This is a genomic window from Pedococcus aerophilus (assembly GCF_039532215.1).
Classification (GTDB): domain Bacteria; phylum Actinomycetota; class Actinomycetes; order Actinomycetales; family Dermatophilaceae; genus Pedococcus; species Pedococcus aerophilus.
On sequence record NZ_BAAARN010000003.1, the window covers coordinates 393,770 to 448,735 of the forward strand.

The 54,966-nt window shown below is 72.6% G+C and carries 56 protein-coding genes (2 of these 56 only partly in view); 23 read left to right on the forward strand and 33 right to left on the reverse strand.

Translation table 11 applies throughout. The annotated features are described in order from the left end of the window. The 4 genes from ABD286_RS13975 to ABD286_RS13990 all read left to right on the forward strand — a co-directional run. On the forward strand, positions 1-868 hold the 3' portion of the coding sequence (locus ABD286_RS13975; RefSeq protein WP_344194492.1) for a carbohydrate ABC transporter permease. Its footprint begins 47 nt before the window's first position; only the last 868 of its 915 coding nucleotides appear in the window; the start codon falls outside the window, past its left edge; the stop codon is at positions 866-868. Beyond that, complete coding sequence (locus ABD286_RS13980) at positions 868-2,397, forward strand: mannitol dehydrogenase family protein (protein WP_344194494.1); 1,530 nt, start codon at positions 868-870, stop codon at positions 2,395-2,397. Before ABD286_RS13975 ends, ABD286_RS13980 begins: the two co-directional genes overlap by 1 nt. Before the next feature lie 89 nt (positions 2,398-2,486). Next, positions 2,487-3,536 carry an NAD(P)-dependent alcohol dehydrogenase gene (locus ABD286_RS13985; protein ID WP_344194496.1) on the forward strand — a complete coding sequence of 350 codons (1,050 nt, stop codon included), beginning with the start codon at positions 2,487-2,489 and terminating at the stop codon, positions 3,534-3,536. Continuing rightward, positions 3,529-4,947, forward strand: a complete 1,419-nt coding sequence (locus ABD286_RS13990) for a xylulokinase (RefSeq protein WP_344194498.1) — start codon at positions 3,529-3,531, stop codon at positions 4,945-4,947. The genes ABD286_RS13985 and ABD286_RS13990 overlap by 8 nt, the downstream gene beginning before the upstream one ends. Here ABD286_RS13990 and ABD286_RS13995 read toward each other — a convergent pair. Further along, complete coding sequence (locus ABD286_RS13995; protein ID WP_344194500.1) at positions 4,911-6,158, reverse strand: MFS transporter; 1,248 nt, start codon at positions 6,156-6,158, stop codon at positions 4,911-4,913. The genes ABD286_RS13990 and ABD286_RS13995 overlap by 37 nt on opposite strands. Before the next feature lie 125 nt (positions 6,159-6,283). On the opposite strand from ABD286_RS13995, the gene ABD286_RS14000 reads away from it, so the two are divergent. Together ABD286_RS14000 and ABD286_RS14005 are read left to right on the forward strand one after the other, a co-directional pair. Then, positions 6,284-6,739, forward strand: a complete 456-nt coding sequence (locus tag ABD286_RS14000; RefSeq protein ID WP_344194502.1) for a MarR family winged helix-turn-helix transcriptional regulator — start codon at positions 6,284-6,286, stop codon at positions 6,737-6,739. A 133-nt stretch (positions 6,740-6,872) separates the two neighbouring features. Next, positions 6,873-7,367: a cupin domain-containing protein gene (locus ABD286_RS14005; RefSeq protein WP_344194504.1), complete on the forward strand. Its 495-nt coding sequence runs from the start codon at positions 6,873-6,875 to the stop codon at positions 7,365-7,367. Positions 7,368-7,369: 2 nt separating this feature from the next. On the opposite strand, the gene ABD286_RS14010 is transcribed toward ABD286_RS14005, so the two are convergent. Both ABD286_RS14010 and ABD286_RS14015 read right to left on the reverse strand, forming a co-directional pair. Beyond that, positions 7,370-8,596 carry a glucose-1-phosphate adenylyltransferase family protein gene (locus ABD286_RS14010; RefSeq protein WP_344194506.1) on the reverse strand — a complete coding sequence of 409 codons (1,227 nt, stop codon included), beginning with the start codon at positions 8,594-8,596 and terminating at the stop codon, positions 7,370-7,372. A 9-nt stretch (positions 8,597-8,605) separates the two neighbouring features. After that, a complete protein-coding gene (locus ABD286_RS14015; RefSeq protein WP_344194508.1) occupies positions 8,606-10,165 on the reverse strand; it encodes a PucR family transcriptional regulator in 1,560 nt (519 codons plus the stop codon). 103 nt (positions 10,166-10,268) lie between these two features. Between ABD286_RS14015 and ABD286_RS14020 the strand changes: the two genes are divergently transcribed. The 5 genes from ABD286_RS14020 (at position 10,269) to ABD286_RS14040 (ending at position 15,478) form a co-directional block, all read left to right on the forward strand. Beyond that, complete coding sequence (locus tag ABD286_RS14020; protein ID WP_425565388.1) at positions 10,269-11,546, forward strand: NAD(P)/FAD-dependent oxidoreductase; 1,278 nt, start codon at positions 10,269-10,271, stop codon at positions 11,544-11,546. Between the two features lie 101 nt (positions 11,547-11,647). Further along, positions 11,648-11,947, forward strand: a complete 300-nt coding sequence (locus ABD286_RS14025; protein ID WP_344194512.1) for a metal-sensitive transcriptional regulator — start codon at positions 11,648-11,650, stop codon at positions 11,945-11,947. Positions 11,948-12,009: 62 nt separating this feature from the next. Next, positions 12,010-12,228 carry a heavy-metal-associated domain-containing protein gene (locus ABD286_RS14030; RefSeq protein WP_344194514.1) on the forward strand — a complete coding sequence of 73 codons (219 nt, stop codon included), beginning with the start codon at positions 12,010-12,012 and terminating at the stop codon, positions 12,226-12,228. Continuing rightward, complete coding sequence (locus ABD286_RS14035) at positions 12,225-13,175, forward strand: hypothetical protein (RefSeq protein WP_344194516.1); 951 nt, start codon at positions 12,225-12,227, stop codon at positions 13,173-13,175. Before ABD286_RS14030 ends, ABD286_RS14035 begins: the two co-directional genes overlap by 4 nt. Next, positions 13,172-15,478: a heavy metal translocating P-type ATPase gene (locus ABD286_RS14040; protein ID WP_344194518.1), complete on the forward strand. Its 2,307-nt coding sequence runs from the start codon at positions 13,172-13,174 to the stop codon at positions 15,476-15,478. The genes ABD286_RS14035 and ABD286_RS14040 overlap by 4 nt, the downstream gene beginning before the upstream one ends. Before the next feature lie 12 nt (positions 15,479-15,490). Here ABD286_RS14040 and ABD286_RS14045 read toward each other — a convergent pair whose 3' ends face one another. The 3 genes from ABD286_RS14045 to ABD286_RS14055 all read right to left on the reverse strand — a co-directional run bounded on the left by ABD286_RS14045 (position 15,491) and on the right by ABD286_RS14055 (position 17,532). Further along, entirely contained in the window at positions 15,491-15,853 is a 363-nt protein-coding gene (locus ABD286_RS14045) for a TraR/DksA family transcriptional regulator (RefSeq protein ID WP_344194520.1), read from the reverse strand. A gap of 35 nt (positions 15,854-15,888) precedes the next feature. Next, positions 15,889-16,998, reverse strand: coding sequence for a lysylphosphatidylglycerol synthase transmembrane domain-containing protein (locus ABD286_RS14050; RefSeq protein ID WP_344194522.1), 1,110 nt, complete (start codon positions 16,996-16,998; stop codon positions 15,889-15,891). A 168-nt stretch (positions 16,999-17,166) separates the two neighbouring features. Further along, a complete protein-coding gene (locus ABD286_RS14055; protein ID WP_344194524.1) occupies positions 17,167-17,532 on the reverse strand; it encodes a UBP-type zinc finger domain-containing protein in 366 nt (121 codons plus the stop codon). A 112-nt stretch (positions 17,533-17,644) separates the two neighbouring features. On the opposite strand from ABD286_RS14055, the gene ABD286_RS14060 reads away from it, so the two are divergent. Then, a complete protein-coding gene (locus ABD286_RS14060) occupies positions 17,645-18,154 on the forward strand; it encodes a DUF427 domain-containing protein (RefSeq protein ID WP_344194526.1) in 510 nt (169 codons plus the stop codon). A gap of 30 nt (positions 18,155-18,184) precedes the next feature. Here ABD286_RS14060 and ABD286_RS14065 read toward each other — a convergent pair whose 3' ends face one another. Next, positions 18,185-19,168 (reverse strand): hypothetical protein, encoded by a 984-nt coding sequence (locus ABD286_RS14065; RefSeq protein ID WP_344194528.1) that lies wholly within the window; start codon positions 19,166-19,168, stop codon positions 18,185-18,187. A gap of 117 nt (positions 19,169-19,285) precedes the next feature. On the opposite strand from ABD286_RS14065, the gene ABD286_RS14070 reads away from it, so the two are divergent. Next, entirely contained in the window at positions 19,286-19,756 is a 471-nt protein-coding gene (locus tag ABD286_RS14070; protein ID WP_344194530.1) for a VOC family protein, read from the forward strand. A 41-nt stretch (positions 19,757-19,797) separates the two neighbouring features. On the opposite strand, the gene ABD286_RS14075 is transcribed toward ABD286_RS14070, so the two are convergent. Continuing rightward, positions 19,798-20,238, reverse strand: a complete 441-nt coding sequence (locus tag ABD286_RS14075; protein WP_344194532.1) for an SRPBCC family protein — start codon at positions 20,236-20,238, stop codon at positions 19,798-19,800. A 65-nt stretch (positions 20,239-20,303) separates the two neighbouring features. Between ABD286_RS14075 and ABD286_RS14080 the strand changes: the two genes are divergently transcribed. After that, positions 20,304-21,320 (forward strand): phosphotransferase enzyme family protein, encoded by a 1,017-nt coding sequence (locus ABD286_RS14080; protein WP_344194534.1) that lies wholly within the window; start codon positions 20,304-20,306, stop codon positions 21,318-21,320. 29 nt (positions 21,321-21,349) lie between these two features. Further along, positions 21,350-22,396 carry a GNAT family N-acetyltransferase gene (locus ABD286_RS14085; protein WP_344194536.1) on the forward strand — a complete coding sequence of 349 codons (1,047 nt, stop codon included), beginning with the start codon at positions 21,350-21,352 and terminating at the stop codon, positions 22,394-22,396. Here the strand turns inward: ABD286_RS14085 and ABD286_RS14090 are convergent. Genes ABD286_RS14090 through ABD286_RS14110 form a run of 5 tightly spaced genes read right to left on the reverse strand, consistent with a single transcriptional unit; the run spans position 22,386 to position 26,611 of the window. Next, on the reverse strand, positions 22,386-23,285 hold the full coding sequence (locus ABD286_RS14090; protein ID WP_344194538.1) for an amidohydrolase family protein: 900 nt from the start codon (positions 23,283-23,285) through the stop codon (positions 22,386-22,388). The genes ABD286_RS14085 and ABD286_RS14090 overlap by 11 nt on opposite strands. Continuing rightward, a complete protein-coding gene (gene idi / locus ABD286_RS14095; RefSeq protein ID WP_344194540.1) occupies positions 23,282-23,914 on the reverse strand; it encodes an isopentenyl-diphosphate Delta-isomerase in 633 nt (210 codons plus the stop codon). The genes ABD286_RS14090 and idi overlap by 4 nt, the downstream gene beginning before the upstream one ends. Continuing rightward, complete coding sequence (locus ABD286_RS14100) at positions 23,911-24,984, reverse strand: NAD(P)/FAD-dependent oxidoreductase (protein WP_344194542.1); 1,074 nt, start codon at positions 24,982-24,984, stop codon at positions 23,911-23,913. The genes idi and ABD286_RS14100 overlap by 4 nt, the downstream gene beginning before the upstream one ends. Beyond that, positions 24,981-25,514, reverse strand: coding sequence for an isoprenylcysteine carboxyl methyltransferase family protein (locus tag ABD286_RS14105; RefSeq protein ID WP_344194544.1), 534 nt, complete (start codon positions 25,512-25,514; stop codon positions 24,981-24,983). The genes ABD286_RS14100 and ABD286_RS14105 overlap by 4 nt, the downstream gene beginning before the upstream one ends. Before the next feature lie 2 nt (positions 25,515-25,516). Continuing rightward, positions 25,517-26,611 carry a type III polyketide synthase gene (locus tag ABD286_RS14110; protein WP_344194546.1) on the reverse strand — a complete coding sequence of 365 codons (1,095 nt, stop codon included), beginning with the start codon at positions 26,609-26,611 and terminating at the stop codon, positions 25,517-25,519. A gap of 78 nt (positions 26,612-26,689) precedes the next feature. On the opposite strand from ABD286_RS14110, the gene ABD286_RS14115 reads away from it, so the two are divergent. Continuing rightward, complete coding sequence (locus ABD286_RS14115) at positions 26,690-27,514, forward strand: UbiA family prenyltransferase (RefSeq protein ID WP_344194548.1); 825 nt, start codon at positions 26,690-26,692, stop codon at positions 27,512-27,514. A gap of 66 nt (positions 27,515-27,580) precedes the next feature. On the opposite strand, the gene ABD286_RS14120 is transcribed toward ABD286_RS14115, so the two are convergent. Together ABD286_RS14120 and ABD286_RS14125 are read right to left on the reverse strand one after the other, a co-directional pair. Then, positions 27,581-28,423, reverse strand: coding sequence for an amino acid ABC transporter ATP-binding protein (locus ABD286_RS14120; protein ID WP_344194550.1), 843 nt, complete (start codon positions 28,421-28,423; stop codon positions 27,581-27,583). Then, positions 28,420-29,949, reverse strand: coding sequence for an ABC transporter substrate-binding protein/permease (locus tag ABD286_RS14125; protein WP_344194552.1), 1,530 nt, complete (start codon positions 29,947-29,949; stop codon positions 28,420-28,422). The genes ABD286_RS14120 and ABD286_RS14125 overlap by 4 nt, the downstream gene beginning before the upstream one ends. A gap of 38 nt (positions 29,950-29,987) precedes the next feature. On the opposite strand from ABD286_RS14125, the gene ABD286_RS14130 reads away from it, so the two are divergent. Continuing rightward, positions 29,988-30,356, forward strand: a complete 369-nt coding sequence (locus ABD286_RS14130) for an iron chaperone (protein WP_344194554.1) — start codon at positions 29,988-29,990, stop codon at positions 30,354-30,356. On the opposite strand, the gene ABD286_RS14135 is transcribed toward ABD286_RS14130, so the two are convergent. The 4 genes from ABD286_RS14135 to ABD286_RS14150 form a co-directional block, all read right to left on the reverse strand. After that, a complete protein-coding gene (locus ABD286_RS14135) occupies positions 30,319-31,752 on the reverse strand; it encodes a DUF4232 domain-containing protein (protein ID WP_344194556.1) in 1,434 nt (477 codons plus the stop codon). The genes ABD286_RS14130 and ABD286_RS14135 overlap by 38 nt on opposite strands. 27 nt (positions 31,753-31,779) lie before the next feature. After that, a complete protein-coding gene (locus tag ABD286_RS14140; protein WP_344194558.1) occupies positions 31,780-32,211 on the reverse strand; it encodes a VOC family protein in 432 nt (143 codons plus the stop codon). Positions 32,212-32,305: 94 nt separating this feature from the next. Further along, on the reverse strand, positions 32,306-33,337 hold the full coding sequence (locus tag ABD286_RS14145; protein WP_344194560.1) for a GTP pyrophosphokinase: 1,032 nt from the start codon (positions 33,335-33,337) through the stop codon (positions 32,306-32,308). Positions 33,338-33,398: 61 nt separating this feature from the next. After that, positions 33,399-33,920, reverse strand: coding sequence for a DinB family protein (locus tag ABD286_RS14150; protein ID WP_344194562.1), 522 nt, complete (start codon positions 33,918-33,920; stop codon positions 33,399-33,401). Positions 33,921-33,980: 60 nt separating this feature from the next. Between ABD286_RS14150 and ABD286_RS14155 the strand changes: the two genes are divergently transcribed. Both ABD286_RS14155 and ABD286_RS14160 read left to right on the forward strand, forming a co-directional pair. Further along, a complete protein-coding gene (locus ABD286_RS14155; RefSeq protein ID WP_344194564.1) occupies positions 33,981-34,670 on the forward strand; it encodes an NADPH-dependent F420 reductase in 690 nt (229 codons plus the stop codon). A gap of 40 nt (positions 34,671-34,710) precedes the next feature. Continuing rightward, positions 34,711-35,664, forward strand: coding sequence for a serine hydrolase (locus ABD286_RS14160; protein WP_344194566.1), 954 nt, complete (start codon positions 34,711-34,713; stop codon positions 35,662-35,664). Positions 35,665-35,715: 51 nt separating this feature from the next. Here ABD286_RS14160 and ABD286_RS14165 read toward each other — a convergent pair whose 3' ends face one another. Together ABD286_RS14165 and ABD286_RS14170 are read right to left on the reverse strand one after the other, a co-directional pair. Further along, positions 35,716-36,975 (reverse strand): cysteine desulfurase-like protein, encoded by a 1,260-nt coding sequence (locus ABD286_RS14165; protein WP_344194568.1) that lies wholly within the window; start codon positions 36,973-36,975, stop codon positions 35,716-35,718. A gap of 38 nt (positions 36,976-37,013) precedes the next feature. Further along, positions 37,014-37,532 (reverse strand): 2'-5' RNA ligase family protein, encoded by a 519-nt coding sequence (locus ABD286_RS14170; RefSeq protein WP_344194570.1) that lies wholly within the window; start codon positions 37,530-37,532, stop codon positions 37,014-37,016. A gap of 153 nt (positions 37,533-37,685) precedes the next feature. Here ABD286_RS14170 and ABD286_RS14175 point away from each other — a divergent pair, with 153 nt between their 5' ends. The 4 genes from ABD286_RS14175 (at position 37,686) to ABD286_RS14190 (ending at position 43,225) form a co-directional block, all read left to right on the forward strand. Then, the gene (locus ABD286_RS14175; protein WP_344194572.1) at positions 37,686-38,753 is read left to right on the forward strand and encodes an alkene reductase; all 1,068 of its coding nucleotides are present in this window, start codon (positions 37,686-37,688) and stop codon (positions 38,751-38,753) included. Positions 38,754-38,964: 211 nt separating this feature from the next. Further along, entirely contained in the window at positions 38,965-39,687 is a 723-nt protein-coding gene (locus ABD286_RS14180) for a VOC family protein (protein ID WP_344194574.1), read from the forward strand. Between the two features lie 107 nt (positions 39,688-39,794). Continuing rightward, the gene (locus ABD286_RS14185; protein WP_344194576.1) at positions 39,795-41,186 is read left to right on the forward strand and encodes a sigma 54-interacting transcriptional regulator; all 1,392 of its coding nucleotides are present in this window, start codon (positions 39,795-39,797) and stop codon (positions 41,184-41,186) included. A 44-nt stretch (positions 41,187-41,230) separates the two neighbouring features. Continuing rightward, complete coding sequence (locus ABD286_RS14190) at positions 41,231-43,225, forward strand: vWA domain-containing protein (RefSeq protein WP_344194578.1); 1,995 nt, start codon at positions 41,231-41,233, stop codon at positions 43,223-43,225. A 56-nt stretch (positions 43,226-43,281) separates the two neighbouring features. On the opposite strand, the gene ABD286_RS14195 is transcribed toward ABD286_RS14190, so the two are convergent. From ABD286_RS14195 to ABD286_RS14250, 12 genes are all read right to left on the reverse strand, one after another. Continuing rightward, positions 43,282-43,899, reverse strand: a complete 618-nt coding sequence (locus ABD286_RS14195) for a LutC/YkgG family protein (protein WP_344194580.1) — start codon at positions 43,897-43,899, stop codon at positions 43,282-43,284. Then, a complete protein-coding gene (locus ABD286_RS14200) occupies positions 43,896-45,353 on the reverse strand; it encodes a lactate utilization protein B (RefSeq protein WP_344194747.1) in 1,458 nt (485 codons plus the stop codon). The genes ABD286_RS14195 and ABD286_RS14200 overlap by 4 nt, the downstream gene beginning before the upstream one ends. Positions 45,354-45,385: 32 nt before the next feature. Next, positions 45,386-46,168, reverse strand: a complete 783-nt coding sequence (locus tag ABD286_RS14205) for a (Fe-S)-binding protein (protein WP_344194582.1) — start codon at positions 46,166-46,168, stop codon at positions 45,386-45,388. A gap of 64 nt (positions 46,169-46,232) precedes the next feature. Continuing rightward, on the reverse strand, positions 46,233-47,519 hold the full coding sequence (locus tag ABD286_RS14210; protein ID WP_344194584.1) for an enolase C-terminal domain-like protein: 1,287 nt from the start codon (positions 47,517-47,519) through the stop codon (positions 46,233-46,235). Further along, positions 47,516-48,547, reverse strand: a complete 1,032-nt coding sequence (locus ABD286_RS14215) for an aldo/keto reductase (protein WP_344194586.1) — start codon at positions 48,545-48,547, stop codon at positions 47,516-47,518. Before ABD286_RS14215 ends, ABD286_RS14210 begins: the two co-directional genes overlap by 4 nt. After that, positions 48,540-48,860, reverse strand: a complete 321-nt coding sequence (locus ABD286_RS14220; protein ID WP_344194588.1) for an L-rhamnose mutarotase — start codon at positions 48,858-48,860, stop codon at positions 48,540-48,542. Before ABD286_RS14220 ends, ABD286_RS14215 begins: the two co-directional genes overlap by 8 nt. Continuing rightward, entirely contained in the window at positions 48,857-49,621 is a 765-nt protein-coding gene (locus ABD286_RS14225) for an SDR family NAD(P)-dependent oxidoreductase (RefSeq protein ID WP_344194590.1), read from the reverse strand. Before ABD286_RS14225 ends, ABD286_RS14220 begins: the two co-directional genes overlap by 4 nt. A gap of 2 nt (positions 49,622-49,623) precedes the next feature. Then, on the reverse strand, positions 49,624-50,469 hold the full coding sequence (locus ABD286_RS14230) for a fumarylacetoacetate hydrolase family protein (RefSeq protein ID WP_344194592.1): 846 nt from the start codon (positions 50,467-50,469) through the stop codon (positions 49,624-49,626). A 16-nt stretch (positions 50,470-50,485) separates the two neighbouring features. Further along, positions 50,486-52,027, reverse strand: a complete 1,542-nt coding sequence (locus ABD286_RS14235) for a sugar ABC transporter ATP-binding protein (protein WP_344194594.1) — start codon at positions 52,025-52,027, stop codon at positions 50,486-50,488. Then, the gene (locus tag ABD286_RS14240; protein WP_344194595.1) at positions 52,024-53,004 is read right to left on the reverse strand and encodes an ABC transporter permease; all 981 of its coding nucleotides are present in this window, start codon (positions 53,002-53,004) and stop codon (positions 52,024-52,026) included. The genes ABD286_RS14235 and ABD286_RS14240 overlap by 4 nt, the downstream gene beginning before the upstream one ends. After that, positions 53,001-54,080, reverse strand: coding sequence for an ABC transporter permease (locus ABD286_RS14245; RefSeq protein WP_344194596.1), 1,080 nt, complete (start codon positions 54,078-54,080; stop codon positions 53,001-53,003). Before ABD286_RS14245 ends, ABD286_RS14240 begins: the two co-directional genes overlap by 4 nt. Further along, positions 54,077-54,966, reverse strand: partial view of a mandelate racemase/muconate lactonizing enzyme family protein gene (locus ABD286_RS14250; protein ID WP_344194597.1) — the 3' portion only. 202 nt of this gene lie beyond the right edge of the window; 890 of the gene's 1,092 nt are visible here — the last part of the coding sequence; the start codon falls outside the window, past its right edge — the gene reads right to left on this strand; the stop codon is at positions 54,077-54,079. Before ABD286_RS14250 ends, ABD286_RS14245 begins: the two co-directional genes overlap by 4 nt.

A 54,966-nucleotide genomic window follows, 5' to 3' on the forward strand; every position in this document is an offset into this window, starting at 1 on the left:
CACCTCGGCGGACACGACGTCCGGGACACCGCGCCATACCGAGGTGCGGCACGCCAAGCCACCACGCAGCGGCGTCCTGCTCTCGGCCGCGGCGTGGGTGATCGGGTTCCTCTTCGCGCTCCCCGTCCTGTGGATGGTCCTCACGTCGTTCCACAACGAGAACGACGCGGCCAAGAACCCGCCCGACGTCTTCGCGCCGCTGTCCCTGGACGGCTACCGCTCCTTCTTCGACGCCGGTCCCTGGCCGCCGCTGCTCAACTCGCTGACGGCCAGCGTCCTGTCGACCGCCCTCGTGCTGCTGCTCGCCTTCCCGGCGGCCTACGCACTGTCGATCCGGCCGGTGAAGAAGTGGACGGACGTGCTGTTCTTCTTCCTCTCCACCAAGATGCTGCCGATCGTGGCGGGCATCCTGCCGCTCTACCTCTTCGCCCAGACGGTCGGGCTGCTCGACAACATCTGGTGGCTGATCCTGCTCTACACCTCGATGAACCTGCCGATCGCGATCTGGATGCTGCGCTCGTTCCTCGCCGAGGTGCCGGTCGAGATGCTCGAGGCCGCCTCGGTCGACGGGGCGTCGCTCACCCGGACCCTCAAGGACATCGTCGCGCCGGTCGTCATGCCCGGCATCGCGTCGGCAGCGTTGATCTGCTTCATCTTCAGCTGGAACGAGCTGCTGCTGGCCCGCGTGCTGACCAGCACGGTGGCGGGGACGGCCCCGGTGTTCTTGACTGGCTTCGTGACCAGCCAGGGCCTGTTCCTCGCCAAGGTGTGCGCGGCGTCGTTCGTCGTGTCGCTGCCGGTGCTCGCCGCCGGGTTCGCCGCCCAGGACAAGCTCGTCCAGGGCCTGTCGATGGGAGCCGTCAAGTAATGGGGACGGACACCCACAGCACCACCGCACCCACCACGCCGGTCCGGCTCGCCGAGGCGCACCTCGGTGAGCTGGACGCGCGGGTGGCCCGGCCGTCGTACGACCGGTCGCAGGTCACCGCAGGCATCGTCCACTTCGGGGTCGGTGGCTTCCACCGCGCGCACCAGGCGATGTACCTCGACGCCCTGATGAACGAGGGCGCCGCCTTGGACTGGGGCCTGTGCGGGGTGGGGGCCCTCCCCCACGACCGTCGGATCATCGACACCCTCAAGGCCCAGGACGGCCTCTACACCCTCGTCGTCAAGCACCCCGACGGCCGGCGCGAGCCCCGCGTCATCGGGAGCATCGTCGAGCTGCTGTTCGCCCCCGACGACCCGCAGGCGGTGGTCGACCGGCTCGTCGACGAGCGCACGCGCATCGTGTCGCTGACCATCACCGAGGGCGGATACCTCGTCAACCAGGTGACGGGCGAGTTCGATGCCGACGACCCGTCGATCCAGGCAGACCTCGTCGAGAACGCAGTCCCCTCGACGGTTTTCGGCTACATCACGGCAGCGCTCGCCCGACGTCGAGCCGAGGGGCTCGAGCCGTTCACGGTGATGAGCTGCGACAACCTCCCCGACAACGGCGACGTCGCGAAGCAGATGATCTGCGCCTTCGCCCGGCTCAAGGACCCCGCCCTGGCCGACTGGATGGAGTCGGAGGTCGCCTTCCCCAACTGCATGGTCGACCGGATCACCCCGGTCACCGCGCCCGAGGACATCGAGCGGCTCGCCGACGAGTTCGGTGTCGAGGACGGCTGGCCCGTGGTCTGCGAGCCCTTCACCCAGTGGGCGCTCGAGGACCGGTTCGGCCAGGGGCGACCGCCGTTCGAGGACGCCGGTGTGCAGATGGTCGACGACGTCGTCCCCTACGAGCTGATGAAGCTGCGGCTGCTCAACGCCAGCCACCAGGCCCTGTGCTACCTCGGCCACCTCGCCGGGTACCGCTACGCCCACGAGGTCTGCCAGGACCCGCTGTTCGCGAACTTCCTGCTGGCCTACATGGAGCGCGAGGGCAGCCCGACGCTCCCGCCGGTGCCCGACGTCGACCTCGACGCCTACCGCCACGAGCTCGTCGCCCGGTTCGCCAACCCCGAGGTGCGCGACACGTTGGCGCGCCTGTGCGCGGAGTCCTCCGACCGCATACCGAAGTGGCTGGGGCCGGTGATCCGCGCGAACCTGCGCGACGGCGGCGAGATCGAGCGGTCCGCGCTCGTGGTCGCCTCGTGGGCGAGGTATGCCGAGGGGCGCGACGAGCAGGGCGAGCCGATCGAGGTCGTGGACCGGCTCAAGGACCGGGTCATGGCGGCGGCGGCCAGGCAGGACGAGGACCCGCTGGCCTTCCTCCGCGACCGCGACCTCTTCGGCGACCTCGCCGACGACGAGCGGTTCGCTGCGGCCTACACCGCTGCGCTCGAACGCTTGCACGGCATCGGCGCACGGGCGACGCTGGAGGCCCGCGCGGACGACGACGCCCGCCCCGCCTGATCCACCCGGCCCGATGCACCTGGCCTGAGCCACCCCGCACGACCCGGCCCACCCGCACCGCCCGACCCACCACCGATGGAGACCACCTGATGCGTGCTGCCGTCCTCAACCGTCCCGGCGAGGTCGAGGTGGTGCAGCGACCCGACCCGACACCTGCCGCCGACGAGGTCCTGGTGCGCGTCCACGCGGTCGGTGTCTGCGGGTCCGACACGCACTACTTCGACCACGGGCGGATCGGTCGGTTCGTCGTGGAGTCGCCGCTCGTCCTCGGCCACGAGACCTCGGGGGTCGTCGAGGCCGTCGGCGCCGACGTCGACCCGGCGCGCGTCGGTCAGCGCGTCTCCCTCGAGCCGGGGGTCCCGTGCCGCGCGTGCGAGCAGTGCCTCGCCGGTCGCTACAACCTCTGCCCCGACATGGTCTTCCACGCGACCCCACCGGTGGACGGTTCCCTCGCAGAGCTCGTCGCGATCCACCACGCGTTCGCCCACCCGGTCCCGGACTCGGTGAGCGACGAGGCGGCAGCCCTCCTCGAGCCGCTGTCGGTCGGCGTCTGGGCCTGCCACAAGGGTGGTGTCGGCCCGGGTTCGCGGGTCCTCGTCACCGGGGCGGGACCGATCGGCCTCGTCTGCGTCATGGTGGCGCGCGCCGCCGGGGCGAGCGAGATCGTCGTCGCCGACCTCAACGCCGACCGCCTCGCCGTGGCCACCGAGCTCGGCGCGACCCGCACCATCACCTCCGGCGCGGAGACGATCGCCGACGGGTATGCCGCGGGGCCGGCTCCGCAGGTCCTCCTCGAGTGCTCGGGGCACGCCGGTGCCACCGCGGACGGGATCCGCGCGCTCGCCCCCGCGGGCCGGGCCGTCCTCATCGGCATGGGCGGCGACGAGATCAGCCTGCCGCTGTCGACCATCCAGGAGCGCGAGCTCGTCGTCACCGGGACCTTCCGCTACGCCGGGACCTGGCCGACCGCCATCGCCCTGGCCGCCTCCGGACAGGTCGACCTCGAGCATCTCGTCACCGGCCGGTTCACCCTCGAGGACACCGCTGCCGCCCTGACCGCCGCCCGCGACACGGCGGGCGCGATCAAGTCGGTCATCGACCCCCGACCGTCCGCTGCCACCGGATCGACCCGTGGCTGACGGCGCGCGCACCCTCGTCGCCGGGGTCGACTCCTCGACCCAGTCCACCAAGGTCGTCGTCTGCGACGCCGCGACGGGCGAGATCGTGCGCTCCGGCCGTGCACCGCACCCCGACGGGACTGCCGTCCACCCCGACCGGTGGTGGGAGGCGTACACGACCGCCACGGCCGACGGGCTGCTCGAGGACGTCTCGGCCATCGCCGTCGGGGGCCAGCAGCACGGCATGTGCGCGCTCGACGAGTCGGGCGAGGTCATCCGGGAGGCGTTGCTGTGGAACGACACCCGCTCCGCCCAGGCTGCGCGTGACCTCACCGACGAGCTGGGGGGGCCGCAGGAGTGGGTGCGGCGCACGGGCATGGCCCTCGTGCCGAGCTTCACCGTCACCAAGGTCCGCTGGCTCGCCGACCACGAGCCCGAGAACGCGGCACGGGTCCACGACGTCGTGCTGCCGCACGACTGGCTGACCGCGCAGATCCTCAAGCAGGGCAACGGTTTCGAGCGCTACACGACCGACCGCGGCGATGCGTCGGGCACGGGCTACTTCTCGAGCACCTCGGACTCCTACCTGCCCGACCTCCAGGAGCTCGCCCTCGGACGGGTCTTCGGCGTCCCCCACGTGCTCGGCCCCCACGAGGTCGCGGGGCGCACAGACGGCGGGATGGTCGTCGGGCCGGGGACCGGGGATAACGCCGGGGCGGCCCTCGGACTGGGACTGCGTCCCGGTGACGTCGTCGTCTCCCTCGGGACCAGCGGTGCCGTGTTCGCCGACGCCGACCAGCCGGTGGCCGACCCCAACGGCCTGATCGCCTCCTTCGCCAGCGCCTCCGGTGGCCACCTGCCCCTCATGGCGACCCTCAACGCCGCCCGGGTGCTCACCGCGGCGGCGCAGCTCCTCGGCACCGACCTCGACGGCCTCGACCGGCTCGCCCTCGCTGCCGAGCCGGGAGCCGGCGGCCTGACGCTGCTGCCCTACCTCGACGGCGAGCGCAGCCCGAGCCTGCCCGACGCCACGGGCACCCTGGGCGGGCTGACCCGGTCGAACGCCACCCCCGAGAACCTCGCCCGGGCTGCTGTCGAGGGGATGCTCGCCAACCTCGTGTCCGGGGTGTCGGACGTCCGCAGGCTCGGCCTGCCGGTCGAGCGGGTGCTCCTCATCGGAGGGGCCTCGGCCTCGCGGGCCGTGCGCGCGATCGCCCCGTCGCTGTTCGGCGTGCCCGTCGCGATCCCCGCGCCGGGTGAGTACGTCGGCCTCGGCGCGGCCCGCCAAGCGGCCTGGGTGCTGTCCGGCGACGACGCGCCCCCGGCATGGACGGTGACGGTCGAGGAGACCCTCGACCCGCCGTCGGATGACGACGGTGGATCCGTGCTCGAGCGCTACGCGACGCTGTTGGAGACCGTGCACGGCTCCTGAGCGGCGGCAGGCTCGTGCGCCGTGGTGACCGCGCCATCGGCTTTCCGTGCGGCCGAGGCACGACGGGTCCGTCGGGCCAGCTGGTCGGCCACGACCAGGACCACGAGCGCGCCGAGGCTCAGGGCCGCGCCGTCCCACAGGGTCGAGGCGTAGCCCAGGCCGGCGCTGATGGTCAGGCCGCCGAGCCATGCACCGGCGGCGTTGCCCACGTTGAAGGCCGCGATGTTGGCGCCGCTGGCCAGGGTCGGGGCCGACCCGGCATACGTCATGATCCGCATCTGCAGGCCCGGCACGGTGGCGAACCCGAACGTCCCCATGAGCACCAGGCCGACCACGGCCATCACCGGCGAGTCGGCCGTGGCGGCGAAGACGGCCATGACGACCGTCAGTCCAGCCAGCACCACGGTGAGCGTGACGGGCACGGAGCGGTCGGCCGCACGACCCCCGGCCCAGTTGCCGGCGAAAAGCCCGAGCCCGAAGAGCACCAGCAGCCACGGGACGGTCGTGGACGCGAACCCGCTGACCTCGGTGAGCGTGTACGCGATGTAGGTGAAGGCACCGAACATCCCACCGAACCCGAGGACCGTCACGAGCAGCGACAGCCAGACCTGGCCCGAGCGGAAGGCCCCGAGCTCGTGCCGCAGGCCCGGCTCGTCCGCCGACACGGGCTGCGAGGGGACGAGGGTGGCCATGCCGACCAGGGCGACGACACCGATCACGGCGATCGCCCAGAACGTCGAGCGCCACCCGAGCTGCTGACCCAGCAGGGTGCCCAGCGGGACACCGAGGACGTTGGCGGTGGTCAGACCGGCGAACATCATCGCGATGGCCCCGGCCTTCTTCTCCGGGGCGACCAGGCCCGCGGCGACGACGGCACCGATGCCGAAGAATGCGCCGTGGGTCAGCGCGGCGAGGACGCGACCGAGCAGCATCACCTCGTAGCTCCCGGCGAGCGCGGAGACGAGGTTGCCGGCGATGAACAGGACCATGAGCGCGGTGAGGACGTGCTTGCGGTTGAACCGGGTCACGGCCGCGGTGAGGCCGATCGCCCCGACCGCGACGGACAGGGCGTAGCCGGAGATCAGCCAGCCGGCGGTGGCCTCGTCGACGGCGAAGTCGGCGGCCACCTGCGGGAGCAGTCCGGCGATGACGAACTCGGTGAGTCCGATCCCGAAGCCACCGAGGGCCAGGGCGAGCAGGGCGAGGGGCATGGGTGTTCCTTCAGGCGTGGAGGGATGCTGTTTCCGGAGCCGGTATGCGGCGCGTGCAACTACCAGCGCACGCATCAAGTTAGTTGCACGCGCGGGTTATTGCAAAGGCGGGCTAGAATCGGGCTATGGGAATCGCCGATGACGCCGTCGAGATCCGCGCCCAGGGCTGGCGCACCCTCGCCGCCCTGCACGGCCACATCGAGGGAGCCCTCGAGCGCGAGCTGACCTCGGGGCACGGGTTGTCGGTCGTCGAGTTCACCGTCCTCGACGCCCTCTCCCGCCAGGACGGCTGGCACATGCGGATGTCGCAGCTCGCGCGTGCTGCCGCCCTGTCGAGCAGCGCCACGACCCGCCTGGTCAACCGGCTCGAGGACCGTGGCCTCATCACCCGGATCCTGTGCGCCGACGACCGGCGTGGCATCTACACCGAGCTCACGCCCTCGGGATCGGCGCTGCTGGACGAGGCCCGACCGACGCACCACCGGGTGCTCGAGGAGGCGCTGCAGTCGGCGGCCGACGTGCCCGAGCTGGCCCCGCTCGTCGATGCCCTGCACCGCCTGCCCAGTCCCGCGGCAGTCTGATCCGGCGGTAGCCCACCGGCGCCCCCCGGGGGTGGCCGCGAGTGACCACGTCACTGACCGCACAGCGCGTTCAGTGACCTGGTCACTCCCGCCCCCTTGCCGCTCCCTGCGGACCGTGGTGAAGATGTCGGACATGAGCTACCCACCGCCGCTCTACGACGGCGAGCACGGAGAGGTGAGCGCCACGGTGCGCGCAGGCAGCGCCGGCCCGGAGCTGACCTACCCCAACGGGAACCGGGTGCACTACCTGTCGACGGGCGCGTCGACCGGCGGCTTGTTCGGGCTCTACCGCTGGGAGTTCGCCCCTGGTCGCAGTGGCCCCGACGCCCACTTCCACCGCACCCTCACCGAGTCGTTCTACATCCTCTCCGGCGAGGTGACGGTCTACGACGGGGCCGCCTGGCGCGTCACCCGGCCGGGCGACTACCTCCACGTGCCTGCCGGTGGGCTGCACGGCTTCCGGAACGACTCGGGGGCCGAGGCGTCGATGCTCCTGCACTTCGCGCCCGGGGCACCGCGCGAGGGCTACTTCGAAGGGCTGGCCAGGGTGGCGGCGGGCGAGACCATGACCGACGCCGAGCGCGAGGAGTTCATGAGGTACCACGACAACCACTGGGTCGACGGCTGAGGTCAGGCGGTGCTGCCGGGCTCGAGCCTCGCGCCGGCGGCCACCTCGGCCCGTCGTGGCACGCGGCTGTCACGACCCACGAGGGTGATCTCGTCGTCGGTGGCCTTGCGGCGGGTCGACAGCGCACCGACCACGGCCCCCTGCCCCACCACCACGCCGGAGTCGAGGACGCTCGTGGCGACGCTCGCCCCGCCCTCGACGACCACGCCGGCGAACAGCACGCTGTCCTCCACCCGGGCCCCCGCGGCGACCTTCACGCCCGGGCCCAGCACGCTGCGCACGACCTCACCGGCGACGTCGCACCCCGGCGACACGAGGCTGTCGACCACCTGGGCACCCTTGCGCACCAGCGCGGGAGGCAGCTCGGGGAACCGCGTCAGCACGGGCCGGTCGGCGTCGTCGAAGACATCGACCCGTCCGGCGAGCAGGTCGCGGTGCGCCTGGAGGAACGACTCGGGTCGGCCCACGTCGCGCCAGTAGCCGCCGATCGGGGCCGCCCACACCTGCCCTCGCCCGACCAGTCGGGGCAGCAGGTGCTCACCGAAGTCACCCAGGCCGTCCTCGTCGAGCTCACCGCTCGCAGCGAGGTCGGCCCGCAGGGCGTCGAGGCTCTCGAGGAGGACGACGGCGTCGTAGACGAACACCTCGGTCGCCACCACCCCGGACGCAGGACTCGTCGGCTTGTAGTCGAAGCCCGTGACGTGGCCGTCCGCACCGGCGGTGACGACCGCCTGGTGGGCGGCCTCCACCTTGGTCATCTCGGCGGTGACGATGGTGCACTCGGCCTCCCGCTCCCGGTGCAGGGCGAGCACGGCGTCCAGGTCGCACCGGAAGACGTGGTCGGCGCTGATGACCACCACCTGGTCCGCGCCGAACGCCTCGATCTGGTCGCGCATGCGCAGCAGGGCATCGGCGTTGCCGAGGGAGAACCCGCTCTCGGAGCGCGAGCCGTCACCCTGCTCGGGCACGACGCGGCGGTAGCCACCGCGGGTCCGGTCGAGGTCCCAGGGCCGACCTCCTGCGAGGTGCGGGTCGAGGGAGCCGGCCTGGTACTGCACCGACACCCAGACGTCGCTGATCGTGCTGTGCGCCAACGACGACAGCGCGAAGTCGATGAGCTGGTAGGACCCGGCGAACGGCAGCGCGGGCTTGGCACGCTCCCTCGTCAGGACATCCATCCGGCTCCCCTGGCCGCCTGCCTGGACCAGACCGAGCACGCGGTTCGTCATCGCCCCACCCTAGGCAGTGCTCTGCGCCGGCGCTGCGCCGGTGGTGTCGAGCAGGGCGGCGAGCTGCAGCCGCAGGGCGAGCCGCACCACCGGGTCGTCGAGGTCGAGCCCGGCGAGGTCGGCGATGCGGTTCATCCGGTAGCGCATGGTGTTGGGGTGCACGTGGATCGAGCGGGCCGCCCGGCCCGGCGCGCCAGGATGGTCCAGCCACGCGGCGAGCGTCTCCAGGTGGTCGCTGCTGTGCTCCCGGTCGTGCGCGACCAGGATGTCGAGCGGACCGAGCACGTCCGCCCCTCGCAGCGTCGCCGCCGCCCGCTCGACCGTCACCTGCGCCCACACGTCCTCGTGCACCAGCGTGGCCGGCTCGGCGTCCGGACCGACGACGCGCTCCGCCTCGAGCGCCTCGGCCTTCGACCGTTCCAACTCGGCGACGGTGTGTGCCGTGCGCCCGGCGCGCGCGGTGAGCTCCAGGGACTCGCCCCGCGCCCGCTCCACCACGCCGGTGAGCCAGCCCCACGTCCCGGGCGAGGGGTCCTCGCTGTCGCGCACCACGGCATACGCCCGGTTGTCGAGGTCGGCGAGCAGGGGCTGGTTCCACGCGTGGCGCCGTGACACCGACTCCCAGAGGTCGAGCAGCCGGGCGGCCCCACCCTCACCGCCGAGGCAGACCACCCGCCACGGACCCGGCGGGAGCCACCCGCCGGCCCCGGAGGTGCTGCCCGAGAGCACTCCGCGCAACCGGTCGGCGGCGACGCGACGGGACAGGTCGGCCTGGGCCCGCAGGCGCAGCAGGTGCAGTGCCACCACGGAGGAGGTCTGGACGAGCTCGGCGACGAGGTGCGCAGGGGGCCGGTCCTCGACGACGGCCCAGATCGACCCGAGCCACTCGCTGCCGGCGCGGACCGGCACGACCAGTCGGGGCAGCGTGCCGTTGGGGTCGGCGGGGACGAAGACGGGTTCGCTCGACCGGGCCAGCCGCCGGAAGACGCCTCGGGCACGCAGGCTGGCAAGCACCTCGTCCGGGACGCGGCGGCCGACGATCGTGGAGACGCGCGCCGGGTCGGTCACGTCCTGGCGCGAGGAGTAGGCCAGCACCCGGGACTGGGCGTCCTCGATGGTGACCGGGGCGTCGACGAGGGCGGCGGCGGCGTCGGCGAGCGCGAAGAGGTCGTCCTGGACGGGGACGTCGCCCCGGTGTCCCCCGGTCGTGGCCCCCGCCCGGTCGATGACCCCGCGGAGCAGCCAGACGACGTGCGCCCAGGAGGCCTGCTCGGCCAGTCCGACCAGGGCGAGCCCCTCCCGGCGGGCGCGGTCGCGCACCTGGCGGCGGGTGGCCAGGCTCCGGCGCAGGACCAGCCCACCCGCGCCGGCCGCAGCCGCGGCCTCGACGAGGGCGACCGCCGCCTCGGTGGTCTCGACCCCGACGCCGAGCACCAGGTCGGCCGGCTGGCCCACCACGCCATGACCCGGCTCGGCGATGGTCAGGTCGTCGACCTCGGCGCCGGCCGGGTCGACCCCGAGCGTCAGCAGCCCGGCGAGGGTGGCAGTGAGGTCGGCGACGCTGAGCACACGCCTACTGTCCCACGGGTTTGTGCCGGTGGCACAACTGTGGCGTCTACTTCTGTGCTCGTGGCCCGGTGCAGCCTCTATCAGCGAGCGCGAGCATCGACGCATGGCTTCCTCCCGCACCGTCACCGCAGCCGGTCTCCCCGTCCCCCAGCGCGTCGCCGTCGTCGGCGCCGGCATGGTGGGTCTGTCCACCGCCTGGTTCCTCCAGGAGCACGGAGTGGAGGTGACCGTCCTCGACCGCGAGGGGGTCGCCGCCGGTTCCTCCTGGGGCAACGCCGGCTGGCTGACGCCGGGCATCGCGACGCCCCTCCCGGAGCCCGCCGTCCTCAAGTACGGCATCCGCGCCGTCCTGTCACCCTCGTCCCCGGTCTACGTGCCGCCGAGCGCCGACCCCAAGTTCCTCAAGTTCGTCACGGGCTTCACGAAGAACTCGACGATGAAGGCCTGGAAGAAGGCCATGGGGTCCCTCGTGCCCGTGAACGACCTGTCGCTGGAGAGCTTCGACCTCCTGCGCGACGGTGGCGTCAAGGCCGACACCCGTGAGGCGAAGTCGTTCCTCGCGTCGTACCGCACCGAGACCGAGCGGGTCACCCTGCTCGAGGAGATCGAGCACATCCACGCCGCCGGCCAGGCCATCGAGTTCGAGGCCCTCACCGGCGACCAGGCCCGCGCCATCGAGCCGAGCCTGTCCGACGAGATCGGCGCGGCGATCCTGCTCAAGGGCCAGCGCTTCATCGACCCGGGCTCCTACGTCCACGCGCTCGCCGACTCCGTCCGCGAGCGCGGCGGCAAGATCATGGACGCCGCCACGGTGGCCGACATCCGCGACACCGGCGCCGGCGTGGTCGTCACCACGGCGGAGGGATCGGTCGAGGAGTTCGACGCCGCCGTCCTCGCGACCGGTGCGTGGCTCGGCAAGCTCGCCCGCCAGTTCGGCGTGAAGAACGTCGTCCAGGCCGGCCGCGGCTACTCCTTCTCCGTCGAGATCGACCACGTGCCCAACGGCCCGGTCTACTTCCCCGCCCAGCGAGTCGCCTGCACGCCGATCGGCGACCGCCTCCGCGTTGCGGGGATGATGGAGTTCCGCAAGCCCGAGGCGGCTCTCGACCAGCGCCGCATCCAGGCCATCGCCGAGGCCGCCCGCCCGCTCCTGAAGGGCGCCAACCTCGATGACCGCCAGGACGAGTGGGTCGGCTCGCGCCCCTGCACCGTCGACGGCCTGCCTCTCATCGGTGCCACCAGGTCGCCGCGCGTCTTCGCCGCGGGTGGTCACGGCATGTGGGGCATCACCCTCGGCCCGGTCACCGGCCGCCTGCTCGCGCAGACGATGGTCACCGGCAAGCAGGTCGACCAGCTGCGCCCGTTCGACCCGATGCGCTGACCGATCACGTCGTCCGAAGAGCCGTCCCGTGCACGCGGGGCGGCTCTTCGGCGTTCCGCCCACCCTGTGACGGAATACCATAGGGGGGTATGGTGTTGGGCATGAGCATGAGCGATGCGCACCCGGGCTACCACTCCGAGAAGGCCAGCCACCTCAAGCGGCTGCGTCGCGTCGAAGGTCAGGTCCGCGGGTTGCAGCGGATGGTCGAGGAGGACCAGTACTGCATCGACATCCTCACCCAGGTGTCGGCGGCCACCAAGGCGCTGCAGTCGTTCTCGCTCGAGCTGCTCGAGGAGCACCTGTCGCACTGCGTCGTCGACGCCGCCCGCAAGGGCGGGCCCGAGGCGCAGGAGAAGGTGCGCGAAGCCTCGGACGCCATCGCCCGCCTCGTCCGTTCCTGACGGCCCCACAGCGGCCCGCCCCGAACCCCACGTCCCAGCCAGCCCAACCACAGGAGCACCCCATGAGCACCCAGACCTTCGACGTCGTCGGCATGACCTGCGGCCACTGCGCCAGCGCCGTCACCGAGGAGCTCAAGGCCCTCGACGGCGTCAGCGACGTGCAGGTCGACCTCGTCGCGGGCGGCACCTCTGCCGTCACCGTCGCGGCCGACCGCGAGCTCACCCCGGCTGAGGTGACGTCCGCGCTCGACGAGGCGGGCGACTACAGCCTGGCCACGTGAACACCGCGACCCGCGTCGGCGCGTTCGGCGCGGGTCTGGTCGTCGCCTTCGGCGCAGCCCTGGGAGCGGGCCGGCTCGTCGGCCCGCTCGATACGGTGGCTGCCCCGGCACCCCACACGGAGATGTCCACGGACGGCCACCCCGCCGATCCGGGCGGCCACGCCTCTGAGGGCGACCAGCACACCGACACCCACCAGGACCCCGGCGGCGGCACCTCGGCCACGCCCGCCGGGTTGAGCTCGACGGACCAGGGGTACCGGCTCGTCCCTGGCGCCACGACCCTCGCTGCGTCGAAGGCTGCCCGCGTCACCTTCCAGGTCCTCGGCCCGGATGGTCGCCCGGTCACGGGTTTCACCACCGCCCATGAGAAGAAGCTGCACCTCGTCGTCGTGCGCCGCGACCTGTCCGGCTTCCAGCACGTGCACCCCACCATGGCCGCCGACGGCACCTGGTCGGTCAGCCTCGACCTGGGCCGACCCGGGCAGTGGCGCATGTTCGCCGACTTCGACCCCGACGGCGACACGGAGGGCCTCGTGCTCGGCACCGACCTCGCCGTCCCCGGCGACTACTCTCCCGTCGCCCTCCCCGCACCTGCGCGCACCACCACGGCGGACCGGTATGCCGTGCAGCTCACCGGGTCGCTCGACCCGGCGACGGCCCAGCGGCTCGACCTCGCCGTCTCGGACGACAGCGGTCGCCCCGTCGACCTCGAGCCCTACCTCGGCGCCGACGGTCACCTCGTGGTCCTGCGTGAGGGCGACCTCGCCTACGCGCACGCCCACCCCGTCCACGCGACGACCGTTGGGGACTCGGCATCCGGGGCCACGGTCGGTTTCCGGGTGGAGCCACCCGGCCCCGGCCGCTACCGGGCCTTCCTCGACTTCAAGGTCGCCGGAACCGTCCACACCGCGGCGTTCACCCTCGACGCCGCCGGAGGCACGCCATGACCCACACGACGAGCACGAGCACCACGGCCTCCACGACCCGCTCCGAGGACAGCGCCCCCACCAGCGCCGTCGAGCTGGTCATCGGCGGCATGACGTGCGCGTCCTGCGCGACGCGGATCGAGAAGAAGCTCAACAAGATCGACGGCGTCACGGCCACGGTCAACTACAGCACCGAGAAGGCAAAGGTCACCTTCCCCGACACGGTCACCGCCGCCGACCTCGTGGCGACCGTCGAGAAGACGGGCTATACCGCCGAGCTCCCTCCTGAGCCGGACCCGGCCGGCGACGGTGACGGCGCGCCATACGTCGAGGTGGACCCCACCGCGGCACTGCGGCAGCGGCTCCTCGTGTCGGTACTGCTCGCGGTCCCGGTCGTCGCGATGGCGATGGTGCCGGCGTGGCAGTTCCGCTACTGGCAGTGGGCGTCCCTCGTCCTGGCCGCACCCGTCGTGGTGTGGGGCGGGCTGCCGTTCCACCGCGCGGCGTGGACCAACCTGCGCCACGGCCAGACCACGATGGACACCCTCGTGTCGGTCGGGACCATCGCGGCATTCGGCTGGTCGCTCTACGCCCTGTTCCTCGGCACGGCCGGCGAGCCCGGCATGACGCACCCGTTCTCCTTCACCATCGAACGCACCGACGGCGCGGGCAACATCTACCTCGAGGCCGCTGCGGGCGTGACGGCGTTCCTGCTCGCCGGACGGTATGCCGAGGCGCGCGCCAAGCGTCGCTCGGGTGCTGCGCTGCGGGCACTGCTCGAGATGGGCGCCAAGGAGGTCTCGGTGCTCCGCGGCGAGGGTGCGGCTGCCACCGAGGTGCGCGTGCCCGTGTCGGAGCTCGTGGTGGGGACGCGGTTCGTCGTGCGCCCCGGCGAGAAGATCGCCACCGACGGCGAGGTCGAGGACGGCACGTCAGCGGTCGACGCGTCGATGGTCACGGGCGAGTCCGTGCCCGTCGAGGTCGGTCCGGGCAGCCGCGTCGTCGGCGCCACCGTCAACGCAGGCGGCCGGCTCGTCGTCCGCGCCACGCGGGTCGGTGCCGACACCCAGCTCGCGCAGATGGCCCGGCTCGTCGAGGACGCCCAGAACGGCAAGGCCCAGGTGCAGCGGCTCGCGGACCGGGTGTCCGGGGTGTTCGTGCCCGTCGTCATCGCCCTGGCTGTCGCGACCCTCGGGTTCTGGGTCGGTGCCGGCGGTGGGTGGACCGCCGCCTTCACGGCCGCGGTGGCCGTCCTCATCATCGCCTGCCCCTGTGCCCTCGGGCTGGCGACGCCGACCGCTCTCATGGTCGGCACGGGCCGCGGGGCCCAGCTCGGCATCCTCATCAAGGGACCCGAGGTGCTGGAGTCCACCCGTCGCGTCGACACCGTCGTGCTCGACAAGACGGGGACCGTGACCACCGGACGCATGACGCTCGACGAGGTCGTCCCCGCGGCCGGTGAGGACGCAGCCGAGGTGCTGCGCCTCGCCGGGGCGCTGGAGGACGCCTCCGAGCACCCGGTGGCCCGAGCGGTGGCTGCCGCGGCCCGCGAGGCCCTCGACCAGGCTGGCACGCTGCCCGGCGTCGAGGACTTCGCCAACGAGCAGGGGCTCGGCGTCCGCGGTCAGGTCGAGGGGCGCGTCGTGCTGGTCGGGCGACCCCGGCTGCTGGCCGACTGGTCGGTGACGGTGCCGGACGAGCTCACCGCCGCCATGGCCTCGGCGCAGTCGCGTGGCGCCACGGCCGTGGTCGTCGCCTGGGACGGGCGCGCCCGCGGAGTCGTCACCGTCGCCGACACGGTCAAGGACGGGTCGGCCGAGGCCGTGGCCGAGCTGCGTCGCCTGGGCCTCACCCCGGTGCTGCTCACCGGCGACAACGAGGGCGCTGCCCGTCACGTCGCCGGCCTGGTCGGCATCGACGACGTCCACGCCGAGGTGCTGCCGCAGGACAAGGTCGACGTCGTGAAGGCGTTGCAGGACAGGGGTCGAGTGGTGGCGATGGTCGGGGACGGCGTGAACGACGCCGCCGCGCTGGCGCAGGCCGACCTGGGTCTCGCCATGGGTACCGGCACCGACGTGGCGATCGAGGCCAGCGACCTGACCCTCGTGCGCGGCGACCTGCGGGTGGCCGCCGACGCGATCCGCCTGGCCCGACGGACGCTGTCGACGATCCGCGGCAACCTGTTCTGGGCGTTCGCCTACAACGTCGCCGCGATCCCGCTCGCTGCGGCGGGACTGCTCAGCCCGATGCTCGCGGGCGGCGCGATGGCTCTGTCGTCGGTGTTCGTCGTGACGAACAGCCTGCGGCTGCGCACCTTCCGCTGACCACCCCGCCGCTCAGCGGGGGCAGGCGGCGTGGGCGACGCAGGTGCGCGCCGTCGGCCGCGCCTCCAACCGTCCGGCCGGTATGGCGTCGCCGCACCGCTCGCACACGCCGTACGTCCCGTCGTCGAGGCGGGCCTCCGCGGCAGTGATCTCCCGCAGGTGGGCCACCGCCGATGAGGCGAGCGCGCTGGTCTGGGCGCGCTCGAAGGCGATCGTGGCGCCCTCCGGGTCGTGCTCGTCGTCGGCGTTCGAGTCCTGCGACGCCTCGACGATGAGCGCGACATCTGCCTCGAGGTCGCCGAGCCGCGCCAGGGTGGTGGCCCGGTCGGCGGCGAGCAGCTCGCGGGCGCGGGCGGCCACGGGGTCGGAGGTCATCGCCCCAGCCTAGGAACGTGGTCCGACACCAGCTGTCAGGCGGTGAGGGCGGTGCGGCGGCTCAACGACCAGGCCAGCATCGACAGGCCACCGACCGGGATCTCCATCCCGAACGTGAACGCCCGGTAGAGCAGCACCCCGGCGGCCGACATCGTCGGATCCACCCCGAGGGCCACGAGCACCCCTGCCATGCCGACCTCCACGAGACCGGTTGCGCCCGGCGTGATCACGACCATCGACAGGATCCGCTCGACCGCGAACGCCGCCAGCACCACGGCCGGGCTCACCCACGAGCCGAGCACCCGCAGCGAGAGCCAGAGGAGCACCGCCTGCAGCGCGGCATACGCGATCTTGCCCAAGGCCATCCGCCACCACCCCGAGGCGATCAGCGCCGCGCTGTCGCGGCGGAACGCCGCAGCTCGCGCCGCATACCCCTCGGCCGGGGGGCGCACGAAGCGCACCCGACTGGCGATGCGATCGGCAAGGCGGCCGAGGAAGGTCACCGTCCGGTCATCCCGCGCCAGGAACCAGAGGACGACCACGACCGCGGTGAGCAGGCCGAGCCCGACGTAGGCCGCGGTGCCCACTGCTCCGCCGGCCTCGACCCCGGCGGCGGCGAGCCAGAGGAGCGCGACCCCCGGGAGGGCCAGCTTGAGGGTGGTGTCGAAGAGGTTCGTCACGAGGGCCCAGCGGGCGAAGGCCGGCGAGGCGAAGCCCCAGGAGCGCGCCATCCGCCAGTTCGCGACGGTGCCGGCGGCGCCGCCGAGGGGCAGGAGGTTGGAGACGAAGCTCCCGGTGAGGTTGAGCAGCAGCGCCCGGCGGTGCGACAGGCCGGGCAGCGCGGCGGTGAGGGCCGGGGTGTGCGCCCAGAGTCCGGCGAGCCACACGAGCGTGAGCAGCAGCAGGTGGGCCACCGACAGCGAGGCGAGGGCGTGCGCGATGTCGTCCCACTGGGCACCGGCGACCCTCGGCAGGGCGAGCGCGAGGATGCCGGTCGCCAGGGCACCGGAGACGAGCAGCTTGGCGGCCCTCCTCCCGCCGCGACCGCCCCCCGGCGCGCGGCGGGCGGCCTGGTCCCGCGCGGTCGGACGCCGCAGTGGTGCGGTCGTCGCCGGCGGCGGGAGCAGTCCGAGGTGGAGGGCCATGGCTGGACTCTGGCGGCCGGGAGCGGGGTGACGCATCGGGGCTCGTACCCAGATCGACCCCCACTGTGACCAGTCACCTCAGGGTCGACCCTGAGCAGGCAGGGGGTGGGAGAGCTTCGGCGTCAACCGGGGTCGGCCGGGTCGGCCGGGTCGGCCGGGTCGGCCGAACTAGTGGACGTGGTCGGCCCAGTCCGCAGGCACCGCGCCGGCGGGACCCGGGACGGGCTGGTCGAGCGGGTGGTGCTGGGGGTCGGCGAGCGCGGGGCCGGTGAACCCCGAGCCGGAGCGGAAGTCCCAGAACCAGTCCTCGCCGGGCTCGAACGACCGGATCACGGGGTGGCCGGTGTCCTCGAAGTGGTGGCTCGCGTGCTGGCTGGGCGAGCTGTCGCAGCACCCGATGTGGCCGCAGGCTGCGCACCGGCGCAGGTGCACCCACCAGCCACCAGAGGCCAGGCACTCGACGCAGCCGGTGCCGCTCGGCGTCGCGGCGGCGTCGATCCCGTCGGCGGACGACTCGTCGGGAGTGGGTGCCATGGTCGACCTCCGGGCGGAGAGGGTGAGTCGCGCTCGCGACCCTCCGGTCACGCTACTGCGCCCGCGCGTCCCCGGCAGGGCGATCGGGTCGCGGACGACCTAGCGTGGGGACATGGCGATGTTCAGCGGTCACCCGAAGCCCGATCCGGTCGGCCCCGGGCAGGAGTCCGTCTGGTCCTACCCCCGGCCCCCGCGCGTCGAGCAGTCCTCCGACTCCGTCGAGGTGTGGGTCGGCGGCGAGCGCATCGCCCTGACGACGCGTTCCTGGCGGGTCCTGGAGACCAGCCACCCGCCGACCTACTACCTGCCGCGCGAGGCGTTCGTCGACGGCGCGCTGCGCCCTGCCGACGGTTCGTCGTACTGCGAGTGGAAGGGCATGGCCTCCTACCTCGACCTCGTCGGCGGTGGACGGGTCGCACCCCGCGCCGGCTGGTTCTACGCCGAGCCCACCCGTGGGTTCGAGGTGATCGCGGGTGCCGTCGCCGTGATGCCCGCCGCGGTCGACCGCTGCGTCGTGAACGACGAGGTGGTCCGACCGCAGGAGGGCGGCTTCTACGGCGGCTGGATCACCGACCGCGTCGTCGGCCCGTTCAAGGGGATCCCGGGCAGCTGGGGCTGGTGACCACCCGGGCGTGACCGCGGCCCGGTGACGTCAGTCCGTCGCCGCCCGCAGCCGGTCCAGCTCCGCCTGGGCCGTATGGCGCGCGGCCTCCGCGGCCTTGCGCGCCCGGACCGCGTCGGTCACCGCCTCAAGGGCCCGCTCGTCGGCCTCGCGGGCCTTGGCCAGCTGGCGCTCCACGACGGCGATGCGGTCACGGGTGTCGTCGGCGTGCTCCCTCGCCGAGGCGACGGCCTGTTCTGCCTTGGCGTGAGCCTTCGTCGCGGCCTCGAGCTCGGCCTCGGCATGAGCGAGCTGCTCCTGTGCGGTGGGCCCGGCGTCGTCAGCGGCGTCGGACTCGGTGGCGTCGTCCGTCGGGTCCGTGGCGTCGCCCCGGCGCGGCCCGTCGGCACCGGTGGTGCTGCTCGGGCCGGCGCCCGCTCCGGACGCGGGACCGCCGTCCCGGACCACCGAGAGGATGGAGCCCGACGACGTCCGCACGACCGCCTCAGAGAGGTCGACCTCGCCGAAACCGCTGTAGGACAACGCCCTCGTGAGCTGCCCGGACGTCACCGCGGCCGAGGCGTCCTCGTCCGCGAGCGCCGCGATGACCGTGCCGCGTACGTCGTCCTGCGCCGAGGGCGACAGAGCCCGACCTGCGTCGGCGACCACCGCGGTCGCTGCGGCGACGACCTCGGCCACGACCCGGTCACGTTCGGGGCGCAGCGACGTCAGGGTCGCGGTGTCGAGGCGGCCCTGGGCACCGCGCATCCGGACCCCCAGGGCGACGAGCTCCTCGACGAGGTCCGGCTCCTCACGGGCGAGCAGGTTCACCGCCCACGCAGCCATGCTCGGTTTGCGCAGGGCACCGATCGCCTTCGCCCCGGCGGCGTCGCCGTCGGCCTTCGCCCTGGCGACACGGTCCTTGCGGACCGCCATGAAGTCGGTGGGGCTGGCACCGTAGACCGCGCGCAGCGCCTCTGCGAGGTGGGCAGAGGCCGCCTCGCTGAGGTCGTCGGTCGGGGGCGGGTCGGGCACACGGCGACGCTACGGCATACCCCTGCGCCCCGCGGTGACCGATGACTTCTGGTGGCGGCCCGGGTCAAATGGACAGGAGCGGGCACCCGGCCCGCCCACCGGAGCGAGGAGCCCGTCATGCCCCGTACCTATCCGTGCCTGTGGTTCGACACCGATGCCCAGCCGGCGGCCGAGTTCTACACCTCGCTGTTCCCCAACTCGAGGATCGGCACCATCTCGCACTACCCGGCCGGCTCGGGTGACCGCGAGGGGCAGGTGCTGACGGTGGCGTTCGAGCTGGACGGAGCCCCATACCTCGCGCTGAACGGCGGTCCAGAGTTCACCTTCGACGAGGCCATCTCCATCACGATCGACGTCAAGGACCAGGCCGAGCTCGACCACTACTGGGACGCACTCGTCGCAGACGGCGGCCAGGAGAGCATGTGCGGTTGGCTCAAGGACCGGTTCGGGTTGTCGTGGCAGGTCGTCCCGGAGAACTGGGACGAGATCGCCAGCGGCGACCCGGAGCGGGCCGCCAAGGTGTTCGGCGCCATGATGACGATGAAGCGCCTCGACATCGCCGCCCTCGAGGCGGCGGGCAACAGCTGACCGCCGCCACCCGGCGGGCGGCGGCGGTCGGTGGGACAGGGCTAGGCGACCCGACCGCGGCCGAGCTCGCGGGTGATGCCCTCGACGGTCTCGTCGCCGAGCTTCTCGAAGACCCGCTGCATGAGCGGCTCGGCGAGCTTGGCGATGCCGTTGAAGACGATGTGCGCGTGGTAGGTCACCTTCGACCCGGAGCCGTCCGGCTTCACCGTGATGTCGTCGGTGGAGGTCGCGGTCTTGTTGGTGCCCTTGAGGACCACGTGGTCGGGCTCGAGGGTGGTGAGCACGTAGTCGAGCTCGGTCTCGCGGCCGAGGACCTTGGACGTGTTCTTCCACGTCGACCCGACCTGGACCGGGCCGCTCCCGACGCGCTCGCACTTCACGGTGCCGGGATCCCAGGCGACGGCGTTGGAGAAGTCGCTGAGGTAGGCCACGACTTCCTGGGGAGGGCGGGGGACAGTGAACTCGCGGATGACGTCGACCATGCCTCGACGCTAACCCGGATGAAACCCCGGTGCCCTGTCGAAGCCTCGCGGCTAGCGTGGCGCAGGTGGACCCGGTGTCGCTGAGCTCGTGGATCGGGTGCGACTTCGGGCTGGACGTGGCCCGGGTCGAGCCCGTCGGGCTCGGGGCCGATGCCCGCGCCGACCTCGCGCGGGTCGTGACGGTCGACGGCCGGGAGCATGCCGCCAAGACCAGCTCCGGCCCCCAGCCCGGTCTCGCCGTGGCCGACCTGCTGGCCTCGCGTGGCGTGGTCGGCGTGCCGGGGCCGTTGCGGACCCGCGACGGCGCGCTCACCGCGTCCTGCGGCCCACCCGGTGGTGGCTTGCGGCTCAGCGTCGTGCCTTGGGTCCGGGGCCACCGGGTGCTCGACACCGGTATGGCGCCGCCGGAGTGGGCGCGGCTCGGTGAGCTCCTCGGCAGGCTGCACACCACCCCCTTGACCGAACCGGGGCTGGCGACCGTCCCGCGGGAGGACCACGACCCCACGGCGGTCGTGGCGCAGGCGCGGGCGTTCGCCGACGCCCTTCTCCGGGCCGACCGCGACCACCCCGCCGACCCGGCCGTGGCCGCGGTGTCGGTGCTGTGGGCACAGGAGGGGCCGCGACTGCTCGCAGTGGCCGACCGGGCCCTGCACCTGTCCGACTCCCGGAGGTGGGCGCAGGTGTCGCCGGTGCTGTGCCACGGCGACCCCCACCACGGCAACCTGCTCGTCGACGGTTCCGGCGGGGTCCACCTCATCGACTGGGACGACGCGGTCGTGGCACCACGCGAGGCCGACCTGATGTTCGTGGTCGGAGGCGTCTTCTCCCACGCCACCATCACCGAGGAGCAGGTGCGGTGGTTCTTCGAGGGCTACGCACCGGTCACCGGCGTCACGCTCGAGGACCTCGACGCGGAGGTGCTGGCCTACCTGCGCTGCGTCCGGGCGCTCGTCGACGTGCTGGACCTGGCCGAGACGGCGCTGGCGGCCTCGGACCACGCCCTCGCCGACCGGTGGGAGGCGCTCCGGTACGCGAGCGGCACGCTCGGCTCGGGCGGCCTCGTCGAGCTCGCCCTGTCCTGAGGCGTTGTCGGCTCTGGGAGGATGGGCCGGTGAACCCCGTGGACCCGCTCGCCGACCTCCCTGCCGACTGGTCGACGCGGGTCCCTTCCAGCCAGGACGTCCCGGCGCTGGTGCGCCTCGTCGCCCGGCACCACGAGGCCACCCGGGGCTCGAGCTCGGTCGACGACACCACCGTCGCCCTCGAGGTCGCCGGCCACGCCTCGTGGACGCGCCGGCAGCTGCTCGTGACCGACGGCGGCGGGGAGGCCCGCGCCTGGGTCCGCGTCCACGACCGTGCCGCCGGCCGCACCGTCGTCGACCTCACCGTGGACCCTCAGGTCCCCGAGCGGCACGACGTCGCCGCGGCGCTGTTCGCCTGGTCGGAGGCCACCGCCCTCGACATCGCCGGTCAGCGCGGACTGCCCGGCACGCAGCTCGACTCCGGCCGCCACGTGGGTGACGAGGACCAGGCCCGCTGGCTGGCCGCGGCGGCATACACGAAGGTGCGAACCTGGCTGCAGATGTCACGCCCCGTCGCCGCCGCCGAGGCGGGTGAAGGCGTCTTGTCCGGGCCCAAGCCCGGGGTGACCGTGCGACGCGTGGCGACCCACGAGAACGGCCTCCCCGTCGCCGGCGACCTCCAGACGGTGCACCAGATGCTCGAAGAGTCGTTCGCCGACCACTTCAACTCCTACCGCGAGAGCTTCCCGGAGTTCGTCCAGCGGCTGCGGGAGGACCCCGGCCACCGGTGGGACCACTGGTGGATCGCCGAGGTGGAGACCGACGGGGAGGTGCTTCCCGGCGGGGCGATCGTCAGCTCGGTGCTCGCGCCCGACGGCGACGGCGTGGAGGGCAGCTACATCGACTACATCGGGGTGCACCGCCGCGCGCGTGGCCGTGGTGTCGCGAAGGCGTTGCTGCACACCGTGATCCGCGACGCCGCCGAACGCGGGCGCAACCGCGTCAACCTCGAGGTCGACGCAGACTCCCCCACCGGCGCAGACGGGTTGTACGTGTCCATGGGCTGGGCGACGAGGTACCGGACCGAGTCCTGGCACCGCGACGTGACGCTCGGCTCGGGCGGCGTCAGCCGCTGAGGCCCATCAGCCGCGCACCGTTGTGCCACAACACCTTGCGCAGCCAGTCCTCACCGAGGTCGAGGCGGTGCAAGGCCTCCAGCTGGTGGGCGTAGGGGTACGGGATCTGCGGGAAGTCCGAGCCCAGGACCACCTTGTCTGCCAACCCTGCCAGCCGGGGCAGGTAGTCGTCCGGCAGGGGTGCGAACTGGTTGGTGAAGTCGGTGCCGACCATGGTGGTGTCGAGGTGCACCCGGTCGTGGGCCTCCGCGAGGTCGGCGAACGCGTGGTACTCCGACATCCCCAAATGCGCGATGACGAGCGCCAGGTCGGGGTGGCGCCGCAGCACCTCTGCGACGGCCCCGGGGCCAGTGAACTCCCCTGCCAGTGGGGCAGATCCGGCGTGGAGCACCACGGGCACGCCCGCCTCTGCCAGCACCGCCCAGGCCTCGTCGAGCAGGGGGTCCAGCGGGCTGAACCGACCGACCTGGACGTGCAGCTTGAACAGTCTCGCGCCCGAGCGAAGCGCTGCCCGCACCACGTCGGCCGACCCGGGCTCGGGGAAGAACGTGGCGCTGTGCACGGCATCGGGGATGCGCGCCGCGAACTCGGTGCCCCACTCGTTGAGCCACTGCGCCATCCCAGGCTTGTGGGCGTAGTTCAGCGCCGGGATGCCCCGCAGTCCCAGGGACCGTACCTCGTCGAGGCGGCCGGCCTCGTCCTTGCGGTAGGTGATCGGCCACGCCATGCCGTAGTGCTCCTCGGCGTGGTCGAAGTAGTCCCAGACCTTGCGCAGCATGGGTTCCGGCATGAAGTGCACGTGGATGTCGGCCAGCCCCGGCAGGCCGAGTGCGCGCCAGTAGGCGGGCACGTCCTCGTCACGAGTGGGTGCGATCGGTGTCTCGCTCACGCACCCACCGTACGAGCCGCGGGCGGCAGCAGCGCGGCGTCACCCTCGGACCAGCGACGCGGGTCCGGCCCCCGGGCCTCCAGGAGCCGCAGCTGTCGGGCGCACCACGGCGACACCGCGCGCAGCCCGAACCGCACCTCCTCGCAGACCTCGTTCCACCCGACCCAGGTCGCCTCGTGCACCTCGCTGGGGTCGAGCCGCAGCCGTTCCCCGGGTGCCAGCCACGCGGCATACACGGGGCACAGCTCGTTCTCCACCACGCCATGCATCTCCGCGCGGTAGCGGAAGTCGGGAAGGAGGAGGCGCACGCCCGTGACCTCGACACCGAGCTCGAGCCGCGCGCGGCGGTGCACCGCGTCGGCGAGGTCCTCCCCGGGTGCGGGGTGGCCGCAGACCGAGTTCGTCCAGATGCCGGGGAAGGTCGCCTTGTCGAGGGCGCGACGGGTGAGCAGAAGATGGCCGTCGCTGCCGAAGACGTAGGCGGAGAACGCGAGGTGCAGCGGGGTCCGGTCGGTGTGCACCGTCGCCTTGGGGGCGGTGCCGACGGCCGAGCCGTCCTCGTCGAGCAGCACCACCACCTCTGCGCCGTCCTTCGTGGTGGTGGACGCGGCAGTCGGGTCGAGGCTCATCGCACCCTGCCCAGCTCGTGCACCGCTCCGGCGAAGACCGGGCGCAGCACCTCGGCGGCCGGGACGATCGCCCGGCGCACCCACGCGGGCCGCGTGGCCTGGACGAGCCCCTGGGTGAGCACCGTGTAGCGCCACGTGGCCTGGCGCCAACCTCGTTCGTACGCCTGGGGACGCCCTTCACCGACTGCCGCGACGGCCGCCGTCGCCTGCGCGAGGCCGAGGGCGATCCCTTCACCGGTAAGGGCGTCGACGTAGCCGCTCGCGTCGCCGACCAGCAGGACGCGCCCCGCCACCCGGCGGCGCGTGCGCTGCCGGAGCGGACCGGCGCCGCGCAGGGCACCACCGACTCCGGACGCGCCGTCGAGCCTGGCCATCAGCTCAGGGAACTGCGCGAGCAGCGCGTCGTAGCCGGCGCGGCTGCGGGTGAGGACGGCGACCCCGACGAGGTCGGGGGCCACCGGCGTGACGTACGCCTCGGCCGTCGGGCCCCAGTGGACCTCCACGTGGTCCGACCACGGCGCGATGACGTGGTGGAGCCGCAACCCGTAGCGGGCGTGGCCGCGCGTCGGCGCCTCCAGACCGAGGGCGCGGCGCACCGGGGAGTGCAGCCCGTCGGCGGCGATGACGTATCGCGCCCGCACCGGCGGGCCCGGACGGCGCCCCTGCTCGTGGGTGGCGACCGTGACGCCCTGGTCGTCCTGGGCGAGGTCGGCTGCGGACAGGGGAAGCACCTCGACCCCCGTGGACCCGGCCACCCCGGTGAGTGCGGCGTGCAGGGTCGTGCGACGCACCCCTCTGCCCACCCCGTCGCGGAACTCCGCTCGCGCGCTCCGGCTACCTGCGAGGTAGCAGATTCCCTTGAGCGGCACACCTTCCGGCTCGACGCCGAGGCGGGCCAGGGCAGCGACCGCACCGGGCATCAGCCCTTCGCCGCAGGCCTTGTCGATGGCACCCTCGCGGGGTTCCAGCACGACCGTCGACAGCCCCTGGCGGGCAGCCGTGAGGGCGGTGGCCAGTCCGACCGGCCCGCCGCCGATGACGGCGACGTCGACCACGGTCTGGGCGCTCATGACGACGGCACCGCTGCGTCGAGGTCGGCGAGGGCTCGCTCCTCGGCACGCAGCCGGACGGTGAGCAGCGCCGCGTTGGCGACGGTGAAGACGAGTGCGGTCGCCCAGGCCGTGTGCACCAGCGGCAGGGCGACCCCCTCGAGGACCACGGCCACATAGTTGGGGTGGGAGAAGAACCGGTACGGTCCACCCGTCACGCGACCGGCTCCGGGGACGACGATGACGCGGGTGTTCCACTGGTGCCCGAGCGTGCGGATGCACCACCACCGCAACGCCTGGCAGCCGAGGACGACCACCAGCATCGGCCACCCGAGGGCGGCGTGGAACGGCCGGTCGGCGAGGAGCACCTCGACGACGGCGCCGACGAGCAGCGCGGTGTGCAGCACCACCATGAACGGGTAGTGGCCGAACCCCGTCTCACGACCACCGCGCGCGAACGCCCACGCCGTGTTGCGCTTGGACACCACGAGCTCGGCGAGCCGCTCGAGGCCGACGGCGAGGACGAGGACGACGAAGAGTGCGACGGACACGGTCAGGCCCCCGGCGCGTTCAGCAGGACCATCTCGAGGCAGAACCCCGGACCCATCGCCAGCAGCATCCCGTGGGTGCCGGGGGCCGGCGGCCGGTCGCTGAGGGTGTCGGCCAGGACGTGCAGGACCGACGCGGACGACAGGTTGCCGATCCGGGCCAGGCTGTCCCAGGTCATGCCCAGCGCGTGCCGGTCGACCTCGAGCGCGTCCTGCATGGCTTCGAGCACCTTGGGGCCACCGGGGTGGGCGACCCACCAGCCGATGTCGTCGCGGGTCAGTCCGTGGTCGGCCAGGAACCCGTCCACGTCACCCCGCAGGTTGTCGCGCACCAGGTCGGGGACCTCGACGCCGAGGACGATGCGCAGTCCGCTCGCGCCCACGTCCCACCCCATGGCCCGCTCCGTGTCGGCATACATCCGGCTGCGGGTGGCGAGGACCCGCGGTGGCGCGGGTTGGTCAGGGTCATCACGCCGCTGCCCGAGCGACGGGTGGTCGGCCCCGACCATCACGACGGCGGCGGCTCCGTCGCCGAACAGGCCGCTCGCGACGAGGTTGGCCATCGAGGTGTCGTCACGCTGGACGGTGAGGCTGCACAGCTCGGTCGACACGAGGACGGCGACCTCACCCGGGTGGCCGAGCAGGTAGTCGTGGACCCGCGCGACCCCCGCCGCGCCTGCGACGCAACCGAGCCCGACGAGCGGCACCCGCTTCACGTCGTCACGCAGCCCGATCCGGGCGGCGATGCGCGCCTCGACCGAGGGGACGGCGAGCCCGGTGATCGTCGCGGACACGATGAGGTCGACGTCGCGGACGGTCAGGCCGGCCGCGGCCAGGGCCTCCTCGACCGCCTGCACGCCGAGGTCCACGGCGACGCGGATGAACTCGTCGTTCGAGGCGCCGAAGTCCTTGAGCTCGGGGTACCGGTCCAGCGGCAGGGCAAGGTGCCGGAACTCGACCCCCGCGTTGCCGTGGACCCGTTGCAGCAGAGGCAGATTCGGCTTGTGGGGAGCGAGCACGTCGGCGAAGACCTCGGTGACCTCGCTCTGGGCGTAGCGGTGCTCGGGGAGCGTGCCGCGGACGGAGAGGAGGTGGCTCACCTCCACAGCCTAGGCACGCCGGGCCCCTGCGCGCCTCACTCATGCGCCGGTGGTGGCCGGGCCACCTACGCTGCGGGTATGGGGGACGGGAGGAACCGGGCAGCCGCGGCCGTGGGGCTGCTCGCCGCAGCCCACCCCGCACCGGCGGTCGCCGTCACGGTCCTCACCGCCCTGCTCGCCCTCGCCGCCGGGCACTCGCCGGGGTCGGGCGCCCTGGTCGTGGCCGCCGTAGCCGCCGGGCAGCTCGGGATCGGCTGGTCCAACGACCTCGTCGACGCCGACCGGGACCGCCGGGTCGGGCGTGCCGACAAGCCCGTCGCCACGGGGGCTGTACCCGAGCGCATGGTGCGCCTCGCCACGGCGGTGTCCCTCGCTGCGTGCGTCGCCCTGTCCCTCGCCTGCGGCTGGCGCTCGGCCCTCGTTCACCTCGCGCTGGGGGTGGCGTCCGGGTGGGCCTACAACCTCGGCCTCAAGCGGACTCCCCTGTCCGCGGTCCCGTATGCCGTGGCGTTCGGTGCGCTCCCGGCGGTCGTCAGCTTGGCCCTGCCCTCGCCGTCGTGGCCACCCGCGTGGATGGTCGCCACCGGTGCGGTCCTCGGGGTGGGAGCCCACCTGCTCAACGCCCTGCCCGACCTCACCGACGACGAGGCGACGGGGGTGCGCGGCCTGCCCCAACGGCTCGGTGCGGGCACGGTCCGGGTCGTGGCTCCCCTGGTCCTGCTCGCCGGGTCTGCCGTCGCCGTGCTCGGTCCACCCGGCCCGGTGCCGCTGTCGGCGGCCGTCGCCGGGGGCCTGTGCGTCGCCCTCGCCGCGGTCGCCGTGGGTGGGCGTGGCCGGGTGCCGTTCCTCGCCTCGATCGCCATCGCGCTCGTCGACGTGGTCAGCCTCGTCCTGCGCGCTTGAGGTCGGCGCGCGCCGCAGCGCGAACCCACCCGCGTCGGGCTTTGGCCCGAGACCGGGGCCGACCGGTCAGATCGGTTCGAGCAACCGCTGGAGGAAGGTCTGGGTCCGCGGGTGCTGGGGGTTGGCGATGACGTCCTGGGGCCGTCCCCGTTCGACGATGAGGCCGCCGTCGATGAAGAGCACCTGGTCGGCCACCTGCTGGGCGAACCGCAGCTCGTGGGTCACCACGACCATCGTCCAGCCCTCGGCCGCCAGCGCCTTCATCACGCCGAGCACGTCGCCGACGAGCTCGGGGTCGAGGGCGGAGGTGGGTTCGTCGAAGAGCACGAGGTCGGGGCGCAGGGCGAGCGCGCGGGCGATGCCGACGCGCTGCTGCTGGCCACCCGAGAGCTGGAACGGGAACTTGTCGGCGTGCTCGGACAGGCCCACCTTGTCCAGGAGCTGGCGAGCGCGCTCCGTCGCCTCGGCCTCCGGCTCGTGCTGCACGACGACCGGTCCCTCGGTGACGTTCTCCAGGGCGGTCTTGTGGGGGAACAGGTGGTGCGCCTGGAACACCATGCCGCTGTGCCGGCGCAGCGTCATCAGCTCGGTGCGCTGGGCCTTGGGCAGCCGGCCACGGGCCCCGGGGTTGATGCCGGCGAAGTCGACCGTCGTGTCCCCGATGCGGACGACGCCGCTGTCGGGGACCTCGAGGGCGTTGAGGGCCCGCAGGAGGGTGGTCTTGCCCGAGCCGGACGGACCGATGACGCAGGTCACCGTCCCGGGATCGACGGTGAACGACACGTCCTCGAGGACGACGTGGTCACCGAACGACTTGCGGAGGTTGGTGACCACGACGAGGTGCTCCCCGCTGGAGGGCGCGGGGCGGGAGGGCTCAGGGCTGGAGGGCGCGGGGCTGGGAGTGCTCATGCGGCGACGAACCTGTTCAGTCGGGTCTCGGTGCGGGACTGGACGAAGGACAGCACGAGGCAGATCACCCAGTAGTAGACGGCTGCCATCCCGAACAGCGCGAGGAACTCGAAGCTCGGGGCGGCCGCTGTCCTCGCGGCCTGGAAGAGCTCGTTGACGAGGATGACCGCGGCCAGCGAGGTGTCCTTGACGAGCGAGATCAAGGTGTTGGACAACGGCGGGACGGCGGTGCGGGCCGCCTGCGGCAGGATCACCCGCCGCAGCGTCGTGGTGTAGTCCATGCCGATCGTGGAGGCGGCCTCCCACTGCCCCTTGGGCAGGCTCTCGACGGACGAGCGGACGATCTCGGCGGCATACCCTCCGACGTTGACGCTGAAGGCGATGACCGCCGCGAGGAAGGGCTCGATCTTCACCCCCACCTGGGGCAGGGCGTAGAAGATGAGGAAGAGCTGCACCAGCAGCGGGGTCCCACGGATGAAGGAGATGTAGAGGCGCGCGGCCCCGGAGACCACGGGCTGTCGGGACATCCGCATCAGGCCCACCACGAGCGCGATGACCATGCCGATGGCGAAGCTGATCGCGGTCAGCGGGATCGTGGTGGTGATGGCGGCCCGGGCCATCGGCCACGCGTTGTCCTTCATGATCTGCCAGGTGCTGGTCTGCTTCACCTCGGCGCCGAAGTACTTGGCGTAGATGGTGTCGAGGGTGCCGTCGGCGCGCAGCTCGTCGATGGCCCGGTTGAGCTGCGGGAGGTACCCCGAGTCCTTCTTCGCGGCCAGCACCGACCGGCTGACGTCGTCGGTCTCGGCCACGACCTTGACGCCGGCGTCGGGCTTGGTGGCCAGGTAGTTGCGGATCGCGAGCTTGTCGTTGACGAGGGCGTCGACGCGGCCCTGCTCGAGGTTGTCGATGGCGAGCGCCATGTCGTCGACCGGCACGACCGTCGCACCGGCCCCCTTGGCGACCTCGGCCCAGTTGCTCGTGATGTTCTGCGCCGACCGCTTGCCCTTGAGGTCGGCGATGGTCTTGATCTGCGTCTCGTCCTTGCGGACGACGAGGACACCGGTCGTCTCGACGTACGGGTCGCTGAGGTCGTAGCGGGCGTTGCGTTCGTCGTTGAAGGTGATCTGGTTGGCGACCACGTCGAAGCGCCCGGACTCCAGCGCGGCGAACATCGAGTCGAACGGCGTCTCGACGTACTCCACCTTCACGCCGAGGTTCTCGCCGATCGCGTTCATGACGTCGATGTCGAAGCCGGTCAGGTCGTTCCCCGCGCCACCGTGGTAGCTGAACGGCGGGTACACCCCCTCCGTCCCCACCTTGATCGTCGGTGGCAGCTCAGCGGCCCGGACCTCGCCCAAGGGATCGACCTCCCCACCGGAGCTCGTGCTGTCGGCCGGCACCCCGGCCGATGCACCGGCAGGGGCCGCCGAGGTCGTTGCGCCAGCCGGGGCTGCGGAGGCCGACATCGCCACGACGAGGAGCCCGAGGAGGACCACGAACAGGGCGGAGGCGGCGCGTTTCACCCTGTCACGGTAGCCACACGCAGGAGTAGCGTCGCGCCATGGCGCCCTTCGAGACGGTCGAGGCCTACCTCGCGTCCCTGTCCGACCCGAGCCGCGAGGCCGTGGAGCGGCTGCGGGAGACGGTGCTCGCCGAGCTGCCGGGCGCCGAGCAGCGGATCAGCTACGGCATCCCGGCGTTCTTCGTCGACGGCCGCGTCGCGATGTACGTCGCCGGCTGGAAGAAGCACGTCAGCGTCTACCCCGTCCCCGAGGGCGACGAGGCGTATGCCGCCGCCACCGCCCCCTTCGTCGCCGGCCCGGGCACGCTGAAGTTCCCGCTGTCCGCTCCCCTGCCGCTCGACCTGGTGGCGCGGACGGCCCGCCTGCACCTCAGCCGGATCCGGGGGACGTCACCGTCCAGCGCGTGACCGTCACCTCTGCTCCCTCGACCACGTCCAGCAGGTACGGCGCGGCGAGACCGAGCTCCACGGGTGCGTCTCCGGGGAGGTCGACGGTCAGGGTCTGCGGCGTCTGCTGGTCGGCGGCGTTGCGGTAGCCCCTCCACCAGAGGTCGAACGAGGCCTGCCCGCCGCGGGCCGCCAGCCCGATCCGCCGGTCCGGGACGACGGCGCCGTTGCCCCACCGCTGCGTGGGCGATGAGGTGACTGCCAGGTCGAGGTCGGCGAGGCCCTGAGTGAGGCGGAGGGTGGGGTGACCGCGCACCCAGCACGGGGTCGTCGAGGTATTGGTCGCCACGACCGAGACGGCGGTGCTGCCCATGGCGGAGTCCCAGCCCTGCGCAGCCAGGGACAGGTCGTCGGCCACGCACGCCCGTGACGCCACGACGGTGGGCGTGGGGGTCGAGGTGGGGTCGGGCGGTTCGGTGAACGAGAGGTCGGGGCGCGGGTCGGGGAGGACCGGCGGGACCGCAGCCGCCGCGGAGGGGACGAGGTCGGGGTAGAGGTCGCTGCGTGTCCCTGCGACGAGGTCGCGACCCACCGGCGTCCCGGCGACCAGTCCCGTCGCCAGGATCGCGACCGCCGCGGTCACGACGGCCGGCGCCGCCAGGGCCGAGGACCTGCCGCGCCACCCGTGGGCCAGCAGGTGCTCCGAGGCGACGACCACGGCCGAGCCGACCCCGGCGCCCAGGGCCAGCGCGACAGGCACGAGGACGAACAGGCTGGCGCCGAGGGCGGGTCCGGCCACGGGCGCCAGGGCCACGGCTGCGACGACACCGCCGAGGAGGCCTGTCGCCGCAGCGCTCGCCGAGACCAGCAACGACCCGAGCTCGCCGTCCGGCAGGGGCCGGCGACGTCGCGAGCGGTCGAGCCCCCAGGCGAGCAGGACGAACCAGGTCGTGGCGACGGCGAGGTACACCGCAGTCCCCCCGAACAGCCAGAACAGGGTGGTGAGGACCACCGGGACCACCGAGGCCACACCGGTGCCGAACGCGGTCAGTGCAGAAACGACCAGCGTGGGCCGGGCCTGCGGCGGTCGCACGGGCGTCGGACCGGTGGGCGTCGAGCCGGCCGGAGTGCGATCGGTCGACGTCAGTGCGTCGTGGGTCGGCCGCTGGGCCAGCGCCCGACGCACCCCCGTGGCGACGAGCCCGGCGAGGAGCACGAGGCCGGCTGCGAGGAACCAGCGCCCCAGCTCGCGCTGCGCCAGCAGGTTGGCCCGGTCGTCGCACCGAGCCGGGTCGCGTTCGCACGGGCCGTCGCCGAAGACGGTGACGTACGACCCGTAGCGGTAGGCGACCACGACGAGGCCGACCAGTCCACCGACGACGAGTCCACGGCTGAGCCATCGCCCCCACGACTGCATACGGCGACTCTAACCGGGACGAACCGGTCAGTCGGTGGATCCCTCCCCCTCGCCGGAGCCGGCGATGTTGACCATCCACGGGGTGCCGAAGCGGTCGGTCACCATGCCGAACTCGTCTCCCCACATCTGCTTCTCCAACGGCATCGTCACCGTGCCTCCGTCGGCGAGCTTGTCGAAGTAGCCCCTCAGCTCGGCGTCGTCGTCACCGCTCAGGCTGATCGTGATCGAGGAGCCTGCGGAGTGCTCCATGCCCTCGGGCGCATCGCTGGCCATGAGCGTGAAGCCGGACTCGGTCTCGAGCTGGGCGTGCATGATCTTGTCGGTGTCGGGGCCGGGCGGAGCGCCGAACTCACCGAAGGTGTTCATCGTCAGAGTGCCGCCGAACACGTCCTTGTAGAACTCCATCGCGGGCTTGGCCTGGTCGGCGAAGCCGAGGTACGGGTTGAGCGTCGAAGCCATCTCTGTCTCCCGGGGCTGGGGCGGCGGCCGGCTCTGCGCGACCTGCCGCGGCGGATGATGCCTCGGACGATAGACCCGGCCCCCGACAGCGTCATCAGCCTTTCTGCGCGGCCTCCGGCGGCGCGGCGCGCAGCTTCTCGAGCCGGGCGCGCAGGGAGGCCTCGCGGTGCGCGTTGCCGTGCAGGCCCAGGTAGCGGGTCCCGAACACCGCGAGCAGGGCGTCATCGAGGCGTCGGACGGCACCGGCGGGGTAGCGGTAGCCCATCCGGGCGTTGATCGCCGGGGCGTCGATCGACTGGAGCAGCCCCGCCAGCTCTTCCAGCGAGGTGATGCCCAGCTCGAGCAGCAGACCAGAGATCCAGGCGTAGTGGTCGGTGCGCGACCAGCCCGCATCGGTGAACTGCCCTGCCAGGAAGGCGGTCAGGTCGGCCGCGCTGATCCGGGGGTCGCTGTCGTCGGCGGGCGGTGCGTGGCCCCCTCCCATCGTCGCCTGGAGGCGGTGCCGGATCTCGGAGAACTCCCGGTCGGCGAGCTCGAGCAACCCGGCGGCGAGGGTGAACCGCCGGTCGAGGTCGCTGACGTGCTCCTCGGGGATGGTCCCCTTGTAGCGGATGTCGTGCTCGAACTCGGCCCACGCGTGCTGGAGGATCGTCCGCACCTGCACCGAGGCGCTGTGCCCCTTGAGCGAGTCGTACTGCGCCGGGGCACCCTTGATCCGGTCGATCGCCACGAGGAGGTGCCGACTCGCATACCCGAACCGGCCCTGCCGGGCGGTCTCCTGGCCGAGGTCGCGGTCGTCGAGGACGCTCAGCTGGTCCGACAGCAGGTCGGCGACGGCGGTCACGTCGTCGCGCAGGTAGGTGACGACCCGGACGCCGAGCTGGTCGGTGATCTGCTCGAAGGGGTCGGCGTAGAGCGGCGAGCCGTCAGGGGCGGTGCGGGCAGCCTTGCCCGCGAAGGACGAGACGCTCTTGGCGCGGCCGGTCACCGACACGTAGTTGATGCCCGCGTCGTCGAGCAGCGCGGTGATCATGGCCACGAACCCGTCCGCGGCCTCCTGCACCTCGGCGTGCGCCGCGGCATACCGCTGCACGGCGTCGCGGATGCGCTCCTGGTCCTCGCTCACGGACCCCACCCTGCCGTATGGCGCCCTGCCGCGGGTCGTGCGCCCGCCTCCACTCCCCTCTTCACTCGCCCGTGGCGCCGTCGATCCGCTCGCGGATCAGGTCGGCGTGGCCGCAGTGGCGGGCGTACTCCTCGACGAGGTGCACGAGCAGCTCCCGCAACGAGATCGGCTGCCGCGTCGGGTGGGTGCTCATCACCCCGAGGTCCGGTGCGGCGTCGACGAACGAGCGGGCATGGGCGACCTCACAACGCCAGGCCTCCCACGCCTCGGCGACCACGTCGGCGTCGGGGACCGCACCGTCGAAGTCCGCATCCCGGGCGTCGGCGTCGTACAGGCGCGGGATCTCGTTGCCCTCCATGGTGATCCGGAACCAGATGTGCTCGACCTTCGCCAGGTGGCGCAGGAGACCGAGGAGTGAAAGCGTCGACGGCTCGACCGACCGGGCGGCGAGCTGCTCCGGGGTCAGCCCCTCGCACTTGCGCTCGAAGACTCCCCGGAAATGGTCGAGGTACTCGACGAGGACCTCCCGCTCGGTCGGGGCGGTGGGGGCAGTAGGTGCGGCGGTGTCCGGCTCGGTGGGCATGACGGGGATCTTGTCGTGCCGGGCAGGAATCTGCGAACGGGTTCTGTGGTTGACGCAGCCATGACGACCATCGGATTCATCGGTAGTGGCAACATCGGCAGCACCGTGGCACGACTGGCCCTCGCGGCCGGCCACGAGGTCGTGATGAGCAACAGCCGCGGACCGGAGACGCTCGCCGACCTGGTCACCGAGCTCGGTCCCGGCGCCCGCGCGGCCACCGCAGCGGAGGCAGCTGCGGCCGGCGACCTGGTCGTCGTGACCATCCCCCTCAAGAACTACCGCGACGTCCCCGTCGAGGAGCTGGCGGGCAAGGTCGTGATCGACACCCTCAACTACTACCCGCAGCGCGACGGCGACATCGCCGAGCTGGACGACGAGTCGACCACCACGTCCGAGCTCGTGCAGTCCCATCTCTCGACGTCGAAGGTGGTCAAGGGCTTCAACAACATCTACTTCGAGCACCTGCGAGAGCTGGCGCGCCCGGCCGGTTCGCCCGAGCGGAGTGCGCTGGCGATCGCCGGCGACGACGCGTCCGCGAAGGCGACCGTCACCCGCTTCCTCGACGAGATCGGCTACGACACCCTCGACCTCGGCCCGCTCGCCGAGGGCTGGCGAACCCAGCGCGACACGGCCGCCTACGCCGTGATGTATGCCGCCGACCCGAGCGACTGGTCGAAGGGCCCTGCCCCCGTGGACGCCTCCGCGCTCGCCGACCGTGCCGCGGCGGCGAAGCGGTACCGCGACAGCTGAGCCCCCTGCTGCCGGCCGGCGGCGGCTACCCTCGATGAGCGTGCGCCCCACACTCGTCCTCGCCGCCGCCCTGGCGGCAGCCACCCTCGTGGTCGCCGCCTGCTCGTCGCCGGCCCCGGAACGGGCAGCCCGACCGTCGACCACGTCCGCGACGACGACCCCGTCAACCACCTCGCGACCGCCGACCACCATGTCGACCACCACGTCGGCCACCACTCAGACAGCGAAGCCCAAGCCGTCCACGCCGACGCGGACCGCTGCCCCGACCACCCCGAAGCCGAGCACGCCGACGCGATCGCCCTCCCCGGCTCCGCGGCCGGCGGGGCTCAAGGGAGACACCCGGAACGCCTTGGCGTTCGCGCCGCTGTCGAACCCGGGCGACGTCACCGTCGAGGGCTCGGTCTCGAGCTGGAAGGCGTGGTCGACGTCCAAGGTCCTGGTCGTCGCGGCCTTCCTCGACACCGTCTGCGACGGCGACCCCGGGCAGGCCACGGCCCAGCAGAAGCGCTGGATCACTGCTGCCCTCACCGCGTCCGACGGCGATGCCGTCGTGGCCCTGCGCAACGAGATCCCCGGCAGCCCCGGCGCAGCCATCGACCGGGTGCTGCGCTCCATCGGCGACACCCGCACCGTCGCCCCGGACACCTCCCAGGGCGGGATGCGGTGGACCATCCGCGAGCAGGTGCGCTTCATGGCGGCCCTCGCCAACGGCCGCGTGGTCTCGAAGGCCTCGAGCAGCTACCTGCTGTCGGCGATGCGTCCGATCAGCGCCCACCGCTGGGGGCTGGGCACGATCGGGGCGGGGGCGTTCAAGGGCGGCTGGCTCCGCTCCGACACCGTCACCCGCCAGATGGGGATCTACGACGGGTATGCCGTCGCGATCATCACCGACCACGTCGGTCCCGCGGTGGTCCAGACCGACGGCGACTCCGCCCACGTGCAGCAGATGAACCGTCTCGCCACGATCCTCAAGGCCCGCCTCGCCCGCGGGTAGCGCCGCCGACCGAGGTTTGACCCGCCTCGCCGACCGCGCCTCCCGCGTGGGTCAGGCTTGGGCGAACCAGGCGTCCAGGCCGCCGAGGAGCCGGTCGACGTCGTCGTCGTTCGTGTACGACGCCAACCCGATCCGCAGCGCCCCGCCGTCCCCGAGGCCGAGCGTCCGGGACGCCTCGAGCGCGTAGAAGTTGCTCGCGGGGACGTTGACCCCGCGACCTGCGAGGTACCGGTAGATCGCGGAGCTGTCGTGCCCCTCGAAGTCGACGAGCAGGGTCGGGGTGCGATGGGCTGCGCGGGAGTAGAGCGTCGCACCGGGGAGCTCCACCAGCGCCACCTCGATGCGGGTGCGCAGCTCGAGCTCATGCGCCTCGACCGCAGCCAGCGAGCGCACCAGCCGCTCGCGCCGCGACAGGGCACCTCCGGTGTCGCCGCCACCCTCGGCGGGGACCAGGTCGGCCATGAAGTCGATGGCCGCGGCCGTGCCGGCCATCAGCTCGTAGGGCAGGGTCCCCAGCTCGAACCGCTCGGGCACGGCGTCCGACGACGGCGCCAGCTTGTCGGGGTGCAGCGTCTCGAGGAACGCCGGATCGGCCGCGAGCGCTCCGCAGTGCGGGCCGAAGAACTTGTAGGGCGAGCAGGCCACGACATCGGCGCCCGAGCCGACGAGGTCCACGGTCGCGTGGGCGGCGAGGTGGACGGCGTCGACGAAGAACAGGGCTCCCTGGTCGTGGGCGATGCGGCTGATGGCCGGGAGATCGGGGCGCGTCCCGATGAGGTTGGAGGCCCCCGTCACCGCGACGAGCCGCGTCCGGTCGGTCACGACGTCGGCGAAGGCCTGCGCGTCGAGCTCACCGGTCACCGGGTCGAACTCCGCCCAGCGCACCGTCGCACCGACGGCCTCGGCGGCCAGCACCCACGGCCGGATGTTGGCGTCGTGGTCGAGCCGGCTCACGACGACCTCGTCGCCAGGACCCCAGTCCTTGGCCAGCGTCCGCGACAGGTCGAACGTCAGCGCGGTCATGCTCCGCCCGAACACCACCCCGCCCGGTTCGGCACCCAGGAGATCGGCGAGCGCCGCGCGTCCGGCGAGGACGTTCGCGTCGGAGTTCTGCTCGGCGCGCGTCACGCTCCCGCGGGTGGACATGGGCGCGGTCATCGTCGCCGCCACGGCCTGCGCCACGACGGTCGGGATCTGCGACCCACCGGGCCCGTCGAAGTGCGCCGCGCCACCGTCCAGAGCCGGGAATTGGGCCCGGAGGGCGGCGACGTCGAGGGTGGCGGTGGCAGCTGAAGGTGCGGTCGGCGGCATACCCAGCACTGTGCCATCCCCACCGGGTCGGGACCCGCTCAGACCTCCCACGCGCGCCGGGCGACGGGATCCCACCGCCGCAGGGCGGTGGCCTCCCCCACGAGCTCCGGCACACCACTGCGCTCAGGACCGAGGGCGTCCAGCGCGGCCGCCACCCCGTCGGCCCGTATGCCGCGGGCGAGCGTCACGTGCGGCACCCACCTCCCCGGGACGGTGTGGGGCGAGGGGCCGGTGGCCCCGGCGAGCGCGGCGACGACTCCTGCGTGCAGGTCGAGGAGTGCACGGTCGAGCACGACCAGGCGGGCTAGCACCAGCCGTCGTCCGCCGAACAAGACGGGTGGGCCGAGGCGCACGGGCAGCGGCACGGCCCGGGCGGCGTCTGGCAGCGAACCCTCGTCCTCGGGGAAGCCCTCGGCGGCCAGCACCGAGACGTGCGGGGCGTTCGTCTCGCCGCGGTGGTCGGCCTGGCTGGGCAGTCCGGCGGCCGACAGGGCAGCCCACTCGGCCCGGACCGCGGCATCGGTGGCCGGGTCGAGGAGGAGCTCGACGGACTGCACCCCACCATCCTGTCCGCCCACGTGATCTGCGGCACGCCCACCGCACGGACGACGCCCTGTCACCGGGAGTTCACCCCACTCCGGGAATCACGGGCCACCGGACCGGGTTGGCGTCATTGTTGAACTTTTGACGATCGACTTCGAGGAGATTGCATGTCCAAGGCATTCGAGAACGCCCAGGTCGGCCCGTGGACGCTGCCGCAGCGTTTCGTGATGGCCCCGCTCACCCGCAACCGCGCCGGTGAGGGTGGCGTTCCCACCGACCTCAACGTCGAGTACTACCGCCAGCGCGCCAGCGCCGGCCTCATCGTCACCGAGGGCACCCAGCCGTCCGCTGTCGGCCAGGGCTACCTCGACACCCCCGGCATCCACAGCGACGAGCAGGTCGCCGGCTGGTCCAAGGTGACCGAGGCCGTGCACGCCGAGGGTGGCCGCATCTTCATCCAGCTCATGCACGCCGGTCGCATCGCGCACCCGGACAACAAGAACGGCCTCGAGTCCGTGGCCCCCAGCGCCATCGCCGCCCCCGGGAAGATGGTCACCGCGAACGGCCAGGTCGACCAGCCGGAGCCGCGTGCCCTCGAGACCGACGAGGTCCCCGGGATCGTTGCCGAGTTCGTCCACGCCGCCAAGCAGGCCGTGGCCGCCGGCGCCGACGGTGTCGAGGTCCACTCGGCCAACGGCTACCTGCTGCACCAGTTCCTCGCGCCGAGCAGCAACACCCGCACCGACGGGTACGGCGGCTCCCCCGAGAACCGTGCGCGCCTCTCCATCGAGGTCACCCGCGCCGTCGCCGAGGCCATCGGTGCCGAGCGCGTGGGCATCCGCATCTCCCCCGCCCACAACATCCAAGGCGTTCTCGAGGAGGATGCAGCCGACACCGCGGCGACGTACGACGCGCTCGTCTCGGGCATCGCCGACCTGGGCCTCGCCTACCTGAGCATCCTCGCCGCGCCCGACTCGGACCTCCTCCGCGACCTGCGCAAGCGGTTCGACGGGCCGGTCATGATCAACACCGGGTTCGGCGACGTCACGACGCTGGACTCCGTCGAGGGCCTGCTCGAGCGCGACCTCGGTGACCTCGTCGCCGTGGGCCGCCCGTTCCTGGCCAACCCCGACCTGCCCAAGCGCTGGCGCGAGGGCATCGAGCTCAACGAGCCGAACCCCGACACCTTCTACGGCGGCGGCGCCGAGGGCTACACCGACTACCCGGCCGCCTGACGCAACCGATCCACCTGCCTGACCCCACCGCCTGACCTCCGGCGCCACCGACCCGGCGCCGGACAGGGCCTGCTCTGCCGTCCAGCGAGCTGTGCCCACCGGAGTGCGCCCTGCCCATGAAGCTTCATGGGCAGGGCGCATTTCCATGGGCAGAGCCGGGAGATGAGGCGGCAGGGGTGTGCGGCGCAGTGCCGCTCCCTAGGGTGTCCGGATGGCTCTCGCCCGATTTCAGGACCTCTGCCTCGACGTCTGCGACGAGGACACCCAAGCGGAGTTCTGGGCTGCCGCACTCGGCCTGAGGCGGCGGCCAGGCCCCGGTGACCCCGGGGTGCTGGACGGCCCCACCCCGCGCCACGCGCTGTGGCTCAACACCGTGCCCGAGCCGAGGACGGTCAAGCACCGGGTCCACCTCGACGTCGACACCGAGTCGGTGGAGGCCCTCGAGGCCCTGGGGGCCACCGTCCTGGCACCCGCCACCGACGAGCAGCGCTGGACGGTCATGGTCGATCCCGAGGGCGGCGAGTTCTGCGCCTTCGTCCGTCCGCCGGACCGGCTTCGGGCCTACCGCCTCTACGAGCTCGTGGTGGACTGCGCCGACCCCGGGCCCCTCTGTCGCTGGTGGGGGGACGTCCTCGGCCTGCCCGTCGGTCACGACGTCGAGCACGACTGGTGGTGGATCGAGGCAGGCCCTGAGCAGGCCCTGCCGTTCGAGAGCATGGTGTTCGTCGCGGTCCCCGAACCGAAGACGGCCAAGAACCGCCTGCACTGGGACGTGCAGACCGCTTCCGTGGCCGCGCTCGTCGCGGCCGGGGCCACGGTCATGGGCGAGCAGCCACGGTGGACCGTGCTCGCCGATCCGGAGGGCAACGAGTTCTGCGCCTTCGTCGTCGATGCGTCCGACCAGCCGGTCGCGGACCAGCAGGTCGCGGACTAGCGGGTCGCGGACCAGCGGTTCACGGGCCAGCGGGCGCAGCCGACCACCCCGTGGGCGGGGCGGCCCCACGGGTGTCGGTCGCGAGGAGCCGGACGTAGCGTGGAGGAATGACCCAGACCGAACGCCCCGGCACCCTCGGCGAGCTCGTCGCCACCGGCTACACCCACCGCAGCGTCAAGGCTGAGCTCCGCGAGAACCTGCTGGAGCGGCTGCGGTCCGGTGAGCCGGCTTTCCCGGGAATCGTCGGGTTCGACGACACCGTCCTGCCCGAGCTCGAGAGCGCCCTGCTCGCCGGCCACGACCTGGTCCTGCTCGGCGAGCGCGGCCAGGGCAAGACCCGCCTCATGCGAACCCTCGGCCAGCTCCTCGACGAGTGGGCCCCCGAGGTCGCGGGCTGCGAGATCCACGACGACCCGACCGTCCCGGTCTGCACCCGCTGCCTGAACCTCAAGGCCGACCTCGGCGACGACCTGCCCGTCGTCTGGCGCCACCGCGACGAGCGCTACACCGAGAAGCTGGCCACGCCCGACACCAGCGTCGGCGACCTCGTCGGCGACGTCGACCCGGTCAAGGTCGCCCAGGGACGCACCCTCGGCGACCCCGAGACCGTCCACTACGGCCTCGTCCCCCGCGCCAACCGCGGCATCTTTGGCCTCAACGAGCTCCCCGACCTCGCCGAGCGCATCCAGGTGGCGATGTTCAACGTGCTCGAGGAGCGCGACATCCAGATCCGCGGGTACTCCCTGCGCCTGCCGCTCGACCTGCTCCTCGTCGCGACGGCCAACCCCGAGGACTACACCAACCGCGGCCGCATCATCACCCCACTCAAGGACCGCTTCGGCGCCGAGATCCGCACGCACTACCAGGAGGAGGTCTCCGACGAGGTCCGCCTGATCCAGCAGGAGGCCGAGACGGTGGCCGACGTGCCGGAGCACCTGGTCGAGGTGCTGGCGCGGTTCACCCGGGGCCTGCGCGAGTCCTCCGCCGTGGACCAGCGCTCCGGCGTCTCGGCGCGCTTCTCGATCGCGGCTGCCGAGAGCGTGAGCGCCTCGGCCCTGCGCCGGGCCGCCCGCGCCGGTGAGGCCGACGCCGTGGCCCGCATCTGCGACGTCCCCACCGTCGTCCCGACGCTGCTCGGCAAGGTGGAGTTCGAGATGGGCGAGGAGGGCCGTGAGCGTGACGTCCTCGACCACCTGCTGCGCCTCGCGACCGCCGAGACCTTCCGCGCACGACTGCAGGGCCTGGACCTGTCCGGCTTCACCGAGCGGTTCGCCGAGGGTGAGGTCGTCGAGACCGGCGAGCTCGTCCCCGCCGCCGACCTGCTCGCCCAGATCGGCACCACCCCCGGCCTGTCCAAGGTGCTCGACCGACTGGGCCACGGTGACGACGCCGGCCCGGGCCAGGTGGCTGCGGCCGTCGAGTTCGTCCTCGAGGGCCTGCACCTCACCCGTCGCCTCGACAAGGACACCGTGGCCGGCCGCACGGTCTACGGAGCCTGACCGTGCCCTCCTCCGGTGGACACCGACGCGGGGACGGCGGTCGTATGGGGCGAGGCCCCGGCTCCGGAGCCGGTCACCACGGCGACCGGTTCCGCTACGGCCCGTGGCAGGGGGGCGCCGATCCGCTGGCCCCGCCGTTCGACGTGCGGGAGGCGCTCGACGAGATCGGTCGGGACGTCCTCGCGGGCGGCTCGGCCCGGGAGGCTCTGCGCGACCTGCTGAGGCGGGGGATGGACGGGCGACGCGGGCTCGACGAGCTCGCCGACCGCATACGACGTGCTCGGGACGCGGCCCGGCGCAAGGGTGACCTCTCGGGCACCCTCGACCAGGTGCGGGCGGCCCTCGACCAGGCCCTCGCCGCCGAGCGGGACACGCTCGCCGGGGAGGACACCGACGACGCACGCCTCGCGGAGATGGACCTCGCCACCCTGCCCGACGACGCCGCCGGACAGGTGCGGGCGCTGGCCTCCCACGAGTGGCACTCCCCCGAGGCCAAGGCGATCTACGACTCCATCGCGCAGATGCTCCAGCGCGAGGTGATGGACGCGCAGTTCGCCGGGATGGCGCAGGCCCTGTCGAACCCCGACCCCGAGGCGATGGCCGCCGTCCGCGACATGCTCGCCGACCTCAACCGGCTGCTCGCCTCGCACGCCCAGGGCGAGGACACGACCGATGCCTTCCGGGCCTTCATGGACAAGCACGGGGGGCTGTTCCCCGAGGACCCGCAGGACGTCGACGAGCTGATCGACGCCCTCGCCCGGCGGCAGGCCGCGGCGGCCCGGATGATGGCGTCCCTGTCGCCCGAGCAGCGCGAACAGCTCGGCCAGCTCATGAGCGACGCCCTCGCGGATGCCGACCTGGCGTCGGAGATGGCCCAGCTGAACGACAACCTCCGGGCCCTGCGACCCGGACTCGACCGGGGCAGCCCCGTCGGGATGCGGCCCGGTGGTGAGCCGATGGGCTACAGCGCGGCGGTCGAGGCCGTCGCCGAGCTGGCCGACCTCGAGTCGCTGATGGAGCAGGTCGGCCAGAGCTACGGCGGGTCGAGCCTCGACGACATCGACGTCGAACGCCTCGAGCAGCACCTGGGCGCCGACGCCGCCCGCGACCTGGAGGCGTTGCGCCAGCTGGAGCGCGAGCTCGAGCGCCAGGGCTACGTCAGCCAGGGCGACGACGGACTGCGCCTCACCCCACGCGCGGTCCGGCGCCTCGGCGAGACGGCGCTGAAGAAGGTGTTCGAGGGCCTGTCCGCCGATGGTCACGGCGACCACGACGACCGCCGGACGGGTCACGCCGACGAGCCGACCGGCCTGACACGGCCGTGGGATTTCGGTGACGAGCAGCCCCTCGACGTGCCCCGCACCGTGTCGAACGCCCTGCGCCGCACCGGTATCCAGCCCGGTCAGGTGAGCCTGGACGTGGCCGACTTCGAGGTGGTGGAGACCGAGCGGCGCACCACCGCGGCGGTCGCGCTGTGCGTCGACATGTCCTTCTCCATGGTCAACGAGGGCCGCTGGGGACCGATGAAGCAGACGGCGCTCGCCCTGTCGCACCTCGTGCAGACGCGGTTCCGGCAGGACGCGCTGCAGATCATCGGGTTCAACATCGCCGCCAAGCGGCTCACCCCGGTGCAGCTCGCCGACGCCGAGCCCGAGTGGGTGCAGGGGACCAACCTCCAGCACGCGCTCATGCTGGCCTCCCGCCACCTGCGCCGCCACCCCCAGGCGCAGCCGGTGGTCCTGGTCGTCACCGACGGTGAGCCGACGGCGCACCTCGGGGACGGCGGCATACCGGAGTTCCAGTGGCCGACGACGAACGCGACCCTGCGGGCGACGGTCGCCCAGGTCGACGAGCTGCGGAGGTCCGGGGCCGCGCTCAACGTGTTCATGCTCGGCGAGGACCCGGGGCTGGCGAGGTTCGTCGACGCGATCGCGAGGCGGGCCGGCGGTCGGGTGTTCACCCCGAGCGTCGACCGGCTCGGCGAGTACGTCGTGAGCGACTACCTCCAGGCCCGCAAGGGTCGCCGCGCCGCCGGCTGACGCGACCGGAGTGCGGCGACCGCGTGACGCCGCGGGGCGCGGCGGGACCGAACCGGTCAGTCGCCGACGAGGACGACGTGCAGGCGGCGCGGGCCGTGGACGCCCTCGACCCGGGACAGCTCGATGTCGCTGGTCGCCGAGGGACCACTGACCCAGGTCTGCGGCCGACGGGGGTCGAGGCGGGCCAGGGCGTCACCGACGTCGGACACGACCTGGCGTTCGTCGACGATGCACACGTGCAGGTCGGGCAGGAGCGTGACGGATCGTCGCCCCTGGCCGCGGCCGTGGTCGAGCACGACGGTGCCGGTGACGGCGATCCCGATGCTGGCGCGGGTCACCACGGCCTCGATGCCGTCGAGCTGGGCCGCGGTGAGGTCGTCGTCCAATGTGGCGCCGGGGAGCTCGAGGTCCAGACCGGGCGGCACGACGACCCCGTGTGCGTCCGCGACGATGGACGACACCACCTCGGCGAGCTCGGCCGCGCCGCAGCGGGTCACCTCGGCGCGGTAGTCCGCCACCCGTCCGGCGAACAGCGCGACGACCTCCTCGCCGGGGGCCTGATCGGGGCCCGGGACGGACGGGACGGGCGGCGGCGACGCCACGGGTGCCGGGGAGGACGCGGCCGGGTGCAGGGCGGACCGGACGGCGGCCAGCACCTCCTCGCGGGCGCTCACGAGGCACCGCCGTCGCGACCGGTCCGACGCCACCACGCCCGGAACGACTCCCGCGGGGGGACGGGGAGGTCCCTGGCGCGGGTCCAGTGGGAGCCCGGCCAGGGCAGGCGGGTGATGACCGGTCGCGTCGTGCCCGCACGGGACCCGCGCCACAGACCCGCCGCGGCACCGAGCAGCCTTTCGCCGAGACCCAGCCGAGCCGCGCTGCCCAGGCCCCAGGCTGCTGCCTTCATCGCCACCGCCTCGGCCTTCGGAAGACCGTCGCCCCGGTGGGCGTCGACGACCTTGCCCCGCAGGTGGACCAAGATGCCGGGGATGTCGATGGCGACCGGGCACACGTCCCCGCAGGCACCACAGAGCGTCGACGCGTAGGGCAGCGCATCCGTCGCCGGGTCCTGCCCGACCCCCTTGAGCAGCGGGTTGAGGATGGCCCCGATCGGGCCCGGGTAGACCGAGCCGTAGGTGTGGCCGCCGACGCGTTCGTAGACGGGGCAGACGTTGAGGCAGGCCGAGCAGCGGATGCAGCGCAGCGCCTGGCGCGCGAAGTCGTCGGCCAACGCCTTGGTGCGACCGTTGTCGAGCAGGACGACGTGCACCTCCTGCGGTCCGTCGCCGGGTGCGACGCCCGACCAGGTGGAGGTGTACGGGTTCATCCGCTCCCCGGTCGAGGACCGTGGCAGCAGGGTGAGGAACGACTCGAGGTCGGACCAGGTCGGCACGACCTTCTCGATCCCGACGACCGACACCAGCACCTCGGGCAGGGTCAGGCACATCCGGCCGTTGCCCTCGGACTCGACCACGACCAGGGTCCCGGTGTCGGCGACGGCGAAGTTCGCCCCCGACACGGCCATGCGGGTCGAGAGGAACTTCTCGCGCAGGTGCAGCCGGGCCGCCCCTGCCAGCACCGCGGGGTCGTCGGTCAGCCCGTCGGGCGCGGCGCGTCCAACGGCCCCCATCCGGTCCCGGAAGATGTCGCGGATCTCGGTGCGGTTGCGGTGGATCGCAGGGACGAGGATGTGGCTGGGCAGGTCGTCACCGAGCTGCACGATGAGCTCGGCGAGGTCGGTCTCCCACGCCGAGATCCCTTGTTCGGCAAGGGTTTCGTTCAGCTGGATCTCCTGGGTGGCCATCGACTTCACCTTGACGACATCCCGGATGCCGTGGGCTCGGGCCACATCGGCCACGACCCGGCAGGCGTCGGCGGCGTCCCGGGCCCAGTGCACCGTCGCCCCCCGTGCGGTCAGTGACGCCTCGAGGGTGAGCAGGTGCTCGTCGAGGTGGGCCAGCGTCTCGTCCTTGGTGCGAGCAGCCCGCTGACGCAGGCCTTCCCAGTCCTCGAGCTCGTCGATGACGGCGGCGCGCTTGGCCCTGATGGTGCCTGTCGCGTGGGCGAGGTTGCGGCGCAGCTGCGCGTCGCCCAGGGCGGCACGCGCCGCCGTCGGGAACGGCGGCATACCGAGGAACGTCGTGGGGCCCGTCACCGCGCTCACCGGGCCACCGAGGTTGTGCCATCGGCGGCGTCGAGGCCATCAGCGCCCTCGTCCGGGGTGTGCGCGAGCACCTCCGCGAGGTGCATCGTGCGGATTCCGGCGTGCCCGCGTGAGAGCAGCCCCCCGACGTGCATGAGGCACGAGCTGTCGCTCGTGACGAGGACCTCGGCACCGGTGGACCTCACGTGGGCCGCCTTGTCGGCGCCCATCGCCACGGACGTGTCGGCGTTCTTGACCGCGAAGGTCCCCCCGAAGCCGCAGCACTCCTCGGCCCTCGGCAGCGGCACGAGGTCGATCCCGCCCACGGCAGAGAGCAACCGGGTCGGGCGGTCACCCACCCGGAGCATGCGCAGGGAGTGGCACGTCGGGTGGTAGGTCACCCGGTGCGGGAACCACGCACCGACGTCGACGACGCCGAGCACGTCGACGAGGAACTCGCTCAGCTCCAGCACCCTCGGCGAGGTCTGCCGGACGGCATCGGCCAGCGCGGCATCACCGGACCGGGCCGCCACCAGCCCGTGCTGGTGGCGGACCGACCCCGCACACGACCCCGACGGGACGACCACGTGGTCGAACCCCTCGAAGGCAGAGACGAAGGTGCGCACCAGGGGGACGGCCTCGTCGAGGTACCCCGTGTTGACCATGGGTTGGCCGCAGCAGGTCTGCGCCTGCGGCACCTCGACGGTGACCCCCAGCCGACGCAGCAGCCGAACCGTGGCCTTGACCGCCTCGGGGAACATCGCGTCGCCGATGCACGTCGACATGACCGCTACACGCATGGCGCCACCACCGGGTCGCTCGGTTCCACGCAGCTCGGACCCACAGGGCTCGGACCCACGCGGCTCAGGCCCACGCGGCGCCGCCGGGGTAGGCAAACCGCTCGCGGGAGGCGTCGTGCATCCGCGCGGAGAACCCCGGTGCCGTCGGCGTGACGTACCGGCCGGCGCGGACCACGGCAGGCTCCACGAAGTGCTCGTGCAGGTGGTCGACGAACTCGACGACGCGGTCGTCCATCGACCCGCTCACCGAGACGTAGTCGAACATCGACAGGTGCTGCACGAGCTCGCACAGGCCCACGCCACCGGCGTGCGGGCACACGGGCACGCCGAACTGCTTGGCCAGCAACAAGATCGCGATGTTCTCGTTGACACCGGCCACGCGCGCGGAGTCGAGCTGCAGGACATCGATCGCACCTGCCTGGAGCAGCTGCTTGAAGATCACCCGGTTCTGCGCGTGCTCGCCCGTCGCGACCTTGACCGGCGAAACCCGGCGGCGGATGGCGGCGTGGGCCAGGACGTCGTCCGGGCTGGTCGGCTCCTCGATCCAGTAGGGGTCGTAGGGGGCGAGCATCTTCACGGCACCGACGGCGTCCTCGACGTCCCAGCGCTGGTTGGCATCGATGGCGATCCGGATGTCGGGGCCGACTGCTTCACGGGCGAGCTTCATCCGCCGGGCGTCGTCCTCGGCGTCGGCGCCGACCTTGAGCTTGATCTGGGTGTAGCCGTCGGCCACCGCCTCACGGGCGAGCCGGACCATCTTCTCGTCGCTGTAGCCCAGCCACCCGGGCGAGGTCGTGTACGCCGGGTAGCCGGCCGTTCGCAGGTGGTCTGCGCGCTCGCGCCGGGTCGGCTCGGCCGCGCGCAGGATGTCCAGCGCCTGTTCGCGGTCGAGGGCGTCGGTGAGGTAGCGGAAGTCCACCTGGTCGACCAGCTCCTCCGGGCTGAGGAACGCGAGGTACTCCCACAGCGGAAGCCCGGCCACCCGGGACTGACGGTCCCAGAGGGCGTTCAGGACAGCCCCGATCGCCATGTGCATGACGCCCTTCTCCGGCCCGAGCCAGCGCAGCTGGCTGTCGTGCAGGAGCGCCCGGGCGGTCTCGGCCAGGTCGTGCGGCGTCCCGACGTTGCGACCGACGAGCAGCTGCTCGACGGCCTGCAGGGCCGTCACGACGACCTCGTTGCCGCGGCCGATGGTGAAGACGAAGCCGTCGCCCTCCGAGTCGTCGTCGCAGCTGAGGCGCACGTAGGCGGCCGAGTAGTCGGGATCGGGGTTCATGGCGTCGGAGCCGTCCAGCTCGCGCGAGGTGGGGAACCGGATGTCACTGACGGTGATCGAGCTGACGATGCTCACAGCACTCCTTCGACGATCTTTTCTGCCTCTGGCCACACGGCCTCGGGGACGGGGGTGGACAGCCACCGGGCCGAGGAGCGCACGTGCTCCGGCTTCGCCTGCCCGGTGACGACCGCCGCGACGGCGGGGTGCTGCAGGGGGAACGTGAGGGCGAGGTGCGGCAGGACGGTGCCGTGGTCGCGGGCCAGGTCGGCGAGCTCGCGGGCCGCGGCCAGCAGCCGGGGATCGGGCGCCTCGTAGTTGAAGTGGGTGTCGGCTGCGGGGTCCGGCCGCGACAGCAGCCCGGAGTTGAACGGTGCGGCGGCCAGCACGGACACGCCGCGTCGCTCGCACTCGGCGAGCAACGGCTCCCCGGTGCGGTCCAGCAGGGTCCAGCGCCCGGCGAGCATGACGACGTCGAGGTCGCTCTCCCGGACGAAGCGCAGCGGCGCCTCCCACTGGTTCATCCCGACACCGATCGCGCCCACGACGCCTTCGTCGCGCAGGCGCACCAGCTCGGGCAGGGCCTCGGCGAGCACCTGCTCCACGTGGTCGTCCGGGTCGTGGACCAGGGCGATGTCGATGCGGTCGGTGCCGAGCCGCTCCAAGCTCTCCTCGATGCTGCGGCGGACGCCGTCGGCCGAGTAGTCCAGCAGGCGGGTCAGGTCGTCGGGGGTGTCGAAGCCCCACGCGAGGTCGTTGCCGACCGGGTTCTCGTTGGGGACCAGCAGGCGCCCCACCTTGGTCGAGAGCACGAGCTCGTCCCGCGGGCGGTCGGCCAGTGCCGCACCCAGGCGACGCTCCGACAGGCCGACGCCGTAGTGCGGAGCCGTGTCGAAGTAGCGGACCCCCTCCTCCCATGCGGTGTCGACGGTCGCCCGCGCCGTGGACTCCTCGACGGGCCGGTAGAGGTTGCCGATGCTCGCCGCCCCGAACCCCATGGTCGTGACGTGCAGGTCCGTGCGACCGACACGACGGGCAGGTATGGCGCCGTGCTCCGCCTCGGGCCCGGTCACCGTGGTGCCGGGCCGGGTCTGGCCGTCAGTCATGGTGGAAGACCTCCTCCATCGGGGCCCACTGGCTCTCGGGACAGGTGTCCCACCGCTGCTGGCACGGGTCGGTCAGCGCCCACCACTCCTGCGTCCGCGGGTCCGCGGCGATGGCAGCGACATCGGCGTCGTGGTCCTCCCCCTCGTGCTCGTAGTACGAGAAGAGCAGCCCGTCGCGCAGGAAGATCGAGAAGTTGTGGATGTTGCTGCGCGAGAGGCGGTCGAGCACCTCGGGCCACGCCGCCGCGTGCAGGCGGCGGTACTCGGCCTCCTTCTCGGGTCGCAGCCGGACCACGGAGCCGTAGCGCTTCACGACGACGGGGTCTCGCGCGGACGCAGGCGCAGGCGGTCCATCCCGCCGTCGACGGCCAGGTGGGTGCCCGTCGTGGAGGCGGACAACGGCGACGCGAGGTGGGCGACCGCGTGCGCGACCTCGTCGGCCGAGACGAGTCGGCCGTGCGGCTGACGGGCCTCGAGCGCTGCCCGCTCGGCGGCGGGGTCGTCGGCCTGGGCGAGCAGCCGCTGGACCCAAGGGGTGTCCGCGGTCCCGGGGGTCACGGCCGTGACCCGGATGCCCTCGTGCAGGTGGTCCGCCGCCATCGCCATCGTGAGCGCGAGCAGCGCCCCCTTGCTCGCGGAGTACACCGCGCGGGCCGGCAGCCCGGCCGTCGAGGCGATGGAGCAGGTGTTGACGATCGCGGCGTGCTCGGACTCGCGCAGGGCGGGCAGCGCGGCGCGGCTCACCCGGGCCGGCCCGACGACGTTGACGTCGAGCACCCGGTGCCACTCCTCGTCGGTCGCGTCGGCCACCGTCCCGACGGCACCGGCACCCGCGTTGTTGACCAGCACGTCGAGGCCGCCGAACTGCGCGACCGCCGACTCGACGGCCGAGCGCACGGAGGCGTCGTCGGTGACGTCCGCGACGACGCAGACGAAGTCGTCGGCCAGGTCCGCCTCGACCCGGTCGAGGATGGCGACCCTCGCGCCGCGCGCGGCGAGCGTCCGAGCCACCGCCAGGCCGATGCCCGAGGCCCCGCCGGTCACGAGCGCCTTGATCCCGTCGAACTCCTGCATGGTCATGCCTTCCCGAAGGTCTGTCGTTGGCGCCCGAGTCCGTCGACCTCGACCTCGACGACGTCGCCGGGCGCGAGGTAGGGGGTGCCCGGGACGCCGAGGGCGACGCCCGCCGGGGTGCCGGTGTTGATGACGTCCCCGGGGTACAGGGTCATGAACTGCGAGAGGTAGTGGACGACCTCGAGCACCGGGAAGACCATGTTCGCGGTGTTGCCGTCCTGCTTGAGCTCGCCGTTGACCCAGAGCCTCAGTCCGAGGTCCTGCACGTCCGGCACGTCGTCGGCCGTGACGACCCACGGGCCGAACGGGTTGAAGGTCGCGCAGTTCTTGCCCTTGTCCCACTGGCCGCCGCGCTCGAGCTGGAACTCCCGCTCGGACACGTCGTGGCTGATCGCGTACCCCGCGATGTGCGCGGCGGCGTCCTGCGGGGAGGAGAGGTACGCCGCCTCGGTCCCGATGACGACCGCGAGCTCGACCTCCCAGTCAGTGCGGGTGCTCCCCCGGGGGACGAGGACCTCGTCGTCGGGTCCCACGACCGTGTCGGGGGCCTTCATGAACAGCACCGGCTCGGTGGGCACGGTGGCACCGGTCTCCGCCGCGTGGTCGCGGTAGTTCAGCCCGATGCACACGATCTTGCCGATGCGTCCCAGCGGTGGGCCGAACCGGCCCGCCTCGACCTGCGGGAGGTCTCCTGCCGCAAGGGCAGCCGCGACCTCCTCCAGGGGGCCGGGTCCGATGGTGGTCCCGTCGAGGTCGTCCACCACCCCCGACAGGTCACGCCAGGAGCCGTCGGCGGCCTGGACGGCGGGCCGTTCGGCCCCGACGGGGCCGATGCGGGCGAGTCTCATGTTGGGTCCTCTCGGGTCAGGCGGCCGGGGGCTCGCCGTGATCGGGCTCGCCATGGACCAGCCGGATGATGCGGCTGCTCATGGCGGAGTAGTGGTGGGTGTTGTCGATCTCGCCGACGACGTGGTGCTCGTGCATGACGAGCACCCGGTCGGCGAGCGCGACCATCTCGGGCAGGTCGGAGCTGATGAGCAGGATCGCCAGCCCCCGCTCGGCCAGCTCGGCGATGAGCTCGTGGAAGGCGGCCTTGGTGCGCACGTCGATGCCCACGGTCGGCTCGTCGATCACCAGGACCGAGCAGTCGGCGGCCAGCCACTTGGCGAGGCTGATCTTCTGCTGGTTGCCGCCGGACAGCTGGCCGGCGAGCTGGCGCGGGCCCGACAGCCGGATCCCGAGCCGCTCGACGTAGGTGTCGAGGACCGAGTCCTCGCTGCGGTCCCTGACCACCCCGAACCGGGCGAGCCGGTCCCAGACGGTCACGGCGACGTTGCGGCTCAGCGTCTGCTCGAGGAAGACGCCCTCCTCCTTGCGGTTCTCGGTGACGTAGCCGATCCGGTGGCGGCGCAGCGCCTCTCCGACCGAGGTGATCGTCACCGGGCGGCCGTCGACGAGGACGGTGCCGCCGGTCACGGTGGCCAGTCCGAGCAGCGCCCGCACCAGCTCGCTGCGCCCGGCGCCGACGAGCCCGTACAGGCCGACGATCTCCCCGGGGTGGACCGCGAGCGAGATGTCGCGGTGGCCGATGTCCGTCGAGACCCCCTGCAGCTCCAGCGCCGGGGTCACCGTGCGGTCGACCGTGCGGGACGCCAGCTCGAGCTCGGCGTGGGCGCGGCCGACCATGAGGTCGACGACCTCGCTGCGGGTCAGCCCGGCCATCGGCACCGACTCGGCGACGCTGCGCCCGTCGCGCAGGACGGTGACGGTGTCTGCGACCGCGAAGACCTCCTCGAGCTTGTGGCTCACCAGGACCACGGTCCGGCCCTGGTCCCGGAGGCGACGCACGACGGCATACAGGCGATCGGCCTCGTCCCCGGTGAGCGAGGCGGTCGGCTCGTCGAGGAGCAGCAGCCGGCTGTCGGTGGCGAGGGCCTTGGCGATCTCGACGAGCTGCATGTGCGCGACGGACAGCTCCGCGACGGGGCGGTCGAGCTCGAGGTCGATGTCGAGCTGTTCGAGGCACCGTCGGGCCAGCGTGCGCACCGCCCCCCGGTCGACCACGCCGAACCGGGACGGGATGGCCTGCAGCGCGATGTTCTCCGCGACGGAGAACGCCGGGACGAGGTTGCGCTCCTGGTGCACCACACCGATCCCCGCGGCCTGGGCCTCCGACGGGCCGGAGAAGTCGACCTCGTGCGTGGGCTCGGCGTCGCCGTCATCGAGCAGGATCCGGCCGCCGTCGGCACGGTGCACCCCGGTGAGGACCTTGATGAGGGTGCTCTTGCCCGCGCCGTTCTCCCCGAGCAGGGCGTGCACCGTCCCCGGCCGCAGGTCGAGGTTGACGCCGTCGAGGGCACGGACCCCCGGGAAGACCTTGGCCAGGTTGCTGCAGACGAGCCTCATGACGTCTCCTTCCCACGCTTCTGGCTGACCAGGACGGCCCCGAGCACGACGGCACCGACGACGAGGTCCACCCACCGCGGGTTGATGTTGTACTGCGCCTGGGCGACGTCCACGAGGCGCACGATGAAGGCGGCGAGGCAGGTGCCCACGACGCTGACGACACCACCGGTCAGGGCGACACCACCGATGATCGGTGCCGCGAAGCTGGGGAGCAGCAGGTCGTCGCCGATGCTGGCGTTGACGCTCCCGGACAGGGCCACGACCAGGAGGGCCGCGACACCGGCGAGCAGCCCGGAGAGGGTGTGCGCGATGACGACGCTGCGGTCGTTGGAGATGCCGGAGAGCCGCGTGGCCAACGGGTTCCCGCCGCTGGCGAGCAGCTGGCGGCCCCACACCGTCCGGGCGAAGAAGAACCAGGTGGCCACCGCGGTGGCGACGGCGGCGAGGAAGACCACGGGCAGCCCGAGGACGTTCGCACGACCGAAGCGGACGAGCCCGTCCGAGTAGTCCTGGTAGGTCCCGGTGCCGTGGATGCCGTAGCGCAGTCCGGCGACGATCGTCATGGTCGCCAAGGTGACGATGAACCCGTTGATGCGGGTGGCCACGACGAGCACACCGTTGGCCAGGCCGACGACCGCGCCCACGACCAGGGCTGCCGGCAGCGCCAGCCACGGGGACAGGCCGGCGTCCGCCATGAGGCCGGCACCGACCATGGCGCACAACCCGGTCAGGACACCGACGGACAGGTTCATCTGACCGACCGCGAGGACGACCATCTGCGAGAGGCCGATGACGATGGGCACGGCGAGGTACTGCAGGACGGCCTGGAGGGTGCCGGCCTCGAGAAGGTTGCCGCCGGTGGTGGCCGCCAGGACCACGAAGGCCAGGACCGACAGCCCGGCGAGGACGATCTCGGTGCGGTGCAACGAGGTCCGCACCTTGGCCTGCGGACGGGTGGCGCTGGTGAGGGTGGTCATGCGCGGATCCCCTTGCGTTCGGCGAGGACGTGGCGGACCCGGTCGAGCGACAGGGCCACGAGGAGCACCACCCCGATGAAGATCTGGAGCTTGTCCGCCTCGAACTGCAAGAGGTTCAGCCCCTTCTGGATCACCGAGGTGAGCGTGGCGCCGAGGGCGGTGCCGATGACGCTCACCGCACCACCGGCCAGCAGCGTCCCGCCGAGGACCGGGGCCAGGAACGACGGGAGGAGGAAGGACTCGCCGATGTTGGCCGAGAACGCCCCGTTGTTGATCGCGAGGAGGAAACCGGCCAGTCCGGCGAGCAGGCCGGACAGGGCGTGGGCCGAGATGACCCGGCGGGTGACCGGGATCCCACTCAGGCGGGCGGCGCGCAGGCTGGACCCGGTCATGAGGACCTCGCGGCCCTGCCGCGTGAAGCGGAAGAGGAACCCGACCACCACGACCGCAGCGACCGCGATGGGCACGATGAGCGGCACCGGAGGGCCGCAGACGGGGCCGACGCAGTAGTCGTAGAACGTGTCCGACCTCAACGCGTCCATGCCCGCGGGGTGCACGGCAAACGCGACCCCTCCGGCGAACCGGTCGTAGAGGATCGCGACCAGGCCGAGGAGCCCGAAGTCGAGGGCGAGGGTCACGACGAAGGAGTTGACGCCCGTCGACGTGATGATCGCGCCGGCTGCGGCTCCCACGGCAGCCCCGACCACGAGCGCCACGAGCAGGCCGACGACGAGGGGTACGCCGAACCGGTCGTACGCGAACCCGGCGGCGAACGCCGCCACGGCCGCCATCCGACCGACCGCGAGGTTCATGTGCCCCAGCGACAGGACGGACAGCTGGGCCAGGCCGACGACGACGAAGACACTGATGTCGCTCTGCATCGGCACGAGGGTCAGGTCGATGTCCAGGAACGCCGGTCGCAGCGCCGAGAACAGCGCCACGAGGGCGGCGATGACGACCAGCAGGCCGATGCGGGGGTTCGCCCACCAGGGCAACCGGGGTGCGGCAGCTCTCTCGGGGGCGGAGTCGGGGGCGGGGCCGCTGGTGGCAGGCGCCTGTTCGGTGGACGTGCTCATGACACTCGCAACCTCTCCATCGCGTCACGGTCCCACTCGATGCCCAGTCCTGGCGTGGACGGCATGTGGGCCACCCCTGCCTCGACGTGCAGCTCCGACCGCGTGATCGCCCGGAGCTGGGGGATGTGCTCGAGGTACCGGGAGTTGGGCACGGCGCCGCACAGGCTCACGTGCAGCTCCATCAGGAAGTGGGGGCACACCGGTACGTTGTGCGCCTCGGCGGCATGGGCCACCTTGAGCCACGGGGTGATCCCCCCGACGCGGGCCACGTCGGGCTGGACGACCGCCGCGGCACCTCGAGCGAGGTACTCGCCGAACTGGCCCACGGAGTACATCGACTCCCCGACCGCCACCGGGACGGAGGTGGAGCGTGCCAGGAGCTCGTGCCCGCGCACGTCGTCGGCCGGGAGCGGCTCCTCGAACCAGGCGGCGCCGACGGCCTCGAGGTCCTTGGCGCGCCGCACCGCCTCACCGGCGGTGAACGACTGGTTGGCGTCGACCATGAGGTCGGCGTGCGACCCGATGGCCTCGCGGACGGCATGCAGTCGCTCGGCGTCCTCCGCCGGCGACGGCTTGCCGATCTTGATCTTCACGCCGTTGGCCCCTCTACCCATGACCTCGCGGGCACCGTCGACGAGCTCGTCGAGGGAGAGGTGCAGCCAGCCGATCTCGGTGTCGTACACCGGGATCCTGTCCTTGGCACCCCCCGCCAGGACCCAGAGCGGCTGCCCTGCGACCTTGCACCTGCGGTCCCAGAGAGCGGTGTCCACCGCCGCCAGCGCCAGCGAGGTGATGGCGCCGACGGCGGTCGCCCGGGTGGCGGCGTGGAGGTCGGTCCACGCCGCCTCGACCCGGTCCGCGTCCCGGCCCAGGAGGGACGGGAGCA

Excerpts from the sequence above, each read along its gene's own strand:
- ABD286_RS13980 (WP_344194494.1), top strand. The coding sequence starts at position 868 with ATGGGGACGGACACCCACAGCACCACCGCACCCACCACGCCGGTCCGG.
- ABD286_RS13985 (WP_344194496.1), top strand. The coding sequence starts at position 2,487 with ATGCGTGCTGCCGTCCTCAACCGTCCCGGCGAGGTCGAGGTGGTGCAG.
- ABD286_RS13995 (WP_344194500.1), bottom strand. The coding sequence starts at position 6,158 with ATGCCCCTCGCCCTGCTCGCCCTGGCCCTCGGTGGCTTCGGGATCGGA.
- ABD286_RS14000 (WP_344194502.1), top strand. The coding sequence starts at position 6,284 with ATGGGAATCGCCGATGACGCCGTCGAGATCCGCGCCCAGGGCTGGCGC.
- ABD286_RS14005 (WP_344194504.1), top strand. The coding sequence starts at position 6,873 with ATGAGCTACCCACCGCCGCTCTACGACGGCGAGCACGGAGAGGTGAGC.
- ABD286_RS14010 (WP_344194506.1), bottom strand. The coding sequence starts at position 8,596 with ATGACGAACCGCGTGCTCGGTCTGGTCCAGGCAGGCGGCCAGGGGAGC.
- ABD286_RS14020 (WP_425565388.1), top strand. The coding sequence starts at position 10,269 with ATGGCTTCCTCCCGCACCGTCACCGCAGCCGGTCTCCCCGTCCCCCAG.
- ABD286_RS14025 (WP_344194512.1), top strand. The coding sequence starts at position 11,648 with ATGAGCATGAGCGATGCGCACCCGGGCTACCACTCCGAGAAGGCCAGC.
- ABD286_RS14030 (WP_344194514.1), top strand. The coding sequence starts at position 12,010 with ATGAGCACCCAGACCTTCGACGTCGTCGGCATGACCTGCGGCCACTGC.
- ABD286_RS14040 (WP_344194518.1), top strand. The coding sequence starts at position 13,172 with ATGACCCACACGACGAGCACGAGCACCACGGCCTCCACGACCCGCTCC.
- ABD286_RS14045 (WP_344194520.1), bottom strand. The coding sequence starts at position 15,853 with ATGACCTCCGACCCCGTGGCCGCCCGCGCCCGCGAGCTGCTCGCCGCC.
- ABD286_RS14050 (WP_344194522.1), bottom strand. The coding sequence starts at position 16,998 with ATGGCCCTCCACCTCGGACTGCTCCCGCCGCCGGCGACGACCGCACCA.
- ABD286_RS14055 (WP_344194524.1), bottom strand. The coding sequence starts at position 17,532 with ATGGCACCCACTCCCGACGAGTCGTCCGCCGACGGGATCGACGCCGCC.
- ABD286_RS14060 (WP_344194526.1), top strand. The coding sequence starts at position 17,645 with ATGGCGATGTTCAGCGGTCACCCGAAGCCCGATCCGGTCGGCCCCGGG.
- ABD286_RS14070 (WP_344194530.1), top strand. The coding sequence starts at position 19,286 with ATGCCCCGTACCTATCCGTGCCTGTGGTTCGACACCGATGCCCAGCCG.
- ABD286_RS14075 (WP_344194532.1), bottom strand. The coding sequence starts at position 20,238 with ATGGTCGACGTCATCCGCGAGTTCACTGTCCCCCGCCCTCCCCAGGAA.
- idi (WP_344194540.1), bottom strand. The coding sequence starts at position 23,914 with ATGAGCCTCGACCCGACTGCCGCGTCCACCACCACGAAGGACGGCGCA.
- ABD286_RS14100 (WP_344194542.1), bottom strand. The coding sequence starts at position 24,984 with ATGAGCGCCCAGACCGTGGTCGACGTCGCCGTCATCGGCGGCGGGCCG.
- ABD286_RS14115 (WP_344194548.1), top strand. The coding sequence starts at position 26,690 with ATGGGGGACGGGAGGAACCGGGCAGCCGCGGCCGTGGGGCTGCTCGCC.
- ABD286_RS14120 (WP_344194550.1), bottom strand. The coding sequence starts at position 28,423 with ATGAGCACTCCCAGCCCCGCGCCCTCCAGCCCTGAGCCCTCCCGCCCC.
- ABD286_RS14130 (WP_344194554.1), top strand. The coding sequence starts at position 29,988 with ATGGCGCCCTTCGAGACGGTCGAGGCCTACCTCGCGTCCCTGTCCGAC.
- ABD286_RS14135 (WP_344194556.1), bottom strand. The coding sequence starts at position 31,752 with ATGCAGTCGTGGGGGCGATGGCTCAGCCGTGGACTCGTCGTCGGTGGA.
- ABD286_RS14140 (WP_344194558.1), bottom strand. The coding sequence starts at position 32,211 with ATGGCTTCGACGCTCAACCCGTACCTCGGCTTCGCCGACCAGGCCAAG.
- ABD286_RS14150 (WP_344194562.1), bottom strand. The coding sequence starts at position 33,920 with ATGCCCACCGAGCCGGACACCGCCGCACCTACTGCCCCCACCGCCCCG.
- ABD286_RS14155 (WP_344194564.1), top strand. The coding sequence starts at position 33,981 with ATGACGACCATCGGATTCATCGGTAGTGGCAACATCGGCAGCACCGTG.
- ABD286_RS14165 (WP_344194568.1), bottom strand. The coding sequence starts at position 36,975 with ATGCCGCCGACCGCACCTTCAGCTGCCACCGCCACCCTCGACGTCGCC.
- ABD286_RS14175 (WP_344194572.1), top strand. The coding sequence starts at position 37,686 with ATGTCCAAGGCATTCGAGAACGCCCAGGTCGGCCCGTGGACGCTGCCG.
- ABD286_RS14180 (WP_344194574.1), top strand. The coding sequence starts at position 38,965 with ATGGCTCTCGCCCGATTTCAGGACCTCTGCCTCGACGTCTGCGACGAG.
- ABD286_RS14185 (WP_344194576.1), top strand. The coding sequence starts at position 39,795 with ATGACCCAGACCGAACGCCCCGGCACCCTCGGCGAGCTCGTCGCCACC.
- ABD286_RS14190 (WP_344194578.1), top strand. The coding sequence starts at position 41,231 with ATGGGGCGAGGCCCCGGCTCCGGAGCCGGTCACCACGGCGACCGGTTC.
- ABD286_RS14200 (WP_344194747.1), bottom strand. The coding sequence starts at position 45,353 with ATGCCGCCGTTCCCGACGGCGGCGCGTGCCGCCCTGGGCGACGCGCAG.
- ABD286_RS14205 (WP_344194582.1), bottom strand. The coding sequence starts at position 46,168 with ATGCGTGTAGCGGTCATGTCGACGTGCATCGGCGACGCGATGTTCCCC.
- ABD286_RS14215 (WP_344194586.1), bottom strand. The coding sequence starts at position 48,547 with ATGACTGACGGCCAGACCCGGCCCGGCACCACGGTGACCGGGCCCGAG.
- ABD286_RS14225 (WP_344194590.1), bottom strand. The coding sequence starts at position 49,621 with ATGCAGGAGTTCGACGGGATCAAGGCGCTCGTGACCGGCGGGGCCTCG.
- ABD286_RS14230 (WP_344194592.1), bottom strand. The coding sequence starts at position 50,469 with ATGAGACTCGCCCGCATCGGCCCCGTCGGGGCCGAACGGCCCGCCGTC.
- ABD286_RS14235 (WP_344194594.1), bottom strand. The coding sequence starts at position 52,027 with ATGAGGCTCGTCTGCAGCAACCTGGCCAAGGTCTTCCCGGGGGTCCGT.
- ABD286_RS14240 (WP_344194595.1), bottom strand. The coding sequence starts at position 53,004 with ATGACCACCCTCACCAGCGCCACCCGTCCGCAGGCCAAGGTGCGGACC.
- ABD286_RS14245 (WP_344194596.1), bottom strand. The coding sequence starts at position 54,080 with ATGAGCACGTCCACCGAACAGGCGCCTGCCACCAGCGGCCCCGCCCCC.